56 protein-coding genes (1 of these 56 cut by a window edge) are annotated in these 56,359 nt (G+C 75.6%); 31 read left to right on the forward strand and 25 right to left on the reverse strand.

The genetic code is table 11. The features are described 5' to 3' along the window. Positions 1-542 (forward strand): SEC-C metal-binding domain-containing protein (locus ABD994_RS09995; RefSeq protein ID WP_345413644.1); only part of this gene is annotated, 542 nt, incomplete at its 5' end. Positions 543-552: 10 nt separating this feature from the next. On the opposite strand, the gene ABD994_RS10000 is transcribed toward ABD994_RS09995, so the two are convergent. Both ABD994_RS10000 and ABD994_RS10005 read right to left on the reverse strand, forming a co-directional pair. After that, positions 553-1,104, reverse strand: a complete 552-nt coding sequence (locus tag ABD994_RS10000) for an Rv3235 family protein (RefSeq protein WP_345413647.1) — start codon at positions 1,102-1,104, stop codon at positions 553-555. Positions 1,105-1,246: 142 nt separating this feature from the next. Further along, a complete protein-coding gene (locus ABD994_RS10005; protein WP_345413649.1) occupies positions 1,247-2,035 on the reverse strand; it encodes a TrmH family RNA methyltransferase in 789 nt (262 codons plus the stop codon). 66 nt (positions 2,036-2,101) lie between these two features. Here ABD994_RS10005 and ABD994_RS10010 point away from each other — a divergent pair, with 66 nt between their 5' ends. The 5 genes from ABD994_RS10010 (at position 2,102) to ABD994_RS10030 (ending at position 7,577) form a co-directional block, all read left to right on the forward strand. Then, positions 2,102-3,517 carry a WS/DGAT/MGAT family O-acyltransferase gene (locus ABD994_RS10010; protein WP_345413651.1) on the forward strand — a complete coding sequence of 472 codons (1,416 nt, stop codon included), beginning with the start codon at positions 2,102-2,104 and terminating at the stop codon, positions 3,515-3,517. A 7-nt stretch (positions 3,518-3,524) separates the two neighbouring features. After that, a complete protein-coding gene (locus ABD994_RS10015) occupies positions 3,525-4,469 on the forward strand; it encodes a patatin-like phospholipase family protein (RefSeq protein WP_345413653.1) in 945 nt (314 codons plus the stop codon). Beyond that, positions 4,466-4,969: a DUF6912 family protein gene (locus tag ABD994_RS10020; protein ID WP_345413657.1), complete on the forward strand. Its 504-nt coding sequence runs from the start codon at positions 4,466-4,468 to the stop codon at positions 4,967-4,969. The genes ABD994_RS10015 and ABD994_RS10020 overlap by 4 nt, the downstream gene beginning before the upstream one ends. Positions 4,970-5,042: 73 nt before the next feature. Then, a complete protein-coding gene (locus ABD994_RS10025) occupies positions 5,043-5,618 on the forward strand; it encodes a hypothetical protein (RefSeq protein ID WP_345413659.1) in 576 nt (191 codons plus the stop codon). 45 nt (positions 5,619-5,663) lie between these two features. Beyond that, entirely contained in the window at positions 5,664-7,577 is a 1,914-nt protein-coding gene (locus tag ABD994_RS10030; protein ID WP_345413661.1) for a hypothetical protein, read from the forward strand. A gap of 13 nt (positions 7,578-7,590) precedes the next feature. On the opposite strand, the gene ABD994_RS10035 is transcribed toward ABD994_RS10030, so the two are convergent. Beyond that, complete coding sequence (locus ABD994_RS10035; protein WP_345413663.1) at positions 7,591-8,292, reverse strand: DUF5710 domain-containing protein; 702 nt, start codon at positions 8,290-8,292, stop codon at positions 7,591-7,593. A gap of 69 nt (positions 8,293-8,361) precedes the next feature. Further along, complete coding sequence (locus tag ABD994_RS10040; protein WP_345413665.1) at positions 8,362-9,660, reverse strand: FAD-binding domain-containing protein; 1,299 nt, start codon at positions 9,658-9,660, stop codon at positions 8,362-8,364. Between ABD994_RS10040 and ABD994_RS10045 the strand changes: the two genes are divergently transcribed. Genes ABD994_RS10045 through ABD994_RS10055 form a run of 3 tightly spaced genes read left to right on the forward strand, consistent with a single transcriptional unit; the run spans position 9,659 to position 10,984 of the window. Beyond that, positions 9,659-10,267, forward strand: a complete 609-nt coding sequence (locus tag ABD994_RS10045) for a nucleoside/nucleotide kinase family protein (RefSeq protein ID WP_345413667.1) — start codon at positions 9,659-9,661, stop codon at positions 10,265-10,267. The genes ABD994_RS10040 and ABD994_RS10045 overlap by 2 nt on opposite strands. 31 nt (positions 10,268-10,298) lie before the next feature. Then, a complete protein-coding gene (locus ABD994_RS10050) occupies positions 10,299-10,778 on the forward strand; it encodes a DUF2975 domain-containing protein (protein WP_345413669.1) in 480 nt (159 codons plus the stop codon). Further along, entirely contained in the window at positions 10,778-10,984 is a 207-nt protein-coding gene (locus tag ABD994_RS10055; RefSeq protein WP_345413671.1) for a helix-turn-helix domain-containing protein, read from the forward strand. Before ABD994_RS10050 ends, ABD994_RS10055 begins: the two co-directional genes overlap by 1 nt. On the opposite strand, the gene ABD994_RS10060 is transcribed toward ABD994_RS10055, so the two are convergent. From ABD994_RS10060 to aroA, 4 genes are read right to left on the reverse strand one after another with little or no spacing between them, the layout of a single operon-like run. Next, on the reverse strand, positions 10,948-12,027 hold the full coding sequence (locus ABD994_RS10060; protein ID WP_345413922.1) for a cation diffusion facilitator family transporter: 1,080 nt from the start codon (positions 12,025-12,027) through the stop codon (positions 10,948-10,950). The genes ABD994_RS10055 and ABD994_RS10060 overlap by 37 nt on opposite strands. Positions 12,028-12,062: 35 nt before the next feature. Further along, the gene (locus ABD994_RS10065; RefSeq protein WP_345413674.1) at positions 12,063-13,199 is read right to left on the reverse strand and encodes a cation diffusion facilitator family transporter; all 1,137 of its coding nucleotides are present in this window, start codon (positions 13,197-13,199) and stop codon (positions 12,063-12,065) included. Positions 13,200-13,216: 17 nt separating this feature from the next. Next, positions 13,217-14,278 (reverse strand): ribosome small subunit-dependent GTPase A, encoded by a 1,062-nt coding sequence (gene rsgA / locus ABD994_RS10070; RefSeq protein WP_345413676.1) that lies wholly within the window; start codon positions 14,276-14,278, stop codon positions 13,217-13,219. A gap of 11 nt (positions 14,279-14,289) precedes the next feature. After that, on the reverse strand, positions 14,290-15,621 hold the full coding sequence (gene aroA / locus ABD994_RS10075) for a 3-phosphoshikimate 1-carboxyvinyltransferase (RefSeq protein WP_345413678.1): 1,332 nt from the start codon (positions 15,619-15,621) through the stop codon (positions 14,290-14,292). A 54-nt stretch (positions 15,622-15,675) separates the two neighbouring features. On the opposite strand from aroA, the gene ABD994_RS10080 reads away from it, so the two are divergent. Both ABD994_RS10080 and ABD994_RS10085 read left to right on the forward strand, forming a co-directional pair. Next, positions 15,676-16,470: an SOS response-associated peptidase gene (locus ABD994_RS10080; RefSeq protein ID WP_345413680.1), complete on the forward strand. Its 795-nt coding sequence runs from the start codon at positions 15,676-15,678 to the stop codon at positions 16,468-16,470. Between the two features lie 11 nt (positions 16,471-16,481). Continuing rightward, a complete protein-coding gene (locus ABD994_RS10085) occupies positions 16,482-17,105 on the forward strand; it encodes an alpha/beta hydrolase family protein (protein WP_345413682.1) in 624 nt (207 codons plus the stop codon). On the opposite strand, the gene ABD994_RS10090 is transcribed toward ABD994_RS10085, so the two are convergent. After that, on the reverse strand, positions 17,047-17,652 hold the full coding sequence (locus tag ABD994_RS10090) for a TetR/AcrR family transcriptional regulator (protein WP_345413684.1): 606 nt from the start codon (positions 17,650-17,652) through the stop codon (positions 17,047-17,049). The two genes, ABD994_RS10085 and ABD994_RS10090, sit on opposite strands and share 59 nt — an antisense overlap. 77 nt (positions 17,653-17,729) lie before the next feature. Here ABD994_RS10090 and ABD994_RS10095 point away from each other — a divergent pair, with 77 nt between their 5' ends. After that, complete coding sequence (locus ABD994_RS10095) at positions 17,730-18,764, forward strand: NAD(P)-dependent alcohol dehydrogenase (protein ID WP_345413686.1); 1,035 nt, start codon at positions 17,730-17,732, stop codon at positions 18,762-18,764. Between the two features lie 4 nt (positions 18,765-18,768). Here ABD994_RS10095 and ABD994_RS10100 read toward each other — a convergent pair whose 3' ends face one another. Next, complete coding sequence (locus ABD994_RS10100; RefSeq protein WP_345413688.1) at positions 18,769-19,722, reverse strand: helix-turn-helix transcriptional regulator; 954 nt, start codon at positions 19,720-19,722, stop codon at positions 18,769-18,771. 63 nt (positions 19,723-19,785) lie between these two features. Here ABD994_RS10100 and ABD994_RS10105 point away from each other — a divergent pair, with 63 nt between their 5' ends. After that, positions 19,786-20,919, forward strand: coding sequence for an epoxide hydrolase family protein (locus ABD994_RS10105; protein ID WP_345413690.1), 1,134 nt, complete (start codon positions 19,786-19,788; stop codon positions 20,917-20,919). Here ABD994_RS10105 and ybaK read toward each other — a convergent pair. After that, positions 20,909-21,385 carry a Cys-tRNA(Pro) deacylase gene (gene ybaK, locus ABD994_RS10110; RefSeq protein ID WP_345413692.1) on the reverse strand — a complete coding sequence of 159 codons (477 nt, stop codon included), beginning with the start codon at positions 21,383-21,385 and terminating at the stop codon, positions 20,909-20,911. The genes ABD994_RS10105 and ybaK overlap by 11 nt on opposite strands. Positions 21,386-21,737: 352 nt before the next feature. On the opposite strand from ybaK, the gene ABD994_RS10115 reads away from it, so the two are divergent. Further along, positions 21,738-22,370 carry a sigma-70 family RNA polymerase sigma factor gene (locus ABD994_RS10115; protein WP_345413924.1) on the forward strand — a complete coding sequence of 211 codons (633 nt, stop codon included), beginning with the start codon at positions 21,738-21,740 and terminating at the stop codon, positions 22,368-22,370. Further along, complete coding sequence (rsrA, locus tag ABD994_RS10120) at positions 22,367-22,705, forward strand: mycothiol system anti-sigma-R factor (RefSeq protein ID WP_345413694.1); 339 nt, start codon at positions 22,367-22,369, stop codon at positions 22,703-22,705. Before ABD994_RS10115 ends, rsrA begins: the two co-directional genes overlap by 4 nt. A 60-nt stretch (positions 22,706-22,765) precedes the next feature. Here rsrA and ABD994_RS31675 read toward each other — a convergent pair whose 3' ends face one another. Continuing rightward, positions 22,766-22,840, reverse strand: a complete 75-nt coding sequence (locus ABD994_RS31675; protein WP_378022413.1) for a 50S ribosomal protein bL37 — start codon at positions 22,838-22,840, stop codon at positions 22,766-22,768. Positions 22,841-22,887: 47 nt separating this feature from the next. Here ABD994_RS31675 and ABD994_RS10125 point away from each other — a divergent pair, with 47 nt between their 5' ends. Next, positions 22,888-24,420 carry a sensor histidine kinase gene (locus ABD994_RS10125; RefSeq protein ID WP_345413697.1) on the forward strand — a complete coding sequence of 511 codons (1,533 nt, stop codon included), beginning with the start codon at positions 22,888-22,890 and terminating at the stop codon, positions 24,418-24,420. 231 nt (positions 24,421-24,651) lie between these two features. Here the strand turns inward: ABD994_RS10125 and ABD994_RS10130 are convergent, their stop codons facing one another. Continuing rightward, the gene (locus tag ABD994_RS10130; RefSeq protein WP_345413926.1) at positions 24,652-24,906 is read right to left on the reverse strand and encodes a WhiB family transcriptional regulator; all 255 of its coding nucleotides are present in this window, start codon (positions 24,904-24,906) and stop codon (positions 24,652-24,654) included. A 478-nt stretch (positions 24,907-25,384) separates the two neighbouring features. Beyond that, positions 25,385-26,305, reverse strand: coding sequence for a diacylglycerol/lipid kinase family protein (locus ABD994_RS10135; RefSeq protein WP_345413699.1), 921 nt, complete (start codon positions 26,303-26,305; stop codon positions 25,385-25,387). Between the two features lie 107 nt (positions 26,306-26,412). Here ABD994_RS10135 and ABD994_RS10140 point away from each other — a divergent pair, with 107 nt between their 5' ends. Next, on the forward strand, positions 26,413-26,763 hold the full coding sequence (locus ABD994_RS10140; protein WP_345413701.1) for a hypothetical protein: 351 nt from the start codon (positions 26,413-26,415) through the stop codon (positions 26,761-26,763). A 12-nt stretch (positions 26,764-26,775) separates the two neighbouring features. Here ABD994_RS10140 and ABD994_RS10145 read toward each other — a convergent pair whose 3' ends face one another. Then, complete coding sequence (locus tag ABD994_RS10145) at positions 26,776-27,420, reverse strand: histidine phosphatase family protein (RefSeq protein WP_345413703.1); 645 nt, start codon at positions 27,418-27,420, stop codon at positions 26,776-26,778. 111 nt (positions 27,421-27,531) lie between these two features. Beyond that, positions 27,532-27,945, reverse strand: coding sequence for a superoxide dismutase, Ni (sodN, locus tag ABD994_RS10150; protein ID WP_425550047.1), 414 nt, complete (start codon positions 27,943-27,945; stop codon positions 27,532-27,534). A gap of 92 nt (positions 27,946-28,037) precedes the next feature. Between sodN and ABD994_RS10155 the strand changes: the two genes are divergently transcribed. From ABD994_RS10155 to ABD994_RS10190, 8 genes are all read left to right on the forward strand, one after another. Further along, on the forward strand, positions 28,038-28,379 hold the full coding sequence (locus ABD994_RS10155) for a S24 family peptidase (protein WP_345413705.1): 342 nt from the start codon (positions 28,038-28,040) through the stop codon (positions 28,377-28,379). A gap of 316 nt (positions 28,380-28,695) precedes the next feature. Next, positions 28,696-29,892 (forward strand): NAD(P)-dependent malic enzyme, encoded by a 1,197-nt coding sequence (locus tag ABD994_RS10160; RefSeq protein WP_345413930.1) that lies wholly within the window; start codon positions 28,696-28,698, stop codon positions 29,890-29,892. Between the two features lie 447 nt (positions 29,893-30,339). Then, positions 30,340-33,069: a putative bifunctional diguanylate cyclase/phosphodiesterase gene (locus ABD994_RS10165; RefSeq protein WP_345413708.1), complete on the forward strand. Its 2,730-nt coding sequence runs from the start codon at positions 30,340-30,342 to the stop codon at positions 33,067-33,069. 138 nt (positions 33,070-33,207) lie between these two features. Further along, positions 33,208-34,320, forward strand: coding sequence for an ABC transporter ATP-binding protein (locus ABD994_RS10170; RefSeq protein ID WP_345413710.1), 1,113 nt, complete (start codon positions 33,208-33,210; stop codon positions 34,318-34,320). Next, entirely contained in the window at positions 34,317-34,952 is a 636-nt protein-coding gene (locus tag ABD994_RS10175) for an ABC transporter permease (protein ID WP_345413712.1), read from the forward strand. The genes ABD994_RS10170 and ABD994_RS10175 overlap by 4 nt, the downstream gene beginning before the upstream one ends. Before the next feature lie 2 nt (positions 34,953-34,954). Continuing rightward, positions 34,955-35,680 carry an ABC transporter permease gene (locus ABD994_RS10180; RefSeq protein WP_345413714.1) on the forward strand — a complete coding sequence of 242 codons (726 nt, stop codon included), beginning with the start codon at positions 34,955-34,957 and terminating at the stop codon, positions 35,678-35,680. Then, positions 35,677-36,603 carry an ABC transporter substrate-binding protein gene (locus ABD994_RS10185; protein WP_345413716.1) on the forward strand — a complete coding sequence of 309 codons (927 nt, stop codon included), beginning with the start codon at positions 35,677-35,679 and terminating at the stop codon, positions 36,601-36,603. Before ABD994_RS10180 ends, ABD994_RS10185 begins: the two co-directional genes overlap by 4 nt. 39 nt (positions 36,604-36,642) lie before the next feature. Then, positions 36,643-37,650, forward strand: coding sequence for a CobW family GTP-binding protein (locus ABD994_RS10190; protein ID WP_345413718.1), 1,008 nt, complete (start codon positions 36,643-36,645; stop codon positions 37,648-37,650). On the opposite strand, the gene ABD994_RS10195 is transcribed toward ABD994_RS10190, so the two are convergent. Both ABD994_RS10195 and ABD994_RS10200 read right to left on the reverse strand, forming a co-directional pair. After that, entirely contained in the window at positions 37,617-39,239 is a 1,623-nt protein-coding gene (locus ABD994_RS10195; RefSeq protein ID WP_345413720.1) for a flavin-containing monooxygenase, read from the reverse strand. The two genes, ABD994_RS10190 and ABD994_RS10195, sit on opposite strands and share 34 nt — an antisense overlap. Further along, positions 39,236-40,171: an alpha/beta hydrolase gene (locus ABD994_RS10200; protein ID WP_345413722.1), complete on the reverse strand. Its 936-nt coding sequence runs from the start codon at positions 40,169-40,171 to the stop codon at positions 39,236-39,238. Before ABD994_RS10200 ends, ABD994_RS10195 begins: the two co-directional genes overlap by 4 nt. 185 nt (positions 40,172-40,356) lie before the next feature. Here ABD994_RS10200 and ABD994_RS10205 point away from each other — a divergent pair, with 185 nt between their 5' ends. Continuing rightward, positions 40,357-42,090 (forward strand): sigma-54-dependent Fis family transcriptional regulator, encoded by a 1,734-nt coding sequence (locus ABD994_RS10205; protein WP_345413723.1) that lies wholly within the window; start codon positions 40,357-40,359, stop codon positions 42,088-42,090. 9 nt (positions 42,091-42,099) lie between these two features. Here the strand turns inward: ABD994_RS10205 and ABD994_RS10210 are convergent, their stop codons facing one another. The 4 genes from ABD994_RS10210 to ABD994_RS10225 all read right to left on the reverse strand — a co-directional run bounded on the left by ABD994_RS10210 (position 42,100) and on the right by ABD994_RS10225 (position 47,588). Beyond that, the gene (locus ABD994_RS10210; RefSeq protein ID WP_274191560.1) at positions 42,100-42,276 is read right to left on the reverse strand and encodes a DUF6104 family protein; all 177 of its coding nucleotides are present in this window, start codon (positions 42,274-42,276) and stop codon (positions 42,100-42,102) included. A gap of 5 nt (positions 42,277-42,281) precedes the next feature. Then, positions 42,282-46,136 (reverse strand): multifunctional oxoglutarate decarboxylase/oxoglutarate dehydrogenase thiamine pyrophosphate-binding subunit/dihydrolipoyllysine-residue succinyltransferase subunit, encoded by a 3,855-nt coding sequence (locus ABD994_RS10215; RefSeq protein WP_345413724.1) that lies wholly within the window; start codon positions 46,134-46,136, stop codon positions 42,282-42,284. A gap of 193 nt (positions 46,137-46,329) precedes the next feature. Beyond that, the gene (locus ABD994_RS10220; RefSeq protein WP_345413726.1) at positions 46,330-47,040 is read right to left on the reverse strand and encodes a zf-HC2 domain-containing protein; all 711 of its coding nucleotides are present in this window, start codon (positions 47,038-47,040) and stop codon (positions 46,330-46,332) included. Beyond that, the gene (locus ABD994_RS10225) at positions 47,037-47,588 is read right to left on the reverse strand and encodes a sigma-70 family RNA polymerase sigma factor (protein ID WP_345413728.1); all 552 of its coding nucleotides are present in this window, start codon (positions 47,586-47,588) and stop codon (positions 47,037-47,039) included. The genes ABD994_RS10220 and ABD994_RS10225 overlap by 4 nt, the downstream gene beginning before the upstream one ends. Before the next feature lie 232 nt (positions 47,589-47,820). On the opposite strand from ABD994_RS10225, the gene ABD994_RS10230 reads away from it, so the two are divergent. Beyond that, a complete protein-coding gene (locus ABD994_RS10230; protein ID WP_345413730.1) occupies positions 47,821-48,531 on the forward strand; it encodes a CHRD domain-containing protein in 711 nt (236 codons plus the stop codon). Then, positions 48,528-49,100 carry a class F sortase gene (locus ABD994_RS10235; protein WP_345413732.1) on the forward strand — a complete coding sequence of 191 codons (573 nt, stop codon included), beginning with the start codon at positions 48,528-48,530 and terminating at the stop codon, positions 49,098-49,100. Before ABD994_RS10230 ends, ABD994_RS10235 begins: the two co-directional genes overlap by 4 nt. On the opposite strand, the gene ABD994_RS10240 is transcribed toward ABD994_RS10235, so the two are convergent. The 3 genes from ABD994_RS10240 to ABD994_RS10250 form a co-directional block, all read right to left on the reverse strand. Beyond that, positions 49,093-49,737 (reverse strand): class F sortase, encoded by a 645-nt coding sequence (locus ABD994_RS10240; protein ID WP_345413736.1) that lies wholly within the window; start codon positions 49,735-49,737, stop codon positions 49,093-49,095. The two genes, ABD994_RS10235 and ABD994_RS10240, sit on opposite strands and share 8 nt — an antisense overlap. 98 nt (positions 49,738-49,835) lie before the next feature. Next, positions 49,836-50,630, reverse strand: a complete 795-nt coding sequence (locus ABD994_RS10245) for a hypothetical protein (RefSeq protein ID WP_345413738.1) — start codon at positions 50,628-50,630, stop codon at positions 49,836-49,838. Between the two features lie 141 nt (positions 50,631-50,771). Beyond that, a complete protein-coding gene (locus ABD994_RS10250) occupies positions 50,772-54,482 on the reverse strand; it encodes an ABC transporter ATP-binding protein (RefSeq protein ID WP_345413740.1) in 3,711 nt (1,236 codons plus the stop codon). A 456-nt stretch (positions 54,483-54,938) separates the two neighbouring features. Here ABD994_RS10250 and ABD994_RS10255 point away from each other — a divergent pair, with 456 nt between their 5' ends. The 3 genes from ABD994_RS10255 to ABD994_RS10265 form a co-directional block, all read left to right on the forward strand. Continuing rightward, on the forward strand, positions 54,939-55,550 hold the full coding sequence (locus tag ABD994_RS10255) for a cysteine dioxygenase (protein ID WP_345413743.1): 612 nt from the start codon (positions 54,939-54,941) through the stop codon (positions 55,548-55,550). Positions 55,551-55,557: 7 nt separating this feature from the next. After that, positions 55,558-55,983 carry a rhodanese-like domain-containing protein gene (locus ABD994_RS10260; protein WP_345413748.1) on the forward strand — a complete coding sequence of 142 codons (426 nt, stop codon included), beginning with the start codon at positions 55,558-55,560 and terminating at the stop codon, positions 55,981-55,983. A gap of 73 nt (positions 55,984-56,056) precedes the next feature. Further along, positions 56,057-56,359, forward strand: the 5' end (the start) of a protein-coding gene (locus ABD994_RS10265) for an acyl--CoA ligase family protein (protein ID WP_345413751.1). The gene runs 1,353 nt beyond the window's last position; the window shows 303 of its 1,656 coding nt (coding positions 1-303); the start codon lies at positions 56,057-56,059; its stop codon lies beyond the right edge, outside the window.

Raw genomic sequence — 56,359 nt, forward strand, 5'->3', positions numbered from 1 at the left:
CCCACCCCGCATCCGAACCCGACCCCGCACCCTCGGGGAGCCAGCCGGGGGGCCCGGCCGACCGGGCGCCACCGACGAGCGCGGTGCCCGCCGCCGCGGCCTCCACCCAGGCGGCGCCCACGGGCCGGTCCGGTCGCGGCCGTCCCGGTCGCGGTCCGGCCCCGGCGTCGCAGCGGCCGGGCAACGGCCGGCGCGGCCAGCGCGGCCAGCACGCGCGGGCCGCGGCCGAGCCGGACCCCGGTCCCACGACGGCGGCGGGCCCCGCGCTCTCGCAGCTGGGCCAGACCGACGGGGCGATGCCCGACGCGTTCCGCGGCGCCGGCCTCGGCGGGCGGCGCTCGGAGCAGCTGAACTACAGCGGCCCCGACGAGGACGGCCACGCCGCCCGGCACGCGGCGGGCAACGGCGACTCCCGGGCGGCCCGCGCCAACCCGCAGCAGGCCCGCCGGTCCGACGCCCCGTCGCGCAACGCGCCCTGCCCCTGCGGCTCGGGCCGCAAGTACAAGCAGTGCCACGGGGCCCCGCCCCGCTCGCCGGGCTGAGTACCGGACGTCATCCCGGGCACAGCGCGGTGACGCGCCAGCGCCCGGGATCGGCCGGCCCGTCGTCGACGCGCTCGAGGCGGGCGGCGAGGGCCCGCACGCGGTCGCGGCCGTGGACGACGGCCGCGACCTCCGCCGCCCGCGGCCCGACGGCGCACACCCGCAGGCCTCGCAGGCCGGTCGCGGTGCCGGGTGTGGTGCCGGGTGCGGGCACCGCCCGCGGCCGGACGGGCCGCACGGTCGGCGCGGCGCGGGCGAGCGTCGTCGCCACCCCGGGGGTGGCCAGCTCGGCGAGGTGACCGGGCGGGCGCCGCCCGGCCAGGACGTCGGCGACGACGGCGAGCAGCCGTGCCGCGACCGGCCGGAGGGCCGCGGCGAGGCGGTCGAGCTCGTCCTGCGCCCGCGCGACGGCGGGGTCCGGGGCGACGGTGTCCGGCACGGCCGCCGGGCGCGGGGCCGGGAGCACCTCGGCGAGGGGGCGTACGCGGGGGACGGGGACGGCGCCCACCCGCCGGGCGCGGCCGGGGGCCGTCGCGGGTGAGGGATCGAGGACGGCGGTCACGCGGGCACTCCGGGCGGCACGGGGGACGCGCGTCGGCGCGCCCCGGGGCGGGGCCGGGGGAGGACCGGTCGCGGGGGACGGGCGTCAGCGTAGGGACGGCCCGCCCCGCGCGGTGGCCCTTCCGCCGAGATCCGCCGGCGGATCAGCCCCGGCGCCGCGCCAGCTCGAAGCAGGCGACGGTGGCCGCGCACGCGGCGTTGAGCGACTCGACGCCCGGCGCGAGCGGGATCGTCACCGTGCCGTGCAGCTCGGCGCGGACGGCGTCGGTGAGCCCGTCGGTCTCGCCGCCCACCACCAGGGCGACCCGCCCGGGCAGCTCGGCGTCGAACAACGAGGCTTCGGCGGGCCCGTCGAGCCCGAACAGCACGAACCCCGCCTCGGCGAGGGCGGCGAGGCCGTCGGCCGCGGTGCGGGCGCGCAGGACCGGGGCCCGGAACGCGACACCGGCCGAGGCCTTGACCACCAGCGGGTCGATCGACGGCGCCCCGCGCCGGGGCAGGAGCACGCCCTCGAGCCCGGCCCCGGTGGCCGAGCGCAGGATCATGCCGACGTTGGACGGGTTGGTCAGCCCGTCGAGCACGAGCACGCGGGCGTCGGCCTGTTCCCCGTCCCGCCCGAGGTCGTCGAGGAAGTGCTCCAGCGGGCGCATCCGCGGGGCGACGACGTCGGCGAGCACGCCCTGGTCCTGCCGGCCGTTGCCCGCCAGCACCTTGACGCGCTGGGCCGACGCCCGCTGCAGCTCGAGCCCGCGGGCCCGGGCCGCGGCGGTGAACGTCCGCACCGCCTCGCGGTCGACCCCCTCGGCGAGCACGACCTTGTCCACCACCAGCGCGGGGTCGCCCAGCGCCTCGAGGACGGGCTTGCGGCCGTACACCGTGACGAAGGCGTCCTTCGGCGAGACGGGTCGCGCCGCGTCGGGTGAGGGGGTCATCACGACCAGCCTGGCAGAGGCGCCGACCGGCGGCCCGGGTCCGGGCACTGTGCGACGATCGCGCCCATGCCGGACCGCCTGTCGGCGCTGGACGCCTCGTTCCTCTACATGGACCAGCCGACGACTCCGATGCACGTCGGGAGCGTGTCGATCTTCCGCAAACCGCGGTCCGGGTTCGACTACGACGGCCTCGTCGACCTGATCTCCAACCGCATCGGGCTCGTCCCGCGCTACCGCCAGAAGATCCGCGAGGTGCCGGGGCGGATGGCCCGCCCGGTGTGGATCGACGACGTCGACTTCGACGTCACCTACCACGTCCGCCGCTCCGCGCTGCCGTCCCCGGGCAGCGACCGGGCGCTGAACGAGCTGGTCGCGCGGCTGATGTCCCGGCCGCTGGACCACACCCGTCCGCTGTGGGAGATGTACCTCGTGGACGGCCTGTCCGGCGGGCGCGTCGCGCTGGTGACGAAGACCCACCAGGCGATGGTCGACGGCGTCGCGTCGATCGACATCGGCCAGGTCGTGCTCGACGACACCGCCGACGGGCGCGCCCTCGGCGAGGAGGAGTGGGTCGCCCGGCAGGAGCCGTCGTCGTGGCGCCTGGTCTACGACGCCGTGGGCGAGGCGGTCGCCCGGCCGGGCAACGCCGTCGAGGCCGCCCGCGACGCCGTGCGCGACGCGGCCGACACCGTCACCAAGGTCGCCGGCGTGGCCGGGGGCCTGTTCTCCGCGGTGCGGACCGCCGTGCGGCCGGCGCCCGTCAGCCCGCTCAACGTGCCGATCTCCACCCAGCGGCGCTTCGCGATGGCCCGCACCGACCTCGAGGACTACCGCGCCGTCCGCCGCGCCCACGGCGGGACGATCAACGACGTCGTGCTCGCCGTGGTGGCCGGCGCGCTGCGGAACTGGCTGCTCTCGCGCGGGGCGACGGTGTCGCCGACCACCACGATGCGGGCGATGGTGCCGCTGTCGGTGCGCGGCGACACGGAGACGACGGGCTCGCTGGCCGGCGCCGGGCTGCTCGGCAACCAGATCGCGTCGTTCCTCGTCGACCTGCCCGTCGGCGAGCCGAACGCGGTGCTGCGGATGCACCACGTCGCGCACGCGATGCGCGAGCACCGCGAGTCGGGGCAGTCGATCGGGGCGAACGCCCTGGTGCGGGTGGGCGGGTTCGCGCCGCCGACCCTGCACGCGCTGGGGGCCCGCGCGGCCAACGGTGTCGCGCGGCGGCTGTTCAACCTCGTCGTGTCCAACGTGCCGGGCCCGCAGCACGCGCTCTACGCGGCCGGGGCCCGGATGCTCGAGATGTACCCGGTGGTGCCGCTGGCGAAGGGCCAGTCGCTGGCGGTGGGGCTGACGTCCTACGACGGCGGGGTGTTCTACGGCTTCAACGCCGACCGCGACTCCATGGCCGACGTCGACGAGCTCGGCGAGCTCGTCACCGAGTCGCTGGCGGAGCTGGTGGCGACGGTGCCGCGGTGATGCTGCGGTGAGCTTCGGTCTGGTCCTCGGCACCGGCGGTCAGCTGGGCTACGCGTGGATGGTCGCCGCGCTGACGACGTGGGAGCGCGCCACCGGCCGCGACGCGCGCGAGGCGGACGTCGTGATCGGGACGTCGGCGGGCTCCGTCGTCGCGGCGGCCCTGGCCAGCGGGGTCCCCACGGCGACGATGCTCGACCAGCTCCTCGACCCGCCGCCGCCGCGCCCGCGTCCGGCGGGCGCGCCGCGCTCGACGGCCCGGCGGGGCCTGCCGCCGCTGCCGCGGGTCGGCCCGGGCTCGCTGCGGCTGCTGGGTGAGATCGCCCGGCGGCCCCGCCGGTTCCCGCCGCTCGCGTTCGGCGCCGCCCTGCTGCCGACCGGTCGCGGCGACACCACCGGCCTCCAGCGCTGGGCCAGCAAGTGGGCCAGCGAGCGGTGGCCCGAGGACCCGCAGGTGCGCATCGTCGCCATGGACTACGACAGCGGCGCCCGCGTCCCCTTCGGCCGCCCCGGGGCGCCGCCGGCGTCGATGGCGGAGGCGGCGACGGCGTCGTGCGCGGTGCCGGGCTGGTTCGAGCCCGTCACCGTCGCCGGGCGGCGCTACGTCGACGGCGGTGTGTGCTCGGCGACGTCGGCCGACCTGCTGCTCGACCCCGACGTGCCCCGCGTCGACGAGGCCCTCGTGCTCGTCCCCCTGGCCCGGTCGGGGCCGGTCCCGGCGGTGTGGTCGGATCCGGTCGGGGCCACCGACGGCTGGTTGCGCGGGCTGATCGGGGGACGGTCGGACCAGGAGGTCGTGCGCGTGCGGGAGGCCGGCATCGCCGTCACCGAGCACGCGCCCGGCCCGGAGGACCGGGCCGTCACGGGCTGGAACGTCATGGACCCCCGCAAGCAGGCCGAGGTCGCGCGGGTCGCGCTGCGGACCACCGCCGCGCGCTGGGAGGACGAGCAGTGAGGATCTACGTACCGGTCACCGTCGCCGGGCTGCGGCGGCTGCTGGCGACCGAGCAGCTCCAGCCGCTGTCGGGCACCGCGTTCGCGCTCACGCCCCGGCTGCGCGAGGAGTACGTCTCCGGCGACGACGAGGAGCTGGAGTACGTGGCCATGTCGGAGGCGGCGCGCGCCTCGTTGCGCCTGCTCGCCACCGAGCTCGCCGACGACCCGGAGACCCCGCCCCGGCGCGCCGTGGTCAGCGCCGACGTCGACGACGTCACCCTGCGACCCGACCTCGACGACGCCGTCGTGCGCGTCGAGGGCCCCGTGCCGATGGCGCGCCTGGCCGCGGTGCACCTCGACCTCGAGGACGCGGCCGACGCGGTGCGGGCGGCCGCGGCGGTGGTCGACGCCGCGGACCTGGGCGACCAGGACGCGGAGTTCGTCCTCGGCGAGGCAGAGGACCACGAGCTGGCCTGGTACGGCGTGCAGGAACTGCCGTTCGTGCTGGAGCTGCTCTAGTACCTGAGGGGGAGACGGATCTGGTCCCGCGGACCGATTCGCCGCCCGCCCGCGCTGCCTAGCGTGGTCCGGCATGGGCGACACCACGACCGCGGACCGCGACCTCACCCCGCTCGGATCGCGGTGGCGTGCCGTGGGGCGGCACCTGGCGTACGGGCTCGGCCTGGTGCCGGCGTCGGCGGGGGAGCTGGTGGCCGTGGCGGTGAGCGGCCCGGCCGGCGGGGTGGACGCGGCGCGGCGGCACCTCGCGTGCCGGGGGACGCCCTGGCCCGGAGCGGGGCGGGTGGACGGTCCGCGGGTCGTGGTCCACGGCCTGGTCGGCGTCGTGGTGGGCCTCGTGTGGTGGTGGCTGGCGTGGATGGCGCTCCTGGCCGTCGCCCGCGGCCCCTTCTACGGGCTCGTCGTGCCCGGCCCGTACGACGACGCGTGGGGCGGGCCGGGGCTGGCCGGAGCGTGGGCGGTGCACGCCGGTGTCGGGGTCGTGTCGGTGCTCGTCATCGCGGTGCTCGGGGAGGCCCTCGGGGCGCTGTACGTCCGGCTCACCGAGCACCTGCTCGGCGGGCGGCGCCGCGCGTGGGTCGTGCCGGTGACGGTGCTCGTGGTGGGCGGCGCGTCGGTGCTCGTGGCCGCGTGGGTGCGGCAGATCTGAGCGTTCGGCCCCGGGCTGTCGGGGGTCGGCGCTACGATCGAACACGTGTTCGAGAGCGGCGTCCAGGTGGTGCCGGCGGGGCTCGAGGAGACCCCGGCCGGCGCCGCGCTGGGCGCGCTGCTCGAGCGGCTCGACCCCGAGCGGGTGTCCCCGCACGACACGGTGCGCCTCGTCGCTGCGCAGCGCCGCCAGCTGGCCCACCAGCAGGCGCGGTTCCACGCCTGCGCCCGCGAGGCCGCGCTGGCCGACCCCACGGCACCCGGCGGCCGGGCCGAGCGGGACGTCCCGGCGGCGGGCGACGAGCTGCGCGTCGTCCTCGCCGCCTCCCGCACGGCGGTGGCGCGGGTGCTCGACCTCGCCGACGCGGCGGTGCAGTTCCCCCGGCTCGGGGCGGCGTGGGAGGCCGGGCTGGTCGACGAGCAGCGGGTCGCGATCCTGGTGCGCTGGACGGTGCCCCTGTCGCTCGAGCACGCGACCGAGGTCATCGACGCGCTCGTCGACGAGGCCGGCGGGCTCACGCCGTCGCGGCTGATCGACCGCATCCAGGCGCTGGCCAGGGCGCTCGACCCGCAGTGGGCGGAGAAGCTCTACCGCCGGCACCGTCAGCAGCGCCGCGTCCGGGCGCGATGCACGGCGGCGGGCACGGTCAACCTCTCGGCGCTCGACCTGCCGTTCGAGGGCGCGGTGCGCTCGACGCGGCGGCTCAACGCCCTCGCGGCGCGGGTCCAGGCCGCCGGCCACCCGGGACTGCTCGACACCATCCGCGCCGACGTCATCCTCGCCGTGCTGCACCCGTCCCACGCCGGCGCCGATGACGACGAGATCGTCGCCGCCGTCCTCGCCATGGCGCAGCCCGACGATCCCCGGCCCCGGCGCCGCCCCGATCCGGACCACGCGCCGCCGGCCGATCCGCCGCCGGCCGATCCCGCGCCGCGCCGGTCGACGCGGCAGTCGCGGTTCGAGCTGCGGGTGGGGCTCGGCACGCTGCTCCTCCTCGACGACCGGCCGGCGCGGCTGCCCGGGTGGGGTGTCGTGACGGCGGGGACGGCCCGCGAGCTCGCCGCCTCCTACGCCGACGCCGAGTGGCGCGTCGCCGTGAGCGACGGGTCCGGCGCCCTCGTCTCCGGCCTGCTCACGCGCCACCGACCCGCTCACTGCTGGGAGACGCCGCAGGAGCCGCCGGTCCGGGGGGCGCCCCGGCCGGTGGTCGAGCTGCACGTCACCGAGGCCGAGCTCGATCGCCTGCACCCCGGCGACCACCCGGGATGGACCCGGCTCCTGGCCGACCTCCAGCACCAGCTCGCGCTGTGGCGCGCCGCCTGCGCCGAGGACCGCGCGGCGCGGGAGGCCGAGGGGCGGGCCGCGGAGCAGGCCGAGGGCCGGGTCCCCGCGCCGGACGACGAGCCCGCGCTGGACGCGCTCGGCTGGGCCCGGGTGGCCGCGCGCCGGCGCCGGCGGGCACGCGAGGCGCTCGCCCGCTTCCCGTCCGCGGCGCTGCGGCGGTGGATCACCATGCGCGACCGGTCCTGCGTCTTCCCGCCCTGCGGCGCGTCCGCACTCGAGTCCGAGATCGACCACACCCTCGCCGTGGCCGGTCACGGCCCGACACGCAGCGACAACCTCGGACCGGCCTGCCGCCACGACCACGACCTCAAGGAGCACGGCTGGACGCTCGTCCAGCTGCGGCCCGGGTGGTTCCGGTGGGTCAGCCCGACCGGGCACGCCTACGAGCGGCCGCCCCGGCCCGTGGTCGACGACGTCCCCGGGCCCCGCCCGCCGGCCGGCCGGTCGAGCACCGAGCCGTGCGAGTACGCCGACGAGGGCCCGCTGTGGGTCGAGGAGCTCCACCGTGCGCCACCGGCCCCGGCCGAGGGGAGGCCGCCGTCCGGGACACCCCCGGCGGGACCGGCCTCGGCCCCGGGGCCGCCGCCCGACGACCCCGACCCACCGCCGTTCTGACGCCCGCGCGGCGTCAGAGCTCGCGCGTCCAGGTGCCGAGGCGCCGGGCGACGGCGTAGAGCTCGTCGACCTCGTCGTCGGCGAGCACGGCGGGCAGGGCGGTGACCAGCCACGGCAGGTTCCGGGCCGTGGTGACCCGCACCCCCGCGGGCACCTCGCCGTCCGGGGCGCCGGCCGACACCACCACCGCCGTGACGGCCGGGGGCCCGGCGTCCCCGAGGGCCGCCGCCAGCAGGCGCCCCACCCGCTCCGCGGCGCTCACGAGTCGCGCGGGGGACCCGTCGAGCGCGACGACCACGACCCCGGGCGGCCCCAGCAGCAGGTGGTCGACGTCGCCGTGGCCCTGACCCAGCGGCACGTCGTGCAGCACCCGCCAGGGCGGCCGGCGGCGGGTGAGCCGCCGCAGGGTGCCCGGCTCGGTCAGTCCGCGCAGGGCCTCGGCGAGGCGCTCGGCGGGCGACGGCGGGAGCGGTGGGTCGGCCGGCCGCGCCGGCGGCGGGTCCTCCTCGACGGCGTCCGTGACGTCCGTGACGTCCGTGACGTCCGTGACGTCCGTGACGCCCCGGGGCGCCGGCAGCCACCGCGCCAGCTCCGCCATGCCGGGCCGGGGCGCGTACCACCGCCGGGCCCGGCGGTCCCACCGCGCGCCCGCCGCCTTGGCCTCGTCCTTGTCGGCGTACGGCACGTCGAGCCACGGCTGCTGCTCACGCACCACGACCGCACCCCCTCGCGGCGCAGCGTCCCAGCGGCGCGCGGCACGGCGCCAGGGGAGGGGCGCCAGGGGTCAGGCCGCGAGCTCCGTCCCGTCGGGCCGCGCCGGCATGCCCTTGCGCCAGGCCGTGTACGACTGCATCCGCCCGGCGCGGGGCCGGAAGAGCCACCGCCACGGGTGCACGACCGCCGGCTCCAGCACCTCGGAGCGCCGCCGGAAGCCCGGCACCGGCGCGAACGTGACGGCGAGGCGGCGCCCGGCGAGCTCGTCGGTCACCCGCCCCCGACGGATCTCGACGGGACGCCGCGTGGCGAGGTCGGCCAGGGTCTCGGTGAGGAACACCAGGCGCTTGCCCGAGAGCATCAATCGCCGCAGCAGCGGCTCGTCGAAGCAGAAGACCGCCGGGACGTCCGGGTGGGCGACCAGCGCCGGGTCGGCGTCGCCGAGCGACTCGGCGGTGAGCCACACGGCCTCGACCTCGCCCTCTCCGTGCGGCGCGGACGGCCCGGCCGTCACCGCCGGGTCCGGGTCGGAGCGCAGCAGCTCGGAGACGGCGACGCGGTCGGTGCGCACGTCGTCCGGCCACGACTGCACCGGGCAGGCGTCGCGCAGGGCGCACCGGCGGCACAGATCCGGCGCGCGCTTCTCGACCTGCCAGCGCGAGAAGCCGTACGCCTTCCCGTTGCCGGCGCCGGTCGTCCACTGCCAGTTGAGACGGTTGGCCGCGCGGGAGCCGTCGAGCAGGTGGGTGAAGAACTCCTCCTCGCCGTCGCGCCAGCGCGCCCCCGCCCGGACCGTCCACTGGCTGGCCAGCCACATCCGGGTCTGGTTCACCAGCCACCCGTCGGCGTGCAGCTCGCCGACCGTGGCGTCCATGCACTCCATGTCCCGCGGCCAGGGTTCGTCCCAGGTCTCGGACACCGACGGCGGGGTGGCGCGCAGCTCCTCGCGCAGCGCGGGGCGCCCGTCGCGGCCGAAGCGGGCGTAGAGGTGGCGGGTGAACTCCTGCCAGGCCAGCTCGTCGCGGTAGCGGCGCCGGTCGTGCGAGGGGGCGTCCGCGACGTGCTCCCACAGCGTCGGGAGGTCGACGAGGTGGTGGCGGACGTAGGGCGACATCCTCGACGCCCCGCGGCGCTCCGGCGGCCAGACCTCGCTGCGCCGCCCGGCGTACCCCGCGACGTCCAGGGCCGCGAGCGCCGCGTCGGCGGCGGTCTGGCCACCCCGGAACGCCCCGGACGCGGCGGGGGTGTCGCAGGCGAGGTCGGCGAGGTGGTCGCGGACGAACGCCACGGCGGCGTCGGGGCCCGTTGCGGGCACGGGGAGCTGCACCCCACAGCCGTACCCCGTTCCGGGCAGGATGGAGCCCGCCATGACGCCCGACTCCACACCCACCGTCGCCCACCTCCTCGCGGCCGCCCGGTCGGACGGGCGCCGGCGCCTGCTCGGGATCGTCGGCGGGCCCGGCGCCGGCAAGTCGACGCTCGCCGCCTCGCTGGCCGGGCCGGGGGTCGCGGTGATCGGGATGGACGGCTGGCACCTCGCGAACTCCGTGCTCGACCGCCTCGGCCGCCGCGACCGCAAGGGCGCCCCCGACACGTTCGACGCCGCCGGGTACGTCGCCTTCCTCGAGCGGGCCCGCTCGAGGGCCGCGACGGTCTGGGCGCCGGAGTTCCGCCGCGAGGTCGAGGAGCCGATCGCCGGCGCGCTCGAGGTCCCGCCCGAGACGCTCGTCCTGGTCACCGAGGGCAACTACCTGCTCATGACCGAGCCGCCGTGGGACCGCGTGCGCGGCCTGCTCGACGAGGCGTGGTTCCTCGCGCCCGACGAGGACGTCCGCCGCGACCGCCTCGTCGCCCGCCACGAGCACCACGGCCGCAGCCACGCCGAGGCGCTCGCCCGCGCGGACGGCAGTGACGCCGCCAACGCCCGCGCGATCGCGGCGACGGCCCACCGCGCCGACGTCGTCCTCACCTATTGATAATCGATCGAAAACGCGCGATCCTCGACACGTGCTCAGGGAAGAACGGGTCGTCGTGCCGCTGCGGGTCGGCCTGGTCGTGCTGTTCGGCGTGCTGGTCGTCTTCCAGACGCTCTCGTTCCCCGGCCAGTTCGCGCACATGGCGCAGGAGTCGCCGGAGGCCGCCGCCTGGCGCTGGCCGCTGACGGCGCTCGCGGTCTACTGGCTGCTCTGCGTCGAGGTGGTCGTGGTCGCCACCTGGGTGCTGCTGTCACGGGTGCGCGCCGACCGGATCTTCACGGTCGCGTCGCTGGTGTGGGTCGACGTCATCATCGGCGCCATCGGCGCGGCGTGGGTCGTGCTCGCCGGGGTGCTGGTCGCCGTCGGCCTCGGCGCCGACGACCCCGGCCTGCCGGTGCTGCTGTTCGCGCTGACCGTCGGCGTCGCGGTCGTCGGGCTGCTCATGGTGGTGATGCGGGCGCTGCTGCGGAAGGCGACCACCCTGCGCAGCGACATGGACGCCGTCATCTGATGGCGATCGTCGTGCGCATCGACGTCGAGCTGGCCCGCCGGAAGATGAGCGTGGGGGAGTTCGCCGAGCGGGTCGGGCTGACGCCGGCCAACGTCGCCGTGCTCAAGAACGGCCGCGCCAAGGCCGTGCGCTTCAGCACGCTGGAGGCGATGTGCCGGGTGCTCGGCTGTCAGCCCGGCGACCTGCTGGAGTGGGTCGACGACTGACCGGACCGGTCGGCGTCGTGCTCGCGCTGCCAGGTCGCGAGCAGCGTGCCGTAGCGCTCGAGGACGGCCCGGCGCAGCTCCGGGTCGGTGCGGGGGACGGGCTCGATGAAGATCTGGTCGAGGTCGGTGAACCGCTCCCGCAGCTCCTCGTCGAGCCGCACGCAGGTGCGCTCGAGGTCGGCGGCGGACAGGCTGTCGACGAAGTCGACACGCGCGCAGAGCAGGACGCTGTCGGTGCCGGTGAGCATCGACTGCAGGTCGACGACGGTGTCGACCTCGGGGGCGTCGGCGAGGTGGTCGAACACGGCGTGCATCACCCGCGGCTCGGCCGACCGCCCGATGAGCAGGTTCTTGTTGGTGCGCCCGAGCGCGTAGGCGACGAACCCGAGCAGCGCACCGATCATCACCGAGGCGATGCCGTCCCACACCGACGACCCGGTGAGCTGGTGGAGCCCCACGCCGACCAGCGCGAAGAGCAGTCCCAGCAGGGCGGCGGTGTCCTCGAACAGCACGCTCTTGACCGTCGGGTCGTCCGACAGGCGCAGGTAGCGCACGAGGGGGAGCGCCAGCTCGCGCTTCTCCCGCCACACCTGGCGGACGGCCTGCTGCCACGAGGTGCCCTCGATGACCGCCGAGAGCGCGAGCACCGCGTACGCGACCCACGCGTACTGCTCCTCCGCCGGGTCCGGCGGGTGCTCGACGATCGTCGAGACGCCCTCGTAGATCGAGTAGGCGGCGCCGGTGACGAACACCGAGACCGCCGCGATCATCGCCCAGAAGAAGCGTTCCTTGCCGTAGCCGAAGGGATGGCGGTAGTCGGCCCGCCGACCCGAGCGGCGCAGCGCGGTGAACAGGAAGACCTCGGTGGTCGTGTCGGCCACCGAGTGCGCGGCCTCCGCGAGCATCGCCGACGAGCCGGTGAGCAGCCCCGCGACCAGCTTCAGCGCGCCGACCAGGACGTTCGCGACCAGGGCGAGCACGACGGTGACGGTCGACCCGCCGCCCTGCTCCCCGTCGTCCGCACCGCTCTTCTCCTCCGCCACGCCCCGGTCGTACCCGCCGCCGGGCACGGTCAACGTCACCGGGCCGGCGTCACCCGCTGCGCCGCGGCGTCGTGCTCGCGCTGCCAGTCCGCGAGCAGGTCGCCGTAGCGCTCCAGCACCGCGCGGCGCAGCTCGGGGTCCCCGCGGGGCACCGGTTCGACGAAGACCTCGTCGACGTCGTTGAAGCGCTCCCGCAGCTCCTCGTCGAGCCGCACGCAGGTCCGCTCGACGTCGTCGGCGCCGAGGTCGTCGACGAAGTCGACGCGGGCGCACACGAGGACGCTGTCGGCGCCGGTGAGCATCGACTTCAGGTCGACGACGGCGACGACCTCGGGGGCGTCGGCCAGGTGGTCGAACACGGCGCGCATCACCCGCGGCTCGGCGGAGCGGCCGACCAGCAGGTGCTTGTTGGTGCGCCCGAGCGCGTAGGCGACGCCCGCGAGCAGCAGGCCGATGAGCACCGAGGCGATGCCGTCCCACAGCGACGACCCGGTGAGCTGGTGCAGGACGACGCCGACCGCCGCGAAGAGCAGGCCGAGCAGGGCGGCGGTGTCCTCGAACAGGACCGACAGCGAGGTCGGGTCGTCGGACAGGCGCACGTACTCCCGCAGCGACAGGCCGAGCGCCCGCTTCTCGCCCCACACCTGGCGGACCGCCTGCTGCCAGGACACGCTCTCGATGACCGCGGACAGGGCCAGCACGGCGTACGCCACCCAGGCGTACTGCTCCTCGGCCGGGTCGGGCGCCTGCTCGATGATCGTGTGGATGCCCTCGTAGATCGAGTACGCGGCGCCGGTGACGAACACCGAGACGGCCGCGAGCATCGACCAGAAGAAGCGCTCCTTGCCGTAGCCGAAGGGATGGCGGCGGTCGGGCTTCTTGGAGGAGCGGCGCAGGGCGGTGAACAGGAAGCCCTCGGTGGTGCAGTCCGCCGCGGAGTGGGCGGCCTCGGCGAGCATCGCCGACGACCCCGTGAGCAGGCCGGCCAGGAGCTTGAGCACCCCGACCGCCGCGTTCGCCGCGAGGGCGAGGACGACGGTGAGCGTGGACCCGCCCTCGCCGCTGCCCTCCTCCCCGCCGCGGCCCTCGTCGGTCGGGTCGCTCGGGACCCCCCGTTGGTCACGACCGCTCGTCGAACCCACCACCTCGCGCCGCCGGACGGGACGGCGCACTTTACGTCGAGCCCACCTCAGGTCTCCCACGCAGGAGTGCGCAGGGCCGTCAGGACCCGCCGCAGTGCGTCCAACCGGGCCAGCGACAGGCGTCCGGCTGCGACCTCGGCGTCCAGCGCGCACTCCGGGTCGGCCGGGGGCCCGAGGTGCCCGCAGCCCCGCGGGCACTCCTCGATGGCCGCGGCCAGGTCGCCGAACGCGGCGACGACGTCGTCGGGCGCGATGTGGGCGAGGCCGAAGGACCGGATCCCGGGGGTGTCGACGACCCACCCACCGACCCGGGTCGAGCTCCGCTCCGCTCCGTCTCCCGAGTGGTCGGGCAGCGCCAGCGCCACCGCCGAGGTCGACGTGTGCCGCCCCTTGCCGACGCCCGACACCTCGCCCACGGCCCGGTCCGCGTCCGGGACCAGCGCGTTGACCAGCGTCGACTTGCCGACACCGGAGTGGCCGATGAGCGCCGACACCCGGCCCGCGACGACCTCGCGCAGCGCGGTCGGGTCCTGGTCGGCGCGGGTGACGACGACGGCGAGGTCGAGGGCCGCGTAGTCCGCGGCGAACTCCGCGGGGTCCGCGAGGTCGGCCTTCGTCAGGCACAGCACCGGCTCGAGCCCGCCGGCGTAGGCGGCGACGAGGGCGCGGTCGACGAACCCGGTGCGCGGCGTCGGGTCGGCCAGTGCCGTGACGATCACGAGGTGGGAGGCGTTGGCGACCACGACCCGCTCGTAGGGGTCGGTGTCGTCGGCCGTGCGGCGCAGCACGCTGGAGCGCTCGGCCACCCGCACGATGCGCGCCAGGGCGTCCTCGCCGCCCGAGACGTCGCCGACCAGCCCCACCCGGTCGCCGACGACGACGGGCGTGCGCCCCAGCTCCCGGGCCCGCATGGCGACGACGCGGCGGGTGGGGTCGTCGTCGGGCGCGCAGGTCCACCGGCCGCGGTCGACGCCCACCACCATCGCGGCGGTCGCGTCGGCGTGCTCGGGGCGGCGCTTGCTGCGCGGGCGGGTGCCCTTGCCGGGCCGGACGCGGACGTCGGACTCGTCGAGCCGCGACGTCTCGCCGCGCCCGCCGCCCCGTGCCACCCGAACGCCTCCTAGACCCCGGCCCCGACGCCGCCGACCAGCGCCGGCCAGTCGGTGGCGAAGTCGGGCAGCGTCTTGGTGGTGGCCGCGACGTCGTCGACGGTCACGCCGGGCACGACGAGCCCGACGATCGCGCCCGCCGTCGCCATCCGGTGGTCGGCGTACGCGCGCCAGGGCCGCGTCGGGGCGGACAGCGGGCCCGGGGCGATCTCCAGGCCGTCGTCGGTCTCCGTGACGCGCGCGCCGACGGTCCCGAGCTCCGCGGCCAGCGCGGCCAGGCGGTCGGTCTCGTGCCCGCGGATGTGCGCCACCCCGCGCAGCCGCGACGTCGCCCCGTCCCGCGCGGCGACCGCGGCCAGCGCGGCGACGGTCGGGGTCAGTTCGCTGACCTCGCCCAGGTCGACGTCGACGCCGTCCAGCCGCCCGGGCCCGCGGACCGCGAGCCCCCGGTCGTCGAGGGCCACGTCGGCCCCGAACGCCTCCAGCACCCGGCGCACCGCGGCGCCGGGCTGCAGGTCGGTGTCCGGCCAGCCGGCGATCACCACCTCGCCGCCGGTGACCAGGGCTGCCGCGAGGTAGACGGCCGCGCCGGAGAGGTCGGGCTCGACGTCGCACACCGCCGGTGCCGTGACGGGCCCGGGCGCGACGCGCCAGCGGCTGGCGCCCTCCTCGACCGTCACCCCGGCCGAGCGCAGCATCGCCACCGTCATCGCGACGTGCGGCAGCGACGGCACCCCGCGCTCACCGGCGTGGACCACGGTGACCCCGTCGGCGTACCGAGCGCCCGAGAGCAGCAGCCCGGAGACGAACTGGCTGGAGGCCGAGGCGTCGACGGTGACCTCGCCGCCGCGCGGGTGCGGCCCGCCGGCGACGGTCAGGGGCAGCGCCTCGCCGCTGACCTCGACGCCGAGCCCGCGCAGCCCCGCCACGATCCCGCCCATGGGCCGCTCGCGGGCCCGCTCGTCGCCGTCGAGCACCACCGGGCCGTCGGCCAGGGCGGCCAGCGGCGGCACGAACCGCATGACGGTGCCCGCCAGGCCGCAGTCGACGTGCGCGCCGTGGAACGCCCGGGGCGCGGTGATCGCGAGGTCGACGGTGCCGGCGCGACCGTCGGCGGTCCGCACCCCGGCACCCAGCGCCGCGAGCGCCCCGGCCATCAGCGTCGTGTCGCGCGACCGCGCGGCACCGCGGACGTGGCGGGTGACGCCGTCGGCGCCCAGTGCGGCGAGCACCAGCGCGCGGTTGGTCACCGACTTCGACCCCGGCACGGACACCGTGCCGCGCACGGGGCCGTCCGCCGTCGGGGCCGCCCAGTGTCGGTCGGTCGCGGGCTGCTCGCTCATGGCGCCATCCTCTCGCGCCCCGGCGTGTCGGTGTGCGGTGCCAGGATGGACGGCATGTGCGGCCGCTACAGCCAGGCCAAGGACCCGGCCACCCTCGCCGAGGAGTTCGACGCGCTCGACGCCACCGACGGCGCGTGGCCCGGGCCGGACCACAACGTCGCGCCCACCACCACGGTGATCGGCGTGGTCGACCGGCACCCGCGCGACGCCGCGGGCACGGCCGACCCGCAGCGGCTCGAGCGCAGCCTGCGGGCCATGCGCTGGGGTCTCGTGCCGGGCTGGGCCGACGACCCCAAGATCGGCAACCGCATGATCAACGCGCGGTCCGACTCGCTGACCAGCAAGCCCGCGTTCCGCCGGGCGGTCAAGGGACGCCGCTGCCTGCTGCCGGCCGACGGCTGGTTCGAGTGGCAGAAGGACGGCGGTGCGGGCAAGGGTGGCCGGAAGGTGCCGTACTTCATCACGCTGCCGGGCGGGCGGTCGCTCGCCTTCGCCGGGCTGTGGGAGACGTGGCGGCCCAAGGACGCCGCGAAGGGCACGGCGCCGCTGATCAGCACCACGGTCGTCACGATCGACGCCGCCGGCCCGCTGGTCGACATCCACCACCGCATGCCGCTGGTGCTCCCCGCCGAGCGCTGGGCCGCGTGGCTCGACCCGGACGACGACGACCCCACCGACCTGCTCGAGCCCCCGCCGCCGGAGATGCTCGCGGCGTTCGAGCTGCGCCAGGTGTCCACGCAGGTCAACAACGTCAAGAACCACGGGCCGGAGCTGCTCGAGGAGTCCCACGACGAGCCCGAGCAGGTGGGGCTCGACCTCGACCTGGACCCCGCGTCGAACCCGGCATGACCCCCGGCCCGATGAGCGTCGACACGCCGCACGGTGAGGCGCAGGTCGAGCTCGACGACACCGCCGGGCCCCGCGGCCTGCTCGTCCTCGGCCACGGCGCCGGCGGGGGCGTCGAGGCGCCCGACCTGCTCGGGGCGCGCGCCGCCGCCCGCGACGCCGGGCTCGCGGTCGCCCGCGTGCTGCAGCCCTACCGGGTCGCCGGCCGCAAGGCCCCCGCGCCGGCGGCGCAGCTGGACGCGGCGTGGGCGGCGGTCGTCGCGCACCTGGCCGGCCTGCTGCCCGGCGTCCCGCAGATCCACGGGGGCCGCTCGTCCGGCGCCCGCGTGGCCTGCCGCGGGGCCGCCGCCCTGGGGCCCGTCGGTGTCCTCGCGCTGGCGTTCCCGCTGCTCGCGCCCGCCCGTCGTGACGGCACGCGGCCCGACCGCGGGCCCGAGATCGACGCCGTGACGGTGCCGGTGCTGGCGGTGTCCGGCGCGAACGACCGCTTCGGCGTGCCGGCGCCGAGCGCCACCCGCGAGGTCGTCGTGCTGGCCGGGGACCACTCGCTGCGGGCCCGGGGCCCGGTGGCCGCGGCGGTCAGGCCCTGGCTGGAGGGTCTGCTGGAAGGTCTGCCGATGCGAACGCCCGCGCCGTGACGGCGTGCAGCGCCCGGCGGCGCCGCTCGTGGTCGGCGGCCGGGTCGCCGGGCGCCGCCGCCACCACCGTGGCGGCCGGCGACCACGTCATCGAGAGCGCGATCACCATCGAGTAGACGTCCGCGGGCTCGAGGTCGGGGTCGACGAGCCCGGCGGCCTGCGCGGCGCGGATCGCGTCGAGCTTCCCGGCCATCACGTCGCCGACGGAGGTCAGCAGGTCGCCGGTCGGCACGCGCTCGAGGCGCGCCCAGGTCGCGAGCAGGATGACCGACGGCTTCTCCAGGTAGGCGTCGTAGAGACGGACCGCGTAGCCCGGCAGGTCCTCCGCGTCGAGGGGGACGAGGTCGACGATCAGCGCCAGGTGCTCGGCGAACACCGCGTCGAACAGGCCGTCCTTCGACGAGAACCACGCGTAGATCTGCGCCTTGTTCGCGCCGGCGTGGTCGGCGATGCGGTCGACGCGCGCGCCGGCGATGCCGTGGCGCGAGAACTCGGCGGTCGCCGCGTCGAGCAGGCGGCGGCGGGTCGCGGCTCCGTCCTTCGGCACGTCTCGATCCTAACCAACTGGTTTGTCACCTGCTACGGTCAGACGTAACCAACTGGTTTGTCACGACAGGAGGAACCATGCACCAGGTCACCGGCTGGGTCGCGCAGGCCCCGGGTGCCGCGCCGGGTCCGTGGACCTTCGACCGCCGCGACCCGCGCCCGTCCGACGTGGTCGTCCGCGTCACCCACTGCGGGGTCTGCGCCACCGACCGCCACGCCCTCGCCGCGGGTGACGTAGGCGTCTTCCCGCTGGTCGCGGGCCACGAGATGACCGGGGTCGTCGACGCCATCGGCGACGACGTGCGCGACCTGGCCGTCGGCGACCGGGTCGCCGTCGGCAACATCGTCGACTCCTGCCGCACCTGCCCGCCCTGCCGGGCGGGGCGGGAGAACGACTGCGAGGCGTTCCCGACGCTGACCTACGCCGGCGCGGACCGCGTCTCCGGCGGCACCACCCAGGGCGGGTTCTCCACCGAGATCGTGGTCGACCGCCACTTCGTGTACGCCCTGCCCGCGGGCCTCGACCCCGCCGGCGCGGCGCCGCTGCTGTGCGCCGGCATCACCGTCTGGTCGCCGCTGCGGCGTCTCGGCGTCGGCCCCGGCACGACCGTCGGCGTGATCGGCATCGGCGGCCTGGGGCACCTGGGCATCCGCTTCGCCCACGCGCTCGGTGCCGAGACGGTCGCGCTCACGACGAGCGAGGACAAGGCCGAGGCGGCCAAGGCGCTCGGCGCCGACGACGTCGTGCTCACCCGCGACGCGGACGCCCTGACCCGCCAGGCCCGCCGCTTCGACGTCCTGCTCGACACCACGGGCCACCCGCTCGACCTCGACCCCTACCTGGCGACGCTGGACGTCGACGGCGCCTACGTGCTGGCCGGCATCCCGCCGCGGCGCCTCGACATCGACCCGATGAGCCTCGTCGTCGGCGAGAAGCGCATCGTCGGCACCGGCAGCGGCGGCGTGCCCGCCACGCGCGAGATGCTCGACGTCGCCGCCGAGCACGGGATCGTCGCCGACGTCGAGGTCGTCGGGCCGGACCGTCTCGGCGAGGCGCTCGAGCGTCTCGGCCGCGGCGACGTGCGGTTCCGCTTCGTGGTGGAGATGCCGTAGGGCGTCAGGACGGCACCGCCCGCCGGTAGCGCTCGCCGAGCACCCGCACGTGCTCGACGAGCTCCGGCGGGCCGTCGACGTGGAAGTCGAACGGCAGCATCCCGACGTAGGCGGCCACCGTCGCGTGGCTGTCGGCGCCCGTGACCAGCACCGACCGGTGCGCGTCGCGGGGCTCGACCACCCCCACGGCCGGGTTGATCCGCGCGAGCACGGCGGCGGCCGGCGCGTCGACGAGGATCCGCGCGTGCACCGACCACCCGGTGGCCGCGACCTCGCGCAGGACGAGGTCGGTGAGGTCCTCGGGCGGGTCGACGGGCGTGAAGCGCCCGCCGCCCGGCGTCCGCAGGTCGAGGCCGTCCACCCGCTGCACGCGCCACCCGTCGGTCCGGGGCTCGCGCACCACCAGGTACCAGCGGCGCTGCCAGCTGACCAGGCGGTAGGGCTCGAGGACCCGGGCGGGGCCCTCGGCCGTCCCGACCCGGATCGCCGTGCGGTCCCGGATCGCCCCGGCGAGCGCGGTGAGCAGCGCGGGGTCGACCTCGGGGTCCGGGGCGTCGGTGCCGGTGTTCTCCGGCCCGGCCGCGGTGGCCTCGGCCAGCGCGGTGACGGTGCGGCGCAGGCGGGCCGGCAGGACACGCTCGAGCTTGGCGAGGGCGCGGGCGCCGGTCTCCCGCACGCCGGCGAGGCCGGTGGCCGCACGCAGCCCGATCGCGACGGCGACCGCCTCCTCGTCGTCGAGCAGCAGGGGTGGCAGCGAGGCGCCCACCCCGAGCCGGTAGTGGCCCGCCCGGCCGGTCGCGGCGTCGACGGGGTAGCCGAGCTCGCGCAGGCGGGCGATGTCGTTGCGGATGGTGCGGACGCCGACGCCCAGCCGCTCGGCGAGCTCCGGGCCCGGCCAGTCGGGGCGCGCCTGGAGCAGCGAGAGCAGGGCCAGCATCCGGGCCGAGGTGTCGCGCACGGGAGAGATGATGCCCCGAGAACAAGGAACGATCGGTGCCTGGTTGGTTCCTACCGTTCTCCCATGAGCAGCAGCACCGACACCGCGGTCACCCCGTTCACCGTCCACGTCCCCCAGGCCGACCTGGACGACCTGGCCGACCGCCTGGCGCGCACCCGCCTGCCGCGTCCGGCGCCGGGCGACGACTGGGACTACGGCACGCCCAACCACTACCTCGCCGGGATGGTCGAGCAGTGGCGCACGAGGTTCGACTGGCGCGCGCAGGAGGCGCGGATGAACGCGGTGCCGAACTACGTCACCGAGATCGACGGCCAGACGATCCACTTCGTGCACGTCCCCTCGGCGGAGCCCGGCGCGACGCCCCTGCTCCTGCTGCACACCTACCCCGGCTCGTTCGCCGAGTTCCTCGACGTCATCGGGCCGCTGACCGACCCGGTGGCCCACGGCGGGCGGGCCGAGGACGCGTTCTCGGTGGTGGTCCCGTCGATGCCCGGCGTCGGCTTCTCGACGCCGGTGGCCGACCGCGGCTGGACGATGGCCCGGGTCGCGCGCACCTACGACACGCTGATGCGCCGCCTGGGCTACGAGACCTACGGCGCCCACGGCAGCGACGGCGGCGCGATGATCGCCCGCGAGCTGGGGCTGCTCGACCCGCCCGGCTTCCTCGGCCTGCACGTGCTGCAGCTGTTCAGCTTCCCGTCCGGCGACCCGACCGAGTTCGAGCGCCTCGAGCCCGCCGACTGCGCCGGCCTCGAGCACATGCAGTGGTTCCAGCGGGTCGGCGGCTACAACCAGATGAACGGCTCCCGCCCGCAGACCGTGGCCGTGGGCCTGTCCGACTCGCCGGTCGGCCAGCTGGCCTACGACGAGCTGTTCAACTCCTTCGGCAACGGCACCAGCCTCGTGAGCGCCGAGCAGGTCCTCACCCAGGCCTCGCTGTACTGGCTCACCAACACCGCGGCAACGGCGGTGCGCTACCACTTCGAGGAGGCGCACGCGGGCGTCGAGCCGCAGGTCAGCAGCGCCCGCACCGGCGTCCAGGTCTTCGCCGACGACTTCCAGACGATCAAGGTCTTCGCCGAGCGGGACAACACCGGCATCGTGCACTGGAGCCGCCACCCCCGCGGCGGGCACTTCGCGGTGCTCGAGGTGCCGGACGCGGTCGTCGCCGACCTGCGCGTGTTCTTCAGGGGCTAGCGATCTCGGCCAGCTCGCCGTGCGTCGCGGCGAGGAGGTCGTCGGGGGCCAGCTCCACCTGCAGCCCCCGGCGACCGGCCGAGCAGTAGACGGTCGCGTGCTCGGCGACCGAGAGGTCGATCACCACGGGCAGCGCCTGCCGGGTGCCGAGCGGGGCGATGCCGCCCACGACGTAGCCGGTGAGCCGCTGGGCGCGCGCGGCGTCGGCCATGACGGCCCGCTTGCCGCCCCGCGCGGCGGCCAGCGCCTTGAGGTCGAGCGTCCCGGCCACCGGCACCATCGCCAGCACCGGCGTCCCGTCGACCTCCGCGACCAGCGTCTTCAGCACCCGGTGCGGGTCGAGGCCGAGGGCCTCGGCGGCCTCGGTGCCGTAGGCCTCCTTGCCCGGCGCGTCGTAGGGGTGCGTGGAGTACGCGACGCCGGCGTGGGTGAGCGCCGCCGTCGCCGGGGTCGCGGAGCCGGCCACGGCGGGGGAGCCCAGCAGAGCCGGGCCGCGGCGACAAGTCGGGGAATCCCCCACCCCCGGCCGGTGTTCTGCCTGTACGCCGCGCGACGACGGTGTCCTCCGCGCGGTGAGGACGAGGAGAGGTGCGATGCCAGCAGTGATGACGGCCGGCGCCGGCACGGGGATCGGGTCGGGCACGGCCCTGACGACGATCATCCCGGCGGAGGAGGCGTGGGTGACGTCGTCCGCGACGCGGGATGCGTTCCCGCGTACCCGGGTAGTCTCCACGGGATCCGACGATGTCGCGCCCGCCGCGGGTGGGCGGCGTGGAGGGAGCCTCGTGGCCGACGGTGCGAGCGCGGCGAGCGATCCGGTGGACGGGGTCGTCGACGTGGCGACCGAGACGACCGAGGAGCGGGCCGCCCGGTTCGAGCGCGACGCGATGCCGCTGGTGGACCAGCTGTACGCGGCGGCGCTGCGGATGACGCGCAACCCGTCCGACGCCGAGGACCTCGTGCAGGAGACGGTGCTCAAGGCGTACTCGTCGTTCGCCTCGTTCACGCCGGGGACGAACCTCAAGGCCTGGATGTACCGCATCCTGACGAACTCCTACATCAACACCTACCGCAAGCGGCAGCGCCAGCCCCAGCAGTCGCCCACGGACGAGATCCAGGACTGGCAGCTGGCCCAGGCCGGCGAGCACAGCTCGGCGGGCCTGCCGTCCGCCGAGGCGGAGGCGCTCGAGAACCTGCCCGACACCGACATCCGCGACGCGCTGCAGAGCCTGCCGGACGACTTCCGCATGGCGGTGTACCTCGCGGACGTCGAGGGCTTCGCCTACAAGGAGATCGCGGAGATCATGGGCACCCCGATCGGCACCGTGATGTCCCGGCTGCACCGCGGCCGGCGCCAGCTGCGCGAGGCGCTCACCGACACGGCCCGCGACCGCGGGTTCATCCGTGACGGCGCCGCGTCGGTCACCACCGGTGAGGGGGCCGCGCGATGAGCTGCGGAGAGCCCCACGAGACCGACTGCTCCGAGGTCCTCGCCGAGGTCTGGCTGCTGCTCGACCACGAGTGCGAGCCGGGGCGCGACGCCCAGCTGCGGCGCCACCTCGAGGAGTGCGGGCCGTGCCTGGCCCGCTACGGGCTCGAGGAGAAGGTCAAGACGCTGCTGAGCCGCAGCTGCGGCGGTGAGCACGCCCCCGAGGGCCTGCACCAGCGGCTGCGCGAGCAGATCCGGGCCACGGTGCTCGAGCAGGCCGAGGTGTCCGTCGAGCGCGGCCCCGCCGGCACGGTCGTCGAGATCAACCAGACGCGCGTGGAGTCCTGGCGCAGCTGACCCGGAGACACGAAGGGCCCGTCCGCACCGCGGACGGGCCCTTCGTCTGCTCGGGGCAGCTCAGGCATGCGGGCGCTTGCCGTGGTTGCTGCTCTTCTTCTTGCGGTCCCGCTTCTGGCGCGCGCGCTTCGACATGAGGGCATTCTCCCACGTCGGGGGCCGGGTGCCCGACCGGTGGTTGGATGATCGGTGTGGGCAAGCCCGGGCGCACGACGTCGACGCTGTCGAACCTCCTGGCCCAGCACACGACGCTCTCCGGCGCGGCCGTGGCCCACCTGCAGCGCATCGTCGCCGAGTGGCAGCTGCTCGCGGACCTGTCGTTCGCCGACTTCCTGCTCTGGATCCCGATCGAGGGCCGGTCGTTCCTGTGCGTGGCGCAGAGCCGCCCGACGACGACGGCGACCGCCCACCCCGAGGACATGGTCGGGACGAAGGCGTCGGCGAGCCAGCACCCCCAGCTGGAGCGCGCGCTCGACGACAGCACCATGCGGCGCGAGGACCAGCCGCGCTGGCACCGCGGGCGGTCGGTGCGCCGGGAGGTGGTGCCGGTCCGCGCGCCGCGGACCTCGCCGGACGGGCCGCCCGGCGACGTGATCGCCGTGCTGGGTCGCGACACGAACCTCGCCGCCCCCCGCGTGCCGAGCACGCTGGAGATCTCCTACCTGGCCGTCGCCGCCGACCTGTGCCAGATGGTGGCCGACGGGACGTTCCCGACGGCCGCCGGCCGCGACGAGGGGCAGTCGTCGCCCCGGGTCGGCGACGGGCTGGTGCGCATCAGCTCCACCGGCCGCGTGCTCTACGCCAGCCCCAACGCCGCCTCGGCCTTCCACCGCCTGGGCTGGAGCGAGGAGCTCGTCGGCGCCGACATGGCCGCGGTCGTGCGGGAGGTCGCCGACGATGCCTTCGAGGGCACGGAGGCCGCCGAGCACGTGCGGGAGGCGCTGGCAGGGACGCCGTCGCAGCGGGCGGAGTTGGAGAGCCACGGCGCCTCGGCCGTCCTGCGCGCCCTGCCGCTGCACCCGCGCGGCGTGCCCAGCGGCGCGCTCGTGCTCTGCCGCGACGTCACCGACGTCCGACGCCGGGACCGGGCGCTGCTGTCCAAGGACGCCACGATCCGCGAGATCCACCACCGCGTGAAGAACAACCTGCAGACCGTCGCCGCGCTGCTGCGCCTGCAGGCCCGCCGCACGCCGCACAGCGAGGCGCAGGAGGCGCTGACGGAGTCGGTGCGCCGGGTGGCGTCGATCGCGCTGGTGCACGAGGCGCTGGCCGCCTCCGTCGACGAGAAGGTCGACATCGACGACGTGCTCGACCGGGTGCTGCCGATGATGAACGACGTCACCCGCCCCGGCGCCCGGGTCGCCATGCGCCGCGAGGGCCAGGTCGGCGTGCTGTCCGCCGGGATGGCGACGCCGCTGGTCATGGTGCTCACCGAGCTCGTCGCGAACGCCCTCGAGCACGGGTTCGCCGAGCGGGCGTCGGGCACGATCGTCATCGCGGCGTCCCGCACGGCCGCTCGGCTGGAGGTCGAGGTGCGCGACGACGGTCGCGGCCTGCCCGAGACGTTCTCCCTGGAGCGGGCGACGGGGCTCGGGCTGCAGATCGTGCGCACGCTCGTCGACTCCGAGCTCGCCGGCAGCCTGAGCATCCGCCCCGCCGCGGGGACGGGCGGGACGTGCGCGGTGCTGCGTGTCCCGCTCGAGCACCGCCGCTAGGTGTACCGGCAGCTGGGGAGCCGTCCGCCGCGCACGCACGAGGGCCCCGGACCCGTCGTGGTGGACGGGGCCGGGGCCCTCGGTTCAGGAGTCCTGGTGTCGAGTCAGTGTCGATTCAGGTGTCGAAGCGCCGGAGGTCGGGACGAACGCCTGGGGAGCGAGCGTCCGGCCCGCCGGCCCGGCACCCTGGGGGAGCGATGGAGATCGCGGGCGCCGGGCCGTCCGGGGACCTCAGAAGGAGGTGTGCACCTCGGGCCGGATGCCGTGGCGCTTGAGGGCGCGGCGCTCGTCCTCGCTCGCACCGCCCCAGACGCCCGCGTCCTGACCCGACTCGAGCGCCCACTTCAGGCACTCGGTCATCGCCGGGCAGCGACGGCAGACGCTTTTCGCGCGGGCGATCTGCGAGAGTGCGGGGCCGCTCGTGCCGACGGGGAAGAACAGTTCCGGGTCCTCGTCGCGGCAAGCAGCGTCGTTCCGCCAGTCCATCTTGATGTGCTCCTCGGTGGGTGCGCTTCGGGGCGCGCACCGGTCGTGGTTGCGGTCGTTCGACCTCGTCACGGCCCCGTCGTCGGGGTCCGCGACCTGGCACGGAGGCCGGGTGTCCGACCTCCCGCCCGTTGTCCGCCTTTCGGAGAACAACGGACCCATCCGGAACGGATCACGTCCCCGAGGGGCCGTGCGTCCTTCCCGGTATTCGCGGGGGATGCGACTCAATCTGCAGGACGTGACCAAGGAGATCGAGTGCCAAGCGGCTCGACGGACGAACTCGGTCGGTGAGTGGAATGGCGCGCACCGTCATGACCGCCCGCCTGCGACGAGCGACGATCCGCGCACGACGAACCGTCCACCCGTGTGAGGGCGCGCGACGAGCGGTCAGCAGCTGGGCTCGATTCAGAAGCCCGCCGATCGCGGGTTTCGGCGCCGACACTTCACGCGCACTTCACACCGTGGCCTCTCCGGGCGTCTACACGACCACCCGCAGCGCCTCCGGAACGGCCACGAACTCGACGTCGCTGCGCCGCCCGAGGTGGTCGCCGTCGACCTGGAGGTTCACGGCCTCGCTGCTGGTCACCCGCAGGGCCGGGACGTCGTCGCGGCGCACCACCGACCGCAGCCCGGTCGCCCCGTCGCGCCGCAGGACCTGCTGCACGAGGCGCAGCACGGTGGGCAGGCCCAGTGACCGCAGGGCGAAGACGCCGAGGCCGCGGTCGAAGGAACAGCCCGGGTTGGTGCGCACCGGCCGGCCGCCGAGGTAGGTCCAGGGGTCGGTGTTGGAGACCAGGGCGAGCTTGACGCCGCTCACCGGCTCCTCCCCGGGGATCTCGACGGTGAGGTCCGGCGGGTCGACCCGCGCGCGCGACCAGCGGCGGATCGAGGTGGCCACGTACCGGGTGGGCGTCGCGTCGTGGCCGCGCCCGCGGGCGCGCTCCATGGAGGCGATGACGTCGGCGTCCCAGCCGAGGCCGGCGTTGAAGCTGAACCACCGCTCGTCGGCGCGGCCCAGCCCGACCCGCCGCGAGCGGCCCTCCGCGATCGCGCCGAGCAGGGTGTGGGTGGCCTCGAGCGGCTCGCGGGGCACGCCGAGGGCGCGGGCGAAGACGTTCGCCGACCCGCCGGGCACCACCCCGAGCGCGGGCACGTGCTCGCCCGGCCCGTCGGCGAGCAGGCCGTTGAGGGCCTCGTTGACCGTCCCGTCGCCGCCGAGGACGACGACGAGGTCGACGGCCTCGGCCCGGGCGCGCGCCGCGAGCTCGGCCGCGTGTCCCCGGTAGCGGGTGGCGACGACGTCGAGCTTGATCTCGCTCGCGAGGGCGTGCGCGATGACGTCCTGACCGGCCGCCGTCGTCGTGGTGGCCGAGGGATTGGCCACGAGCAGCGCACGCACGGCACTCACCGTAGACGGCACGCCCCGTCCGATCGGATGGTGCGGGGCCCGGATGTCGCCGACATCTCCGAACGGCCCACTGCGCACCGCTGTCTACCCTGGTCCCCGTGACGACGCCCCGCCCGATCCGGTTGGCCGCGGCCGGCGTCGTGCTCGAGGGCGTCGTGGGTGTCGCGGCCGCCGTGCTGCTGGCGACGGCCGGTGTCGGTTTCTCCGTGTGGGGCTTCGTCGCGCTGGCCGGGATCGCCGTGGGGGCCGCCGGGGTCGCCCTGCTGGCCGGCGTCCGGGGCGCCCGCGGGCCCTGCCTGGTGGCGCAGCTCCTCGTGCTCGGGTGCGCCTTCTACGCCGCCGTGCCGTCCGGGCAGCCGGCGTGGGGCGTGCCGGTGATGGTGGTGGCCGCGCTGGTGCTCGCCGGCCTGCTGGCGGCGCCGTCGCGCGCCTGGGCGTCGTCGGGCTAGCTCCCCGGCCCCTCAGTGCCGTTCGGCCGGCGGCGGGGGCGGCTCGACGAGCCCGCCGGGGGCGTTGAGCAGGTCGATGCGCGGCACGCCCCGCTCGTGGCCGAGGACGGTCACCGACGCGGCGTCGAACGCGAACCCGACGCCGGCGGGGGCGTCGAGGTCGAGGTAGCGGGCGATCAGCACGCGCCCGGCGTGGCCGTGGCCGACGAGCACGACGTCGCGCTCGACCAGCTCGCGCTCGACGTCGCCGAGCACGCGGTCGAGCCGGGCCGCCACCTCCGGGCCGGTCTCGCCGCCGGGGCACGGGTGGGTCCACACCGTCCAGCCCGGCACCTCCTCGCGGATCTCCGGGGTCGTGCGGCCCTCGTAGGCGCCGTAGTCCCACTCCACGAGGTCGTCGCGGACCTCCAGCGGCTCCAGCCCGGCCAGCCGGGCGGTCTCGGTCGCGCGCTGCCGCGGGCTGGTCCACACCGCCGGGGGCGGCGCGTCCTCCCCGCGCAGGGTCACCAGCAGCCGCCCCGCCGTCCGGGCGGCCTCCCGGCCCTTCGCGGTCAGGGGGAGGTCGGTGCGGCTCGTGTGCCGCCCGTCGCGCGACCACTCCGTCTCGCCGTGGCGCAGGACGAAGGCGCGTCCGCGGGGACTCTCGCTCGGGCTCACGGCCTCCCTCGTACCCGCTGGGCCCGGACACCAACGCGCCCGCCCCCGGGGAACCGGGGACGGGCGCGTCGACGTGCGGGTGCGGCGTGACCGCGAGGGCCCACCGAGGGCTCAGCCCTTCTTGGTCTCCCAGAAGATGTCCGAGATCTCGGCGATGTAGTCGAGCACCTGCTGGCCGGACTGCGGGTCCATGGACGACTTGGCGCCGCCCTCACCGCCGCCCGCGGCCTTGGTCGCCTTGTTGAACAGCTCGTGGAGCTGCGGGTACTTCTCGAAGTGCGGCGGCTTGAAGTAGTCGGTCCAGAGCACCCAGAGGTGGTGCTTGACGAGGTCCGCGCGCTCCTCCTTGATCTGGATCGCGCGGGCCCGGAAGGCCGGGTCCTCGTTGCTCTGGTACTTCTCCTGGATCGCCTTGACCGACTCGGCCTCGATGCGGGCCTGGGCCGGGTCGTAGACGCCGCAGGGGAGGTCGCAGTGTGCGGTGGCCTCCAGACGCGGACGAAGGACGCTGGAGAGCAGTCCCATCTCGCCTCCCTCTTCCTGGTGGGGAATGGTGATCGTTCCGACGTCAGGGAACGTACCCCCGTCCCGGGGCCGCGACACACCGAGCGCCGGCGGTGAGCACCGTCCGTGACCTGGTCACGACGCTCTGGCGGCACCGCCCGCGGCGGGTGCTCGTGCGCGGCGGCTCGATGGCACCGACGCTGCGCGACGGCGACGTGGTCCTGGCGCGGATCGGTGCCGCGGTGCGGCCCGGGGAGCTGGCGCTGGTGCGCTGGCCGGCGCGCCCGCAGCAGCTGTCGGTCAAGCGGGCGGCGCTCGAGCTCGACGGCGGCTGGTTCGCCGTCGGCGACGCGCCGGGCGCCTCCACCGACTCCCGCACGCTCGGACCGGCACTGGCCGTGGGGCCCGTCCGCTGGCGCCTGTGGCCCCGCCCGGGGCGGCTGCGTGCGCGCTGAGGCGGACCGGGCGGGGTGCGCGTGACACGCGCGACGCGCGGGGGCGCAGACACAGCAGGGGGTGGCGCGCGAGGATCGCGGGCGACCGGGTGCAGGAGCTCGACGACCCGGGTCGCGCGCCCACCCGCGCCGACGACCCGACCCCGGCACCGCCGACCGCGGAGCCGCCTCTCTCGTCCGTCCGATGCGCTCCCACCCGGGTACCCCACCTCCGCCGCACCGCCGCGCCCCCGTCCCGCTTGGAGCCCCCGTGAGCGACGCCCCCGACCTCTCCGCCGACACCACCGACAACCAGCCGAGCCTGGACGGCCGGGACATCACCGAGGAGGAGGTGTTCTCCGCGCACGAGGGCGGCAAGCTCTCGATCGCGCCGACCGTCGGGCTGGCCGGCCGCCGCGACCTCGCGATCGCCTACACGCCCGGGGTGGCCAAGGTCTGCCGCGCGATCGCCGACGACAAGGCGCTCACCGCCCGCTACACGTGGACCCACCGGCTCGTCGCGGTCGTCTCCGACGGCACCGCGGTCCTGGGCCTCGGCGACATCGGCCCGCGGGCGTCGCTGCCGGTGATGGAGGGCAAGTCGGCGCTGTTCAAGGCGTTCGCTGACCTGGACTCGATCCCGCTGGTGCTGGAGACCACCGACGTCGACGAGATCGTCGAGACGCTCGTGCACCTGCGCCCGAGCTTCGGCGCGGTCAACCTGGAGGACATCGCGGCGCCGCGCTGCTTCGAGATCGAGCGCCGCCTGGTCGACGCGCTGGACTGCCCGGTGATGCACGACGACCAGCACGGCACCGCGATCGTCGTGCTCGCCGCGCTGCGCAACGCCGCGCGGGTGCAGGGGCGCGACCTGGCCTCGCTCAAGGTCGTGGTCAGCGGCGCCGGGGCCTCCGGGGTGGCGTGCGCGAAGATCCTGCTCTCGGCGGGCGCCTCCGACGTCGTCGTCCTCGACTCGCGCGGCGTGATCCACGCCGGCCGCGAGGGGATGAACGTCGAGAAGATCGCCCTGGCCGAGGAGACCAACCCGCGCGGGGTCCGGGGCGACCTGGCGGCGGCGCTCGCGGGCGCCGACGTCTTCCTGGGCCTGTCGGGCTCGACCGTGCCCGAGTCCGTCATCGCCTCCATGGCCGACGACGCCGTCGTGTTCGCGCTGTCGAACCCGGACCCGGAGATCGACCCCGAGGTGGCGCGCAAGCACGCCGCGGTCGTCGCCACCGGTCGCAGCGACTACCCGAACCAGATCAACAACGTGCTGGCCTTCCCCGGGGTGTTCGCGGGTGCCCTGGACGCGGCCGCCCGGCGGATCACCGAGTCGATGAAGCTCGCCGCGGCCGAGGCGATCGCCGACATCGCCGCGGGGGACGAGGAGTTCGGCCCGGACCACATCGTGCCCAGCGCGCTCGACGGCCGCGTGGCGCCCGCGGTGGCCGAGGCGGTGGCGCGCGCGGCGTCGGAGGAGGGCGTCGTGCGGCGGCACGTCGCCGAGGTCGCCGCCGAGCACCACGCGCACTAGCGGGGGATGACGGACGTGCCGACCGGGTAGGGGTTCCGTACCGGTCGGTCATGGGCGAGATGCGTCCCTCGGGTGGGTCATCCGGGTTCCACCTTTCGGCGGCTGCGGGTCGCTCGTAGCGCTCGGTGGACCGCTCGCGGCGGCCAGGACCCACCGACGGTGAGTCGATGATCCGCACGTGGGTGATCCGCGGGACGATCGGCCGAGTGGCCCTGTCACCACCGCCGTTCGTCGTGGAGGCGTTCCGCTTCGTCGCGCCGACCGGTCGGTGACCTCAAGGTCGACCGTCCGTGTCGTGCAGCAGAACGCGTCGCACCTCACGGTCGCCGCGCGGGGTCCCTCCACGGGGTGATCCCCCCGGACCCGGAACCGGTCTCCTTCGTTGCCTGAGACAGAGACGGACGGTGCGTTCCACACGCCGCCGCCGCCGAGGCGAGGGGGAGATGCGTGAGCAGTGCCGTGCCGGAGCCCGGCCCGCGGGGCCTCGCCGTCGTCCGCGCGACGACGGCGACCCCCGGGGACGGGGCGCGCGCGGCACGCCCCGGCGGCGACCGCCGGCCGGCGACGGTGCCGTCGCTGCCCCCGATGCCGCCCGGGCCCCCGGCCGGCCCCCCGGCCGGGCCGCTCCCGTACGGGACGTCCCCGCTGCCGCACGGCGCCGCCCTGCGCCACGACGAGCTCGGCCGCGTCGTCGAGGTCGGCGACGCAGTGACGCGGCTCGTCGACCCCGCGGGCGGCCTCGAGCCCCGCCACGTGCTCGGCCGGCCCGTCGGCGAGCTGCTCGTCGGCGTCGGCCCGGCCGACCCGGCGGCGGGCGCGGACGGCCTCCTCGTCGCGGGCCTGCGCCGGGTCGGGGCGCCGCCGCTGCCGGTGCAGGTCGTGGTGTGGCCGGAGGCCGGCGGCGGCGCGGTGCTCGTCCTCGTGCCCACGACGGCCCCGGCGCCGTTCAGCGCCGCGCCGCCCTCGGCGGCCGAGGTCGAGCGGATCGCCGGGCTCGGGCACTGGGAGGTCGACCTCGCGACCGGCTCCGCGTGGCTCTCGCCGGTGCTCACCGACCTGCTCGGTGTCGACCCGCACGCCGCCCGGCGCGCCGAGGGCCTGCTGGCGGCGCTGCACCCCGAGGACCGCGCGGCGTTCCTCCGCGCCTGGGAGGCGCTCGTCTCGGGGGGCGCCCCGCTCGGGGCCGAGGTGCGCCTCGGCGACGGCAGCGGGCGCATCCTGCAGGTGCACGCGGCCCTGCGCCAGGGCGGCCGGGCGGGGGGCACGGTGCTCGGCACGGCCGCCGACGTCACCGCCCGGCGCCAGGCCGAGGAGCGGCTGCGCGTCTCCACCCAGCGGTTCACCGACCTGCTGGCCGTCGCCCCGGTCGGCATCGCGATGTTCGACGACGACGAGCGGCTGGTCGACGCGAACCAGTCGCTGTGCCGGCTGCTGGGCCAGGGCCTCGACTCTCTGCGGTACCGCCGCGCCGACGAGCTGCTCGACCTCGACGCCGAGGCCGACGGGGCCGGGCTCGCGACGCCGCTGCTCGCCCGCCCGGCGGGCTCGGCCGGGTCGGTGAGCTGGTCGTGCTCGCCGCGGGCGCTGCGCACCCGGGAGCGCGGCGCGGGCGGGGCCGACGCGGCGCCGGTGTGGTGCGAGCTGCACGTGTCGGTGTCGGTGCACGACGACGGCGGCGTCACCCACCTCGTCGTGTTCACCGACGTCACCGACGCCCGCCGCGTCGAGGCCAGCCTGCGCCACCAGGCCATGCACGACGAGCTCACCGGGCTGCCCAACCGCCGCGCGCTGACGACCACGGTGTCGCACCTGCTGGCCGGGCCGGCCGCCCGCCGGGTCGGCGTGCTGTTCTGCGACCTCGACAACTTCAAGCGCGTCAACGACTCCCTGGGCCACGACGCCGGCGACGAGCTGCTCGTCGAGCTCGCGGGCCGCCTGCGCGAGCGGCTACCCGCCGGGTGCGCGGCGACGCGCAGCGCGGGGGACGAGTTCGTCGTCGTGTGCGCGGACGTCGACCTGCACGGCGGCCTCGACGCCCTGAGCGCCACGGTGGCCGGCATCCTGCGCACGGCGATCCCGGTGCACGGCCAGCTCGTGCGCATCTCGGCGACGGTCGGCGCGGCGGTCGGCGCCACGATCGGCATCGGCCCGGAGGACCTCGACCCGGCGGCCGGCGAGGTCGACCCGACCGACGACCCGGTGGCCCAGGTCCTGCGCCGCGAGCGCGCCACCGAGCTCGCCGGCCTCGAGCCCGCCCCGGGCCACCCCGGCACCGGCGACCTCATGCGCTTCGCCGACGCCGCGCTGTTCGAGGCCAAGAGCGGCGGCAACGGGCGGTTCGCGCTCGCCGACGAGGCGATCATGAAGGGCGCCGACGAGGCCCTGCGCATGGAGACCCAGCTGCGCGAGGCGATGGTCAACGACGAGCTCGTGCTGCACTTCCAGCCGGTCGTCGGCCCGGACGGGCGGGTGCAGACCGCCGAGGCGCTGGTGCGCTGGCAGCACCCCGAGCAGGGCCTGATCTTCCCGGACAAGTTCCTGCCGGTGGCCGAGGCCGCCGACCTGCTCGGCGAGCTCGACCGCTGGGTGCTGCGCACGGCGGTCCGCGAGGCCGCGGTGTGGCCGTCGGCCGGCCCCGACGGGGTCGTGCCGTCGGTGGCGGTGAACCTCGCCGGCCTGCTGCCGGGCGACCCCGACTTCCTCGAGACCGTGCACGACGCCGTCACCGACGCCGGGCTGCCGTGGGACCGCCTCGTGCTCGAGCTGGTGGAGACCTGCCTGGCCGACCTGCCCGCGACCACGTTGCGGGAGATGAACGAGCTCATCGCCGCGGGCGTGCGCTTCGCGGTCGACGACTTCGGCACCGGCTACTCGTCGCTCTCGCGCCTCACCGGCCTGCCCGCGCAGATCGTCAAGCTCGACCGCGGGTTCGTCCGCGGCGTCGCCACCGGCGAGTCCGACCGGGCCGTGGCCCGCGCCGTCGTCGACCTCACCGCCGCGATCGGGCAGGTCTGCGTGGCCGAGGGCGTCGAGGACGCCGACCAGTTCGCGGTGCTGCGCGACCTCGGTGTGCACGCCTACCAGGGCTGGCTGTTCGCCCGCGCCGTGCCGGGTGAGGAGTTCACCGAGCTGCTGCGCCGGGGCCCGCTGACCCCGGTCGACCGGGCCGCGGGCTGACGGCCGGCTGAGACCGCGGTCACACCGGCGGTCACCCGCGGTGCGTGATCGGTCGCGGGTGTCGGGGGCTCCGGCTACATTCTCGCGACGACTCGGGTGGCCGACCCTGCGCCACCGACGGAACCGGGGGCAGCCACCTTGATCGAGTTCCGCGACGTGGGGAAGCGCTTCGCCGACGGCACGGTGGGCCTGGAGGACCTCACGCTCACCGCCCGCGAGGGCGAGATCACGGTGCTGGTCGGGCCGTCCGGCTGCGGCAAGACGACCTCGCTGCGCACCGTCAACCGGATGGTCGAGATCACCTCCGGGTCGGTGCACCTCGACGGCCGCGACGTGGCGGAGGCCGACCCGGCGGAGCTGCGCCGGGGCATCGGCTACGTCATCCAGCAGGCCGGGCTCTTCCCGCACCGCCGGGTGATCGACAACGTGGCCACCGTCCCGGTGCTGCAGGGGATGCCGCGCGCCCAGGCCCGCGCCCGCGCCGCCGAGGTGCTCGAGCGGGTCGGCCTCGACGCCGCGCTGGCCCAGCGGTGGCCCGCGCAGCTCTCCGGCGGCCAGCAGCAGCGCGTCGGCGTCGCCCGCGCGCTGGCCGGCGACGCGCCCGTCCTGCTCATGGACGAGCCGTTCTCGGCGGTCGACCCCGTGGTGCGCGTCGAGCTGCAGGACGAGCTGCTGCGCCTGCAGGCCGACCTGGGCAAGACGATCCTGTTCGTCACCCACGACATCGACGAGGCCATCCGTCTCGGCGACCGCGTGGCGGTGCTGCGGGTGGGCGGCCGGCTGGCCCAGTTCGCGCCGCCGGACGAGCTGCTGGCGGCGCCGGTGGACGAGTTCGTCTCCGGGTTCGTGGGGCGCGACCGCGGCTACCGGCGTCTCGGGTTCGTGCCGGCCACCGCGCTCCGTCTGGTCGACCTGCCCACCAGCCCGGACGCCAACGGCTCCTCGTCGGGGGTGCCGGGGGAGTGGACGCTGCTGCTCGACGGCGCGCAGCGCCCCGCGGCGTGGCGCGGGCCCGACGGCGGGCGCCACGACCTGGGGTCGGTGTACGTCACCGAGGGCGGCCCGGACAGCGCGGTCGCTGCGGTCGAGGGCGCGGGCACGCTGCGCGGCGCGCTCGACGCGGCGCTGAGCTCGCCCGCGGGGCGCGGCGTCGCCGTCGACGGCGAGGGTCGCTACCGCGGCGGGGTCGACACCGACGACGTCCTGGCGCTGCTCGACCGGGGCGCGCGGTCCGGGGACGCCGGCGCGTGAGGGCCTTCGGCTACGACATCGACGAGCTCGTCGTCGACCACGTCCTGCTGGCGGTGGTCCCGGTCGTCCTCGGGCTCGTGATCGCGCTGCCGCTGGGCTGGTGGGCGCACCTCTCGCCGGGGGCGCGGCGGGTGCTCGTGCCGCTGTCGGGCGCGCTCTACACCATCCCCTCGCTCGCGCTGATCGTGTTCATCCCGCTCGTGCTGGGCACGCCGATCCTCAGCCCGGTCAACGTCGGGCTCACGCTGATCATCTACACCGTCGCGCTGCTGGTCCGCAGCGTCGCCGAGGCGCTCGACGCCGTGCCCGACACCGTCACCACCGCCGCGGTCGCCGTCGGGTACCGCCCGGTGGGCCTGCTGCTCGGCGTGCAGCTCCCGCTGGCCGTGCCGGTGCTCACCGCGGGCCTGCGGGTGGCGTCGGTGTCGTCGTTCTCGCTGGTCACGGTCGGGGCGCTGGTCGGCATCCAGTCCCTGGGCACGCTGATGACCGACGGCTTCCAGCAGGACTACACGGCGATGGTGGCCACCGGCATCGTCGGCTCGATCCTGCTCGCGTTCGTCTTCGACGCGCTGTGGCTCGCGCTCGGACGTGCCCTCACCCCGTGGGCGCGCGCACGGCAGGGGGTGTAGGCGTGCTCGGACGTCTCGTCGACTGGTTCGGCGACCCCACCCGCTGGAGCGGCTCGGCCGGCATCCCCGCCCGCGTGCTCGAGCACCTCGGGTACACGCTGCTGGCCGTCGCCATCGCCGCGGTGATCGCGCTGCCGATCGGGGCGCTCGTCGGGCACACGCGCCGCGGGGGCCTGGCCGTGGTCGGCGTCGCCAACGGCCTGCGCGCGCTGCCCGAGCTCGGCGTCCTCGTGCTCTTCGTGCTGCTCCTGGGGCTGGGCCTGCTGCCGCCGACCCTCGCCCTGGTGCTGCTCGCGATCCCGCCGATGCTCGCCGGGGCCTACTCCGGCGTCGCCGGCGCCGACCCGGGCGCGGTCGACGCCGCCCGCGGCATCGGCATGCGCGAGCACCAGATCCTGTTCGGTGTCGAGATCCCGGCCGCGGTGCCGCTCGTGCTCGGCGGCGTGCGCTTCGCGACGCTCCAGGTCATCGCCACGGCGACGATCGCCGCGTACGTCGGGCTCGGCGGCCTCGGGCGCTACATCATCGACGGCTTCGCCGTCCGCGACTTCCCGCAGATGCTGGGCGGCGCGCTGATCGTCGCCGTGCTGTCGGTCGTCGTCGAGCTCGTCCTGCAGACCCTCGGGCGTCTGGTGACGCCCGGCCCCGATCGGCTGCGGCTGCCCTCGGCACGCCGCGAGCCCGCACCCACCCCTGCCCCGATCCCTTCGAGAGAGGCCCGACCGTGACCCGATCCCCGCGTGCGCTGCTCCTGGCGGCGCTCGCCGCCGTCGGCGTGCTCCTCGCCGGCTGCGGCGGCAACTCCGACCCGCTGGCGACCCAGCCCGCCGCCCCGTCCGCGCAGGGCACGGTCCGCATCGGCTCGGCGAACTTCACCGAGAACCGCCTCCTCGCCGAGATCTACGCGACGGCCCTGGAGCAGAAGGGCGTCGCCGTCGAGCGCCGCTTCGGCATCGGCAGCCGCGAGACGTACTTCCCTGCGCTGCAGCGCGGCGAGATCGACCTCGTGCCCGACTACACCGGCAACCTGCTGCAGTTCCTCGACCCGCAGGCCACGGCGACGGCCTCGGACCAGGTCTACCAGCAGGTGGGCGCGAAGCTGCCGCCGAACCTCCAGCTGCTGCCGCAGAGCGCCGCGGAGGACAAGGACGCCGTGGTGGTCACGCGGGCCTTCGCCACCCAGAACAACCTGACCTCGATCGAGGACCTCACGCGGCTCTGCCCGACCGTCTCCTTCGGCGGCCCGCCGGAGTTCCAGCAGCGCCCCTACGGCATCCCCGGGCTGCAGCGCCTCTACGGCTGCACGTTCAAGGAGTTCCGCGCCCTCGACGCCGGCGGCCCGCTCACCGTGGCGGCGCTGCGCGACGGCACCGTCCAGGCGGCGGACCTGTTCACCACCGATGCGTCGATCCCGCAGAACGACTTCGTGGTGCTCGCGGACCCGCGGTCGAACTTCGCGGCCCAGAACGTCGTGCCGGTGATCAACCGCGCCAAGACGTCCGACCCGCGCGTGGCCGACACGCTGAACCAGATCTCGCAGCGCATGGACACCGCCCAGCTCACCGCGCTCAACGCCCGCCTGGCCGGCCCGGACCGCCCGGACCCGGCGCAGGTCGCGCGTGACTGGCTGAACTCCGCCGGCATCCGGTAGCCGCCCGGGCGCGGCGGACCCTCTGCCAGGCTGGTCGGCATGGTCCGCCGCGTCCCCGTGGTGCTGGTCGCCGGTCGGCTCGGTGCCGGCAAGTCGACGCTGGTCAACCACCTGCTGCGCCGGGCCGACGGGGTCCGGATCGGTGTCGTGGTCAACGACTTCGGGGCGATCGGCATCGATGCGATGCTCGTCGCCGGGCAGGCCAGCGCCGTGACGTCGCTGGCCGACGGGTGCCTGTGCTGCACCACCGACGCGAACGGCCTGGCCGGGCTGCTCGCCGACCTGACGGCGCCGTCGGCGCGCCTGGACCTCGTGGTGGTCGAGGCCAGCGGCCTCGCCGAGCCCAGCGAGCTGGTACGCCTCCTGCTGGACGCGATCGCGGGGGAGGCCCGGCACGCGGCGTACGGCGGCCTGGTGGTGGTCGTCGACGCCGTCGAGGGCGAGCCCGACGGCCCCGACGGCGGCGTGGTCCGCCTCGCCGACCTCGTGGTGCTCAACCAGGTCGACCGCGTCGACGACCCCGGCCCGCTGCTGGAGGCCCTGCGGTCGATCGCGCCGGGGCCCGTGCTCCCGGTGGTCCGGGGCGCGGTCGACCCGGCGCTGCTGGTCGACCCGCCGGCCCGGCGGTCGCCGCCGCGGTCGGGCCAGCTGTCCTTCGACGCCCTGCTGCGGGAGGACGCCCCCGCGGAGCACGCCCACACCGCGTGGGAGAGCGTCGCCGTGGAGCGCGACGCCCCGCTCGACCCGGGCCGGTTCGCGGCGTTCCTCGAGGCGGGACCGGCCGGGGTGTTCCGCGCCAAGGGCGTCGTGCGGTTCCCCGGCGCGGCGCCGTTCGTCGTGCAGACGGTCGGCACGGCGATCCGGGTGCGTCCCGCACCCCGCTCGGCCGCCGTCGCCGGCGCCCGGCTGGTGTTCCTCGGCGTGGGCCTCGACGCCGCCGCCCTGCACGCGGCGCTCGACGCCTGCGCCGCCGACCCCGAGGGCCCGGAGCCGTCCCTGCTGCCCGTCATGCGCTACGAGGAGTCCGAGCGGCTCGACGCGGTCTGACCGGCCATGACGAACCCCTCGTAGCCGGCGTCGGCGACCTGCCCGAGCTGCTCGCGGTAGGCGGCGTGGCCGGCCATGTAGAACATGACGGCGTTCCGCTTGCCCGGAATGTTCGCACCGAAGATCCAGGAGTCGGCCTGCGGGAAGAGCGTCGCGTCGGCGATCTCCCGGCACGTCCGCGTCCACCCGTCCTCGGCGTCCTGAGTCGGCTCGACGGCCCGCGCGCCCGACTCCTCGGCCCGCCGGACCAGCTCGCCGATCCAGTCGACCTGCGCCTCGATGCTGGGCGGCAGGTTGGTGAACGGGCCGTTCGGCCCGAGGATCATGAACATGTTCGGGAAGCCGGCGACGGACACCCCGAGGTAGCTGGTGGGGCCGTCGGCCCAGTGGTCGTCGATGTGCTGCCCGCCGCGCCCGCGCAGGTCCAGCACCCGGTAGTTGCCGTCGACGGCGTCGAAGCCGGTGGCCAGCACGAGGACGTCGAGGTCGTGCTCGACGCCGTCGGCGGTGCGCACGCCGCGCGGTGTGATCCGCTCGATGGGGGTCTCGCCCAGCGCGACGAGGGTGACGTCGTCGCGGTTGAAGGTCTCGTAGTAGCCCTCGTTGCACAGGGGGCGCTTGGCGTAGAGGTCGGTCGGCTGGAGCCGGCGGGCCGTCTCGGGGTCGTCGACGATCTCGGCGATCTTCCGGCGGATGAAGGCCGCGGCGGCCGCGTTGGCGTCCGGGTCGGTGGCGATGTCGTTGAACGTGCCGAACATGAACCGGAAGCCGTTGCCCTTGTCCCAGTTCTCCTGGAACACCCGTTCGCGCTCCTCGGCCGAGACCTCCATGGCGGGGACGGTGCTCTCCTCGAACCCGAAGGCGACGGCCGAGCCGCGCACCTGCTCCCAGATGGTCGAGAAGTCCCGCTTGGTGCGTGCCACCTCGTCGGGGTCGACGGGCCCGTTGCCGGACGGGACGACGTACTGCGGGGAGCGCTGGAAGACGGTGAGGTGCTCGGCCTGCGGGGCGGCCGCGACGATGAACTGCGTGCCGGTCGAGCCCGTGCCGATCACGCCGACCCGCTTCCCGTGCAGGTCGAGGTCGTCGGGCCAGGCGTTGGTGTGCACCAGGCGCCCGGCGAAGTCGTCCATCCCCGGGATGTCGGGGATGTTGGTCCGGGCCAGCAGCCCGAGCGCGGTGACGAGGTAGCGACCCGTGAGGCGCTCGCCGGCCGCCGTGGTGACGACCCAGCGGTCCTGCTCCTCGTCGAACACCGCCGAGGTGACCTCGGTGTCGAGCTGGATGTCCCGGCCGAGGTCGAAGCGCTCGACGACGTGCTCGAGGTAGGCCAGCACATCGGGCTGGTCGAGGTAGCGGGTGCTCCAGTCCCACTCGGCGAGCAGGTCGTCGTCGAAGGAGTAGCGGTAGACGAAGCCCTCGGTGTCGGACTTCGCGCCCGGGTAGCGGTTGAAGTACCAGGTGCCGCCGACCCCGCCGCCCTTCTCCAGGGCGCGGGTGCGCAGGCCGAGCTGGTCGCGCAGCTTGTGCAGCATGTAGATGCCGCCGAAGCCGGCGCCGATGACGATGGCGTCGAGGTCCGTGCTCATCGGGTGCTCCTCATCGTGGTGCGATACCAGGCGGCGACGCGGGCGATCTCGTCGTCCGCCTCGGGCGCCGTGCCGGCCAGGAACGGGAAGACGTGCTGCATGTCGTCGACGATCGAGAGGGTCACGTCGACGCCCGCCGCCTCGGCCCGCGCGGCGAGCCGGACGGCGTCGTCGCGCAGGGTCTCGGCGTCCCCGGCGTCCACGTAGAGGGGCGGGAGGCCCGCGAGGTCGGCGTGCAGCGGGTTGGCCAGGGGCGTGCGCGGGTGGATCGCCCCGTCGGCGAGGACGCCGGCGATCATGCTCTCGAGCAGGGGAACGGTGACCAGCGCGTCGGTCTCCGCGTTGGTCACGAGGCTCTCGCCGGTGTTCTCCATGTCGAGCCACGGGGAGAACGCGACGATCCGTCCCGGCAGCGGGAGCCCCTGCTCGCGCAGGGCCAGCGGCACGGCGACGGCGAGGTTGCCGCCGGCCGAGTCGCCGATGGTGGTGACGTCCTCGGGACGGAGACCGCGCTCCGTGAGCCCCACGAACGCCGCGACACCGTCCTCGACCTGCGCGGGGTGCGGGTGTTCGGGTGCGCGGCGGTAGTCGAGCACGAACGCGGTGACGCCGAGGGCCTTGGCGACGTGCCCGGCGAGCTTGCGGTGGCTCGAGGCCGACCCGACGGCGAACCCGCCGCCGTGGAGGTAGAGCAGCACCTGGGTCCGGTCCGCGCCGATCGGTAGGGCCCACAGTCCCGGCACGCCGCCGATCGTCTCCTGCGCGTACGTGACGTCCTCGGGCTCGCGCGTGGGCTGGTGCCATTCGTCGAAGATGCTGCGGAACAGCCGCGTCGTCAGGTCCGGCGTCGAGGTCATGATCGCGGTCCAGTCGGCGTAGAGGGCGCGCAGCGCGTCCGCCTCGACCGAGGTCGCCGGTGTCGTCTCCGTCATGGGTGCCTCCTCGTGCTCACTTCGGCACCGACCTTCTCCGGCCGGGACCCGGCCGGGCTGTTCCGATCCGGAACAGTCGGCGAGCCCGGCGCCTCTGGCGCCGGGCCTGTGACGTGGGGCACTGTGGTGGGCGGGTGCGTGCCTCGGGGGGCCCACCGATACGCGGGGCGGTGCAGGACGAGCGGATGCGGGACGAGAGCCGGCCGACGATGTCGTCGGCGCAGATGGTGCGGACGCGACGTCGCCGCGAGGCCCTGGTCGACGAGGGCGTCCTCGTCGTGCCGCCCGGCCGCGCCGGCGTGCCCGCGCTGATCGAGACGAGCTGGCGGCGCTGCGTCGGCGAGGGCGTCCCCGCCGACCCCGGTCGCATCCCCTACCGCGAGCCCGAGGACCCGGCTCCGGCGCTGTCGCGCGCGGCCGCGCCGGTGCTCGAGCGGCTGCGGCAGAGCTTCGCCGACGTGCCGGTCGCGATGGTGCTCTCGGACGCGACGGGCCGGATCGTCGTGCGCCACGCCGAGGAACGCCGGCAGCGCACCGAGATGGACCGCGCGAGCGCGGTGGAGGGCTCGGACTTCTCCGAGCACGCCGTCGGCACCAACGGGCTCGGCACCGTGCTGGTCGAGCGGCGCCCGGTGCTCGTCCGCGGCCCGGAGCACTACCACCCGCTCCTGGAGAACCTCACGTGCGCCGGGACCCCCATCGTCGAGCCCTGGACCGGACGCCTGCTCGGCTCGTTCTCGCTGGCCTGCGCGGCGCGGGACGTCCACCCGCTGATGACCGCGATGACCTCGGACATCGGCCGGCAGATCGAGGAGCGGCTGCTCGACGGGGCGGGCGAGCGGCGCCGGCGGCTGGTGCGCTCCTACCTGGCCGTCGACGGCGACGGGGCCGCGGCGTTCGTCGTCGACGAGGACACGGTGCTGGCGAACCGGCAGGGCCTCGTCCACGCCGGGCCCGACCTGCACCCGTCGTTGTGGCGCTTCCTGGCCGAGCACGGTCCCCACCGCCCGCGGCGGATGGCGGTGCCCCTGCCCGACGGAACGCGCGACGCGCTCGTCGAGCCGATCCGCGACGGCGGGCGGATCGCGTTCAGCGTGCGGGTGGTCCCCGGACGGCCTCGACCTCGGCTCCCGGCCGCCGGCGCGGCGTCACCCCCGCCCCTGCACCACGTCCCCGAGGTGGACCGCGACCTGCGGGAGGCGCTGCGGCACGGCGAGCGGATCGCGGTGTCGGGCCCCGCGGGCAGCGGCCGGACCGACCTCGCCCGGCGACTGCTGCGCGCGCAGGACGCCGGTGACCCGGTCGTCGTCGACCCGGCCCGGGACCCGGTCCGGTGGGCGGACGCGGCGACCTGCACCTCGCGCGGGGTCCTCGTCCGGCACGCCGACGTCCTCGACCGCGACGGCCTGGTGCGGCTGGCGGCGCTCGCCGACGACGGCGGGCCCCTCGTGCTCACCGTCGACGCGCAGGCCTGGACCGACCCGCTGCGGGGGACCGTGCGGCGGATCGCCACGACCGTGCACCTGCCGTCCCTGGCGGGCACGCCCGGCCACCTGCCGGGGCTCGTGCGGTCGGTCCTCCACGGGCTCCCCGCCCCGGAGCGCGACACCCGCCTCGCTCCCGGCGCCTGGGACCTGTTGACCACCTGGCACTGGCCCGGCGACGTCGCCGAGCTGCGCGCGACCGTGACCGCCCTGGCCCGGCGGGCGGCCGGCGGTGTCGTCGAGCCCGGCGACCTGCCCGCCGAGCTGCGCGACGGCGCCCGCGGCCGGACGCCCGGTCTGCTCGAGCGCGCGGAGCGCGACGCCGTCGCCGCCGCTCTGCGCGAGGCCGGCGGCAACCGCAGCCGCGCCGCCGCGGCCCTCGGCATCGGCCGGACGACGCTCTACCGCAAGCTGCGCGAGTTCGGGCTCGGCTGAGGGACGTCCCTACTCGTCATCGCTGTCGTCGCGGGCGAGGAACGTCGCGAACCGGTCGGCGGCGCCGGCGTGCTCGGGGTGGGCGTCGACGAAGGCGCGGAGGCGGTCGGCCAGCCACGCCAGGCTGACCTCCTCCTCGCCCCGCCGGTCCTCGAGCTCCTCGATCCCGCGGTCGGTGAAGTACACCGTCCTCAGTCCGCGAGCGCCTCGGCGATGAGCGCCTTCTGCTCCACCTCGTGCACCTTGGCGACGCCGGCGGCCGGGGCGGCCATGCGGCGGCGGGAGACGCGCGTCAGGTGGGGCAGCCGGCCCTTCATCCGCTCCGGCAGCCACAGGCCCAGGAACGGCCAGGCGCCCTGGTTGGCCGGCTCCTCCTGCACCCAGCGGACGTCGTCCGCGTTCGGGTACCGGTCGAGCACCGCCGTGAGCTCCTCGGTGGCCAGCGGGTAGAGCTGCTCCATCCGCACGATCGCGGTGTCGTACGTGCGGCCCGCCTTCTCGCGGGCCGCGACCAGCTCGTAGTAGATCTTGCCGGCGCAGAGCAGCACGCGGGTGACGCCGTCGGTGCCGTGCTCGGCGAAGGCCGGGTCGTCCAGGACCGGCCGGTAGCCGCCCGAGGTGAACTCCTCCACCGGGCTGACCGCCGCCTTGTTGCGCAGCATCGACTTCGGCGTGAAGACGACCAGCGGGCGGCGCACGCCGTCGGTGGCGTGGCGGCGCAGCAGGTGGAAGTAGTTCGCCGGGCTGGACGGCACCGCGACGGTCATCGAGCCCTCGGCGCACAGCTGCAGGAAGCGCTCGATGCGTCCCGAGGTGTGGTCCGGGCCCTGGCCCTCGTGGCCGTGCGGCAACAGCAGGACGACGTCGGAGGTCTGGCCCCACTTCGCCTCACCGGACGAGATGAACTCGTCGATGATCGGCTGAGCGCCGTTGACGAAGTCGCCGAACTGCGCCTCCCAGAGCACCAGGGCGTTCTGGTTGGCCACCGAGTAGCCGTACTCGAAGCCGAGCGCGGCGAACTCCGAGAGCGCCGAGTCGTACGGCATGAAGCGGCCCTGGTCGGAGGTGAGGTTGCGCAGCGGGACGTACTCCGACCCGTCGTGCCGGTCGATGACCACCGAGTGGCGCTGGACGAACGTGCCGCGGCGGGAGTCCTGGCCGGACAGGCGCACGAGCTTGCCGTCGATGAGCAGCGACCCGAACGCGAGGAGCTCGGCGTAGGCCCAGTCGATGCCCTCCTCGGTGTCGATCGACGACGCCTTGCCGCGCCGCTCGAGCACCGGCTTGACGCGCGGGTGCACCGTGAAGCCCTCGGGCAGCTCGGTGTGCGCGCGGGCGATGCGCTGGATGACCTCCAGCGGCACCGCGGTCTGCAGCGACGGCGGCAGAGCCTGCTCGTACTCGACCGACGGGCTGGGTTCCGCGTCGGCCTTCTCGAGCTCGCGGACCTCGTTGAAGACGTGCTCGAGCTGGCTGCCGTAGTCGCGCAGCGCGTGCTCGGCCTCCTCCAGCGAGATGTCGCCGCGGCCGATCAGCGACTCGGTGTAGGTCTTGCGCACCGAGCGCTTGGCGTCGATGACGTCGTACATCTCCGGCTGGGTCATCGAGGGGTCGTCGCCCTCGTTGTGGCCCCGGCGCCGGTAGCAGATCATGTCGATCACGACGTCGGAGTTCCAGCGCTCGCGGAACTCCACGGCCAGCCGCGCGACCCACACGCAGGCCTCGGGGTCGTCGCCGTTCACGTGGAACACCGGCGCGTCGATCATCTTCGCGACGTCGGTGCTGTACTGCGACGAGCGGGTGTGCTCGGGCGCGGTGGTGAAGCCGACCTGGTTGTTGACCACCACGTGCACCGTGCCGCCGGTGCGGTAGCCGCGCAGCAGCGCGAGGTTCAGCGTCTCGGCGACCACGCCCTGGCCGGCGAACGCGGCGTCGCCGTGCAGCGCCACGGGCATGACGGTGAAGCCCTCGGGACCCCGGTCGAGGAGGTCCTGCTTGGCCCGCACGATGCCCTGCATCACCGGGTCGACGGCCTCGAGGTGCGACGGGTTGCTGGTCAGCGACACCGTGGTCTCGCCGTCGCCGAACATCCGGAAGAACTTGCCCTCGGCGCCGAGGTGGTACTTCACGTCGCCGGAGCCGTGGGCCTGGCCCGGGTCGAGGTTGCCCTCGAACTCGCGGAAGATCTGCGAGACCGGCTTGCCGACGATGTTGGCCAGCACGTTGAGGCGTCCGCGGTGGGGCATCCCGATGACGACCTCGTCCATCTCGTGCGCCGCCGCGGTGTCGAGCACCGCGTCGAGCAGCGGGATGACGGTCTCGGCGCCCTCGAGCGAGAAGCGCTTCTGCCCGACGTACTTGGTCTGCAGGAACGCCTCGAACGCCTCGGCGGCGTTGAGCTTGGAGAGGATGTACTTCTGCTCGGCGACCGGCACCTTCTCGTGCGGGCGCTCGATGCGCTCCTGCAGCCAGGCGCGCTTCTCCGGGTCGAGGATGTGCATGTACTCGACGCCGATGGTGCGGCAGTACGAGTCGCGCAGGACGCCGAGGACGTCGCGCAGCTTCATGCAGCCGCGGCCGGCGAACCCGTCGACGGGGAACTCGCGGTCGAGGTCCCAGAGCGTGAGCCCGTGCGACGCGATGTCCAGGTCGGGGTGCTTGCGCTGCGGGTGCGACAGCGGGTCGGTGTCGGCCATGAGGTGACCGCGCGTGCGGTACGCGTCGATCAGCTCGATGATCCGAGCGGTGCGGTCGATGGTCGACGACGGCAGGTCCTGGCGCCAGCGGATGGGCTCGTAGGGGATCCGCAGCGACGCGAAGATGTCGTCGTAGAAGCCGTCCTCGCCGAGCACGAGGTGGTGGATGCGGCGCAGGAAGTCGCCGGACTCGGCGCCCTGGATGATCCGGTGGTCGTACGTGGACGTCAGCGTGATGATCTTGCTGATGCCCATGTCGGCGAGCTTCTCCTCGCTCGCCCCCTGGAACTCGGCGGGGTACTCCATGGCCCCGACGCCGACGATCGTGCCCTGGCCGACGGTCAGGCGCGGCACCGAGTGGTTGGTGCCGATCGTGCCCGGGTTGGTCAGCGAGATCGTGACGCCGGCGAAGTCCTCGCTGGTCAGCGCGCCGGTCCGGGCCTTGCGGACGATGTCCTCGTACGCCGCCCAGAACTGCGAGAAGCTCATGTTCTCGCAGCCCCGCAGGGCGACCACGACGAGCGAGCGCGACCCGTCCTTGGCCTTGAGGTCCATGGCCAGGCCGAGGTTGACGTGGCCCGGGTCGACGACGGCGGGCTTGCCCTTCTCGTCCTCGGAGAAGTGCCGGTTCATGTTCGGGAAGGCCTCGAGGGCGCGCACCATCGCGTAGCCCAGGAGGTGGGTGAACGACACCTTGCCGCCGCGCGTGCGCCGCAGGTGGTTGTTGATGACGATGCGGTTGTCGGCCAGCAGCTTGGCCGGCACGGCGCGCACGCTCGTCGCCGTCGGCAGCTGCAGCGACGCCGTCATGTTCTTGGCGATGGCGTTCGCCGCCCCGCGCAGGGGCTTCGTGGTCTCGGCGCTGCCGTCGCCGCTGCCGCCGGGCTGGGCCGACTTCGCCGGGCTGGTGGTGCCCGCGGCCGGCTTGCCGGCGGCGTCGGCCGTCTGGCCCGCGGCGGCGGACGTGGTGGTGCTGCTCGCCGCGGCCGGCTTCTCGGCGGGCTTCGGCTGGGCCTGCTGCTGCTGGGCCTGCTGCCGCGGGGCCGGGCTCTCGGCCGGGGCCTCGGCGGCCGGGCGGGGCGCGGCGCCGTTGCCCGCGGACGAGCCGGACGGGCCGGAGCCCGAGCGCGGCTCGGCGGTGTCGGCGGAGAGCGGCGCGTTGCCGTTGGCGGCGTTGCCCGCGCTGGTGTGGGCGCCCGCCTCGTCGGGCGCGGTGTCCGGGCTGTAGTCGGCGAAGAAGTCGTGCCACGCCGCGTCGACGGAATCGGGGTCGGCCAGGTAGCGCTGGTACATCTCGTCGACCAGCCACTCGTTGGGTCCGAACTGGGCGGTCGGGCTACTACTGGACACGACTAGGGATCGCCTCAATCAGTCGTCGCGGTGGCGTCGGAGAACGTGTCCAGATTACCGCTTGACACAGGAGAGGGTCGGTGCCGTGTCGGCTTCTGCACCGGTCCATGCGGCTGCGCCGCCCGCGTCCGTGCCGCTGGGCCACGGGACGGGCACGCACCGTGGGCCATCCCACGCAGCGGCGTCCCCGTGATCAGGCGAAGCTCGAGCGCAGCACCTCGTCCCCGTCGGCGTCGGTGACGACGAAGCCGCCGGCCTGGTCGAGCAGCACCGACGAGTTGAGCCGGCACACCATCGGCGCCCCGCCGGTGCCGCGGAACGCGCCGGCGGGAACGGGGCGTCCGGTGCGGTCCAGGACGGTGACCTCGTAGCGCTGTCCCTCGGCGAACCCGGATGCGGTGAGCACCACCTCGACCCCCCAGGAGTGGTCGATCGTCCCCGCGCTGGCCCGGACCGTGGGGTCGAGCGCCTGGACGGCGACGGGCGCGACCGCCGGGTCGCCCGTCCCGGCGAGCGCGAGCCCGACGCCGACCCCGGCGAGCCCGATGACGGCGGCGGCCGCTGCCGTGAGCAGGGGACGGGCCCTGCGGCGCCGGCGGGCGGCGAGGTCGTCGGAGGAGGGCAGGGGCGCCGGCTCGCGGGTGGGCTCCCGCTCCAGGCGGTGCAGGACGCCGGCGAACCCGTCCGGCGGGGCGACGCCGGGCACGTGGGGGGTGTCCGGGTCGACCCGGGTGAGGGGGCCGGCCAGCGGCGCGATCGCGGAGAGCTCGGCGCGGCACGACGGGCAGGTGCCCAGGTGCGCCTCGACCTCGGCGGTCTCCGCGTCGCCGAGGTGGCCGAGCGCGTGGGGGCCGAGCATCGCGCGGAGGTGCTCGTGTGCCGGCCCGACGGGCGGAGTGCTCACAGCGGGACCCCCATGTCGTCCATGATCCGGCGCAGGGTGCGCAGGCCGTAGAAGACCCGGCTGCGCAGTGTGCCGACGGGCACGCCCTGCTCCGCGGCGACCTCGGCGTAGGGGCGGCCGCGCACGGAGGTCTCCACGATGGCGCTGCGCTGGTCGTCGCCCAGGCGGGTCAGGGCCTCCTCGAGGAACCAGGCGGTGACGAGGTCGTCGCTGAAGTCCCCGCCCTGCCCGACGACGAGGGCCAGGTCGGCGGGTGCCGTCGGTGTGCCGGGGCGGCTCCGGGCGTGGCGCACGTGGTCGACGACGACGTTCTTCGCGATCGTGAACAGCCACACCCGCAGGCTCGCGATCCCGGCGTCGTAGCGCTCGGCGTGCCGCCACGCGCGGACGAACACCTCCTGCACCACGTCCGCCGCGGCGCCGGGGTCGCGCAGCTGGCGCAGCGCGAAGCGCTCGAGCTCGCCGGCGTGGGTGCGGTACGCGGTCTCGAGATCCTCGACGCGACGCAGGTCCACCGGCGCCCGCGCCGTGCCCGCGGCGTCGCTCACCCGTTCCCCCCTGCACGATCCGGCGTCCGGACCATCGTGGACGACTCCGTGTGTCCGTGTGGTGACGTGCGCGCGAGCGGGGTGCGAAAGCGCGGCACGGGTCACGGTGATCGGTACGGGACACGGGCCCGGCGCGTTCAGCCGAGATCGCGTCGGACCGGCGGTGAACGCGGGCGGCGCGACCCCCGTAGAGACGGGCAAATCGAACATCTCGCCCATCAAGGAGGCCCTCGTGCGCCGTGCGCTCCCGAAGCTCGCCGCCCTCTCCGTCCTGACCGCCGGTGCGGTCGTCCTCTCGTCGGGCACCGCGTCCGCCGCCGACACGGAGGTGTCCGAGCCGGACACCTTCACCTCGATGTTCACCGTGATGGCGACCCCCGACACGGTCGTGGGGATGAGCAACCAGCCGGCACCGGGGCAGCCGGGCGCCACCGGCACCTTCAACTACCGCATCAACAGCGACGAGGAGATCATCTGTTACGACCTGACCCTGCGCGGCGTCACCGGCGAGTACCAGAGCCCGGCGCGCACCGCGACGCACATCCACGAGGCGCAGCCGGGGATGTCGGGCCCGCCGCGGATCGCGTTCCCGAACCCGTCGGGCGAGGGTGGGACGCGCACCAGCTCGGGTTGCCTCCAGGGCCCGTTCACCACGGGCGTGATGGCGAACGGGCAGGACACCGGCTCCGGGTTCTCGCTACGCGAGATCGAGGACAACCCGGCCGCGTTCTTCGGCGACACCCACACCGCGGAGTACACGGCCGGCGCCGTGCGCGGCCAGCTCACGCGCGTCCCGATGGGTGGTGTCGAGACCGGGGCCGGCGCGACGGCGTCCACCGGTGACGGCGCCGGCACGGCGCTCGCGGCGGGCGGTGGCCTCCTCGCCGCCGTCGCGGCCGGGGTCGCCGTCCTGCGCCGGCGCGGGGCCCGGTCGCGCGCGTGACGTGGCGCGCGGGGCCCCTGCGGTCGGGAATCGTCCTGGTCGCGGGGGCCCTGCTCGTGCTCCTCGCGGCGTGCGGCGTCCCGCCGGAGGTCCCACCACCCGCCCCGGCCGTGGCGGCCCCCGGGGGCCGCGTCGTCCCGGCCTCGGTGCGCATCCCGGCGCTCGGCGTCGACGAGCGGGAGGTCCAGCGCCTCGGCGTCGCGGCCGACGGGACGGCCGAGGTCCCGCAGGACTTCGCGCGGGTGGGGTGGTTCGACCCGTCGGTCGCCCGGCCCGGCCCGACGGTGCTGCTCGGCCACGTCGACTCGCGCAGCGGCCCGGCCGTGTTCTTCCGTCTCCGCGACCTGCGCCCCGGGGACCTCGTCGAGGTCGGCCGGGCGGACGGGTCGGTGGCCCGCTACGCCGTCGAGCGCATCGAGCAGGTCGCCAAGGACGCCTTCCCGACCTTCGCGGTCTTCGGCGCCACCCCGGACGACGTGGTGCGCCTCGTGACCTGCGCCGGCGACTTCGACCGCGGGGCGCGCAGCTACACCGACAACCTGGTGGTGCACGCGACCAGGGTCAGGTGACGAGGCGGGCGAAGACCACCGTGTTGTCCCGGTAGGAGTGCGCGGCGCGGTCGAAGTCGCCGCCGCAGGTGATGAGGCGCAGCTCCGGGCCCGGCGTGTCGCCGTAGACCTCGAGCTGCGGGAACGCGTCCTTCGGGTAGGAGCGCACGGCCTCCACGGCGAAGGTGCGGGTCGTGCGGTCGGCGAGGGTCACCGTGGCGCGGTCGCCGGGCCGCAGGTCCCCGAGGCGGTAGAACACCGACGGCCCGTTCGCGGCGGAGTCGACGTGGCCGAGGATCACGGCGGGCCCGAGCCGGCCGGGGGTCGGCGATCCGCGGTACCAGGCGGCCTGGTCGTAGAGCGGCCCCGGCGCCGGCACCTCGAGCGCGCCGTCGGGCTGGAGGCCCACGCTGTTCACCGGCCCCGCGACGCCGATCGCGGGGATGTCGAGGGCCACGGGCGCGGCGCCCGCCGCCGGCCGCTGGACGGGGCCGGACGCCGTCGGGGGAGCGTCGGTGGTCGGTTCGGCGGTCGCGGCGACGGGGGCGGGCGGGGCGGGCGGGGCGCTGGTGCCGTGCACGCCGACGCCGACGGCGACCAGCCCGAGGACCGCGAGGGTGGCGGCCACCACCAGGGCGAGGCGGCGGGACCTGGTCACGGGCGTCTCCGGGAGCGAAGGACCGGAGTTACTGGCTGGTATCGCTCGCTCAGCGAGCGATACCAGCCAGTAACCGCCGGATGGGGAGGACGGGCGGGTCAGCCGCGCCGGCCGGCGGCGCGCCGGCGCGCCACGAGCACCAGGCCACCGGCGGCCACGAGGGCCGCGCCGCCCAGGGCGACGAGCCCCGTGTCCGGGCCGCTCGTCGAGCCGCCACCGGTCTCGACGCCGCCCTGCGGCATGGCGGGCATCTGGCCGGGGAGGTTGACGACGATCGTGGCGATCCCGATGGTCAGCCCACCCTGGATCGCGTCGGTGGAGAAGGCCTGGTTCAGCGCCGTCGCCGCGCCGGGGTCGAGCCGCACGGTGGTGCCGGTCAGGGTGGCCGTGCCGGCCGCCGCGTCGGTCTGGATCGGCTGCAGGGTGGAGCCGTCGAGGTCGAACAGGACGGTGGACTCGGCCACGGTCTGGCCGTTGGCGGTGACCTTGCCCGACAGGGTGGCGGGGTTGCCCGGGTCGATGACGAAGTCGGTGAGCTCGACCTTCGTGTCGCCCTTGGTCAGGCTGAGCCCGCTGCCGTTGTGCTCGATGCGGCCCTGGACGTACGGGTTGGCGTCGCCGGGGCGGTAGACGGTGACGTTGCCGCCGGTGATCGGGAACCGGGCGCTGCCATCGGTGATGGTGGCGTCGCCGACGGTGCCCGGGGTGACCTGGAGCGACTGCAGCGCGTCGGTGAACCCGGAGTCCAGCCGGACCGAGGTCGACTGGCCGGTGAGGTCGGGGATGGTGGCGATCGGCTCGGCGGCGGCGGCGGTCCCGGCCGTGACACCGGCCAGGGTCAGCGCGGCCGCCCCCGACACGAGCACGGTGGCGAGCGTGCGGCGAATGCCCACGGAGTGCACCTCTCTGTGCGGCCGGCGTGCTCGCCGGCCTGGTGCCTCGTCTCCGTGCCGTGGGCCACGAGGGTTCATCCAGCGTCGACTACACCACTGAGGTGAACCGATGCGCCCGCCGGAACGAAATGTCGGGGTCGCTCAGCCTGCCCGGGCGAGGTCGTCCGGCGTGTCGGCGTCGGAGCCGAGGAGCCCGTCCTCGCCCACGACGTCGTCGACGGTGCCGGCGCCGGCGCGCCAGAGCCGTGCGTAGGCGCCGTCGCGGTCGAGGAGGTCTGCGTGCGTGCCCTCCTCGAGGATCCGCCCGCCGTCGATCACGACGATGTGGTCGGCGCGGGCGGCCGTGGCCAGCCGGTGGGCGACGACGAACGTCGTCCGCGGGGCGGCGAGCTTCTCCCCGGCGGCGAGCACCGCCCCCTCGGTGGCCGGGTCGAGCGCCGCGGTCGCCTCGTCGAGCAGGAGCAGGCGGGGGTCGACGAGCTCCGCCCGGGCCAGCGCCACGAGCTGGCGCTGGCCGGCCGAGAGCCCGCCCCCGCGCTCGCCGATCGGCTGGCGGAAGCCCGCGGGCAGCGAACCGATCATGTCCAGCGCCCCGACGTCCCGGGCCGCCTGCTCGACCCGCGCGGGGGTGGCGTCCGGGTCGCCGTAGGCGATGTTGGACGCGACGTCGCCGACGAACAGGTGCGCCTCCTGGGGCACCACCCCGAGGCGGCGGTGCAGCGTCGCCAGGTCGTGGTCGCGGACGTCGACGCCGTCGATGAGCACGCTGCCCGACGTGGCGTCGTAGAAGCGGGCGACGAGCTTGACCACCGTCGACTTGCCCGCGCCCGTGGCCCCCACCAGCGCCACGGTGCGCCCGGCGGGCACGTGCAGCGAGAAGTCCGACAGCGCCGGGGTCGACGCGCCCGCGTAGGAGAAGCCGACGTCGCGCAGCTCGACCTCGCCGCGCAGGTCGCCCAGGAGCACCGGGTCCGCCGGGGCCGGCACCGAGGTCGGCGTGCGCAGCAGCTCGCCGATGCGGGTCAGGCCGATGCGGGCCTGCTGGTAGCCGTCGAACACCTGGGAGAGCTGCTGCACCGGCCCGAAGAACATGGCCAGGTAGAGCAGGAAGGCGGCGAGCACGCCGGGGGACAGGCCCCCGGTGGCCACGCGGGCGGCGCCGACGCCGAGCACCGCGGCCTGCGCCAGGTCCGACAGCATCGCCGCGAACGGGAAGTAGGTGGCGATCAGCCGCTGGGCCCGCAGCCGGGCGCGGCGGTAGGCGTCGCTGTTGTCGGCGAACGTCGCGGCCGAGAGCTCCTCGTGGGTGTGCGCCTGGGCGACGCGCAGGCCCGCGACGTTCTCCTGCAGGTCGGCGTTGACGACGCTGACGCGCTCGCGCGCCTCGGCGTACGCCGCCGACGACAGCCGCCGGAAGACGATCGTGGCCACGACCAGCACCGGCATCACCGCGAGCGAGACCAGCGCGAGCTCGAGGTCGGTGACCAGCAGCGCGACGGCCACGCCGACGATCGTCAGGACCGCGACGACGGCCTGGGCGAGACCGGTCTGCAGGAACGTCGACAGCGCGTCGACGTCCGTGGTCATCCGGGTCATGATCCGGCCGCCGAGCTCGCGCTCGTAGAAGTCGAGACCGAGGCGCTGCAGGTGGGCGAAGCTGCGGGTGCGCAGCAGGAACAGGCGCCCCTCGCCGACCCGGGCGGTGAGCACGGTCTGGGCGGCGACCACCACCCAGTCGACCACGACCACGACGAGGCCCAGCCCCACCGCCAGCCACAGCACGTCGAGCGAGCCGCCCTGGATGCCTCCGTCGACCGCGAGCCGGGCCAGCGACGGGAAGGCGACGGTGGCGGCCGCGTCGAGCGCGACGAACAGGACCACCAGGGCGAGCGCCCAGCGGACCGGGCGCAGCAGCCCGCCGAGGCGGAACCGCGGGTCCGGCGCCGTCGGGTCCTCGCCGTGCAGGTCCGGCTCCTCGGTGGCCGCGGGCAGCCGCTCGAGCGCCTCGCGCATGTCCGCGGGGGCGGTGCCGTCGAGCCCGCCGCCCAGCGCCGCCGCGCCCGGCGCCACCGCCGCCGGGACGGGCGCGGGCGTGGGCCGGTGCGGGTCCGGGCGGTCCGGCCACAGGGCGGCGGTGATGCCGTCCGGGACGGTGTCCCGGGCGGGGGTCTCCGGCTCGGGGACGGGGCCGGTCTCGTCGATGCGGTCCGGGGGCCCGGCGAGCAGCTCGACGAACAGCCGGCAGCGGCCCTCGAGCTCGTCGCGCGTGCCGACGTCGACCACGCGGCCGCCGTCGAGCACCGCGATGCGGTCGGCGAGCGCGAGCGTCGAGCGCCGGTGGGCGATGACGATCGTGGTGCGCTGCGCGGTGACCGCCCGCAGCGTCTCGCCGATGGCGGCCTCGGTGGTGGGGTCGACCGCCGAGGTGGCGTCGTCGAGCACCAGCACCCGCGGGTCGTAGAGCAGGGCGCGGGCCAGGGCGACGCGCTGGCGCTGACCGCCGGAGAGCGTCAGGCCGCGCTCGCCGACCCGGGTGTCGTAGCCCTCGGGGAGCTCGGCGATGAACCCGTCGGCCTGCGCGGCGGCGGCCGCGGCGCGGACCTGCTCCTCGGTGGCGTCCGGGCAGCCGTAGGCGATGTTGGCCCGCACGGTGTCGGAGAAGAGGAAGGCCTCCTCGAACACGACGCCGACGGCGTGGCGCAGGCTGTCGAGCCGCACGTCGCGCACGTCCACGGCACCACCGGGCGGGCCGACCCGCAGGGCCCCGCCCTGCACGTCGTAGAACCGGGGCGCGAGCAGCGCGACCGTCGACTTGCCCGAGCCGGCGGTGCCGACGAGCGCCACCGTCTCGCCGGGACGGATGTCGAGCGACATCCCGTCCAGCACCGGCTCGCTGCGCGCGTAGCCGAAGCGCACGTCGTCGAGCTCGACCCCGAGCGGCCCCTCGGGCACGTCGCGGGCGTCCGCGGCGTCGACGATCTCGGGCTGCGAGTCGATGAGCTCGTAGACGCGCTCGACGCCCGCCCGGGCGAGCTGGCCGGTGACGACCAGCCCCGCGACCAGGCGCGCCGGACCGACGAGCGCCGCGATGTAGGAGGTGAAGGCGATGAACACGCCCAGCGTGATCTGGCCGTTGAGCGCCAGCGCGCCGCCGAGGGCGAACACGCCGAGCTGGCCGAGCGTCGGCAGCGCCGAGAGCGTCGGGGTGAGGCGGGCGTTGAGCCAGGCCGCGCGCAGCCGCTCGGCGTAGAGCCGCCCGGCGGCGGCACGCAGCCGCGACACCTCCCGGCCCTCCTGCCCGAAGCCCTTGACCACGCGCACGCCCGTGACGGTCTCCTCGACGTGCTGGGCGACCTCCGCCGCGCGCTGGCTCGCCGACCACGTCGCGGGGAACAGCCGCCGGCGCATCCTGCCGGTGAACACGACCCCGGCGGGCAGCACCACCAGGGCCACGACGGTCAGCAGCGGCGAGAGCCACAGCATGATCGCCACCGAGACCACGAGCTGGCCGAGCGTGCCCGCCACCAGCGGGACCATGCCCAGCAGGCCCTGCACCTGCTGGAGGTCGGAGTTCGCCCGGGAGACGACCTGGCCGGTGCGCAGCGCGTCCTGCTTGGGGCCGTCGAGCCGCGACACCGAGCCGAAGACGCGGCGCCGCAGGTCGTGCTGGACGCCGAGCGAGAGGCGCCCGCCGAGGTAGCGGCGCAGGAACGCGGCGCCGAAGCGGACCACGGCGACGGCGAGCATCGCGGCGACCAGGCCGGAGAGCCCGGCGGTCGAGCCGGCGACGGCCCGGTCGACCGCGGTGCCGATGAGCAGGGGCCCGACGGCCTCGAGGCTGACGCCGAACACCGACGCGGTGAGCGCGGAGACGGTGAGGCCGCGGTGGCGCCAGCAGTCGCGGGCGAGGCGGCGGACCCAGCCACGGGCCCCGTCGGTGGCGGAGCGGTCGGTGCGGGCAGGCGTGCGCTCCGTGGTGTCCTCCGGGAGGTGTGGTGGTCGAGCGGGCCGGCGGTCGGGCCGTCGTCCAGGTTAAGCCGATCCCCCGACAGGCCACCGCGCCCGGAGGTGACGTACCCCGGACGTCGTGGTCCAATGGCGTCGTGCGCCACTTCCTGCTCGGCCCCCTCTGGGAGAGCCGCCGCGCGCACGTGTTCGACCAGTGGTGTCCGCGGGCCTGACGAGACGATCGTCGCGCCCGCCCGGTCGCGACGTCCCCTCGCCCGCGTGACGCACCCTCCTCCCCGGAGCCGGCCCCGACGCCGGTGACGTGCGCGCGCGGACGCCCGCACCCCGAGGACACGACCCGTGACCACGCTGGCCGAACCCGCGCCCGCCCCGCTCGCCACCCCGTTCACCCGCCCCCGCTCCCGCCGCGCCGACCGCCGGCGCTGGCAGGACGGCCCGACGCCGGCGAGCCTCGCCGACCTCGTCGCCCTCACCCGTGAGGTCGCCGCCGAGGTCGACGCCGGCCGCCACCCCGTCGAGGTCGACCCCGCGCACCGCTGGTCGCGGCGCCTGCACGCCGACGACCACCTCGACGTCTGGCTGATCTCCTGGGCCACCGACCAGGCCGCCGAGCTGCACGACCACGGCGGCTCGCTCGGCGCGCTGACCGTCGTGCGCGGCGGCCTCACCGAGTGGCGCTGGACCCCCGGACGCGACGACGACGGGGACTGCGTCGCCGAGGAGCTCCCGAGCCGCGGGCCGGGGCTGCGCCGCCGGGTCGTCGACGCGGGCCGCAGCATCGCCTTCGGGCTGGGCCACGTGCACGACGTGGCCAACCGGGCGCGCGAGACCGCGGTGAGCGTGCACGCCTACTCGCCGCCGCTGTCGGCGATGTCCTACTACTCGGTCGGCGGTGGTGTGCTGCGGCGCACGCGCTCGGAGCTCGTGGCGCCGGGAGAATCGCCGGAGTGAGCACCTCGTGAGCACCGTCGACGATCTCCTCGCCCGCGCCCGGGAGCGCCTCTCCCGGCTCGGGCCCACCGAGGCCGCGGCCGCCGTCGAGGACGGCGCGCGGCTGGTGGACATCCGCCCCGGCTGGCAGCGACTGGCCGAGGGCACGGTGCCGGGCGCGCTGGTGATCGAGCGCAACCACCTCGAGTGGCGCCTCGACCCCACCTCCGACGCCCGCGTCGCCGAGGCGACCGACCACGACCGTCAGTGGGTCGTGATCTGCTCCGAGGGCTACACGTCCTCGCTGGCGGCGGCGGCGCTGCAGGAGCTCGGGCTGCACCGCGCCACCGACGTCGTCGGGGGCTTCCGGGCGTGGGCGGCGGTCGGGCTGCCGACCGCACCCGGATCGGACGCGCCCCCGGACTACGCGGTGACGGGCACCCCCGCCCACTGACCCGGAGGCACCGCGCGCCTGCGGGGAGTGATCGCGACTACCCGGCCCGGCCCCGTCCTGCTTGGATCGCGCCATGACGCACGGGCCCGAGACCTGGATCACCGAGCTGACGCCGCTGTCGTTCCTGCGACGGTCGGCGGACGTCTATCCGGACAAGGTCGCGATCGTCCACGGCAGCGAGCGGATCACCTACGCGCAGTTCGCCGAGCAGGCCCAGCGGCTGGCCCGCGGGCTGCGGGCGAGCGGCGTCGAGCCCGGCGACCGCGTGGCGTGCCTGCTGCCCAACGTGCCGCCGATGCTGGTCGCCCACTTCGGGGTGCCGCTGGCCGGGGCCGTGCTCGTCGCCGTGAACACCCGCCTGTCGAGCGAGGAGGTC

This window comes from Actinomycetospora chlora (genome assembly GCF_039542135.1).
GTDB lineage: Bacteria > Actinomycetota > Actinomycetes > Mycobacteriales > Pseudonocardiaceae > Actinomycetospora > Actinomycetospora chlora.

What these genes read in the sequence shown, in the direction of transcription:
- ABD994_RS10005 (WP_345413649.1), bottom strand. Translation starts at nt 2,035, where the DNA reads ATGACCCCCTCACCCGACGCGGCGCGACCCGTCTCGCCGAAGGACGCC.
- ABD994_RS10010 (WP_345413651.1), top strand. Translation starts at nt 2,102, where the DNA reads ATGCCGGACCGCCTGTCGGCGCTGGACGCCTCGTTCCTCTACATGGAC.
- ABD994_RS10025 (WP_345413659.1), top strand. Translation starts at nt 5,043, where the DNA reads ATGGGCGACACCACGACCGCGGACCGCGACCTCACCCCGCTCGGATCG.
- ABD994_RS10045 (WP_345413667.1), top strand. Translation starts at nt 9,659, where the DNA reads ATGACGCCCGACTCCACACCCACCGTCGCCCACCTCCTCGCGGCCGCC.
- ABD994_RS10040 (WP_345413665.1), bottom strand. Translation starts at nt 9,660, where the DNA reads ATGGCGGGCTCCATCCTGCCCGGAACGGGGTACGGCTGTGGGGTGCAG.
- ABD994_RS10055 (WP_345413671.1), top strand. Translation starts at nt 10,778, where the DNA reads ATGGCGATCGTCGTGCGCATCGACGTCGAGCTGGCCCGCCGGAAGATG.
- aroA (WP_345413678.1), bottom strand. Translation starts at nt 15,621, where the DNA reads ATGAGCGAGCAGCCCGCGACCGACCGACACTGGGCGGCCCCGACGGCG.
- ABD994_RS10080 (WP_345413680.1), top strand. Translation starts at nt 15,676, where the DNA reads ATGTGCGGCCGCTACAGCCAGGCCAAGGACCCGGCCACCCTCGCCGAG.
- ABD994_RS10085 (WP_345413682.1), top strand. Translation starts at nt 16,482, where the DNA reads ATGAGCGTCGACACGCCGCACGGTGAGGCGCAGGTCGAGCTCGACGAC.
- ABD994_RS10095 (WP_345413686.1), top strand. Translation starts at nt 17,730, where the DNA reads ATGCACCAGGTCACCGGCTGGGTCGCGCAGGCCCCGGGTGCCGCGCCG.
- ABD994_RS10105 (WP_345413690.1), top strand. Translation starts at nt 19,786, where the DNA reads ATGAGCAGCAGCACCGACACCGCGGTCACCCCGTTCACCGTCCACGTC.
- rsrA (WP_345413694.1), top strand. Translation starts at nt 22,367, where the DNA reads ATGAGCTGCGGAGAGCCCCACGAGACCGACTGCTCCGAGGTCCTCGCC.
- ABD994_RS10125 (WP_345413697.1), top strand. Translation starts at nt 22,888, where the DNA reads ATGATCGGTGTGGGCAAGCCCGGGCGCACGACGTCGACGCTGTCGAAC.
- ABD994_RS10130 (WP_345413926.1), bottom strand. Translation starts at nt 24,906, where the DNA reads ATGGACTGGCGGAACGACGCTGCTTGCCGCGACGAGGACCCGGAACTG.
- sodN (WP_425550047.1), bottom strand. Translation starts at nt 27,945, where the DNA reads ATGGGACTGCTCTCCAGCGTCCTTCGTCCGCGTCTGGAGGCCACCGCA.
- ABD994_RS10190 (WP_345413718.1), top strand. Translation starts at nt 36,643, where the DNA reads ATGGTCCGCCGCGTCCCCGTGGTGCTGGTCGCCGGTCGGCTCGGTGCC.
- ABD994_RS10195 (WP_345413720.1), bottom strand. Translation starts at nt 39,239, where the DNA reads ATGAGCACGGACCTCGACGCCATCGTCATCGGCGCCGGCTTCGGCGGC.
- ABD994_RS10200 (WP_345413722.1), bottom strand. Translation starts at nt 40,171, where the DNA reads ATGACGGAGACGACACCGGCGACCTCGGTCGAGGCGGACGCGCTGCGC.
- ABD994_RS10205 (WP_345413723.1), top strand. Translation starts at nt 40,357, where the DNA reads ATGCGGGACGAGAGCCGGCCGACGATGTCGTCGGCGCAGATGGTGCGG.